Origin of the sequence: Pseudonocardia sp. DR1-2 (assembly GCF_023717215.1) — a bacterium.
GTDB lineage: Bacteria > Actinomycetota > Actinomycetes > Mycobacteriales > Pseudonocardiaceae > Pseudonocardia > Pseudonocardia alni.
Genome location: NZ_JAMQOF010000002.1, coordinates 789,337 through 844,737, shown reverse-complemented (window position 1 = coordinate 844,737; position 55,401 = coordinate 789,337). Strand labels below are relative to the sequence as shown.

General features: G+C 74.8%; 57 protein-coding genes (2 of these 57 cut by a window edge). 22 read left to right on the top strand and 35 right to left on the bottom strand.

The features are described 5' to 3' along the window. The 3 genes in view from ND486_RS08915 to otsB are tightly spaced (at most 33 nt apart) and all read left to right on the top strand, a layout consistent with a single transcriptional unit that may run on beyond the window. On the top strand, window positions 1-747 hold the 3' portion of the coding sequence (locus ND486_RS08915; RefSeq protein ID WP_251783634.1) for a threonine/serine exporter ThrE family protein. Its footprint begins 726 nt before the window's first position; 747 of the gene's 1,473 nt are visible here — the last part of the coding sequence; the start codon falls outside the window, past its left edge; its stop codon occupies window positions 745-747. Between the two features lie 33 nt (window positions 748-780). After that, window positions 781-2,199 carry a trehalose-6-phosphate synthase gene (locus tag ND486_RS08910; protein ID WP_208822997.1) on the top strand — a complete coding sequence of 473 codons (1,419 nt, stop codon included), beginning with the start codon at window positions 781-783 and terminating at the stop codon, window positions 2,197-2,199. After that, window positions 2,196-2,960, top strand: a complete 765-nt coding sequence (gene otsB, locus ND486_RS08905; protein WP_251783632.1) for a trehalose-phosphatase — start codon at window positions 2,196-2,198, stop codon at window positions 2,958-2,960. The genes ND486_RS08910 and otsB overlap by 4 nt, the downstream gene beginning before the upstream one ends. 26 nt (window positions 2,961-2,986) lie before the next feature. Here otsB and ND486_RS08900 read toward each other — a convergent pair whose 3' ends face one another. The 3 genes from ND486_RS08900 to ND486_RS08890 form a co-directional block, all read right to left on the bottom strand. Next, window positions 2,987-3,937 (bottom strand): transglycosylase domain-containing protein, encoded by a 951-nt coding sequence (locus ND486_RS08900; protein ID WP_251783630.1) that lies wholly within the window; start codon window positions 3,935-3,937, stop codon window positions 2,987-2,989. A 488-nt stretch (window positions 3,938-4,425) separates the two neighbouring features. Continuing rightward, the gene (locus ND486_RS08895; protein WP_251783628.1) at window positions 4,426-5,268 is read right to left on the bottom strand and encodes an MOSC domain-containing protein; all 843 of its coding nucleotides are present in this window, start codon (window positions 5,266-5,268) and stop codon (window positions 4,426-4,428) included. Continuing rightward, on the bottom strand, window positions 5,262-6,365 hold the full coding sequence (locus ND486_RS08890) for a LacI family DNA-binding transcriptional regulator (protein WP_251783626.1): 1,104 nt from the start codon (window positions 6,363-6,365) through the stop codon (window positions 5,262-5,264). The genes ND486_RS08895 and ND486_RS08890 overlap by 7 nt, the downstream gene beginning before the upstream one ends. Window positions 6,366-6,528: 163 nt before the next feature. Here ND486_RS08890 and ND486_RS08885 point away from each other — a divergent pair, with 163 nt between their 5' ends. Genes ND486_RS08885 through ND486_RS08875 form a run of 3 tightly spaced genes read left to right on the top strand, consistent with a single transcriptional unit; the run spans window position 6,529 to window position 9,234 of the window. Continuing rightward, window positions 6,529-7,542 carry a metal ABC transporter solute-binding protein, Zn/Mn family gene (locus tag ND486_RS08885; protein WP_251783625.1) on the top strand — a complete coding sequence of 338 codons (1,014 nt, stop codon included), beginning with the start codon at window positions 6,529-6,531 and terminating at the stop codon, window positions 7,540-7,542. Window position 7,543: 1 nt separating this feature from the next. Then, entirely contained in the window at window positions 7,544-8,380 is an 837-nt protein-coding gene (locus ND486_RS08880) for a metal ABC transporter ATP-binding protein (protein WP_251783623.1), read from the top strand. 8 nt (window positions 8,381-8,388) lie between these two features. After that, window positions 8,389-9,234, top strand: coding sequence for a metal ABC transporter permease (locus tag ND486_RS08875; protein ID WP_178375804.1), 846 nt, complete (start codon window positions 8,389-8,391; stop codon window positions 9,232-9,234). A gap of 78 nt (window positions 9,235-9,312) precedes the next feature. On the opposite strand, the gene rlmB is transcribed toward ND486_RS08875, so the two are convergent. Both rlmB and cysS read right to left on the bottom strand, forming a co-directional pair. Beyond that, a complete protein-coding gene (rlmB, locus tag ND486_RS08870; RefSeq protein ID WP_062398410.1) occupies window positions 9,313-10,287 on the bottom strand; it encodes a 23S rRNA (guanosine(2251)-2'-O)-methyltransferase RlmB in 975 nt (324 codons plus the stop codon). Window positions 10,288-10,301: 14 nt separating this feature from the next. After that, window positions 10,302-11,693, bottom strand: a complete 1,392-nt coding sequence (gene cysS / locus ND486_RS08865) for a cysteine--tRNA ligase (protein WP_100878902.1) — start codon at window positions 11,691-11,693, stop codon at window positions 10,302-10,304. A gap of 67 nt (window positions 11,694-11,760) precedes the next feature. Here cysS and ND486_RS08860 point away from each other — a divergent pair, with 67 nt between their 5' ends. Further along, the gene (locus tag ND486_RS08860) at window positions 11,761-12,180 is read left to right on the top strand and encodes a glyoxalase/bleomycin resistance/extradiol dioxygenase family protein (protein ID WP_251783621.1); all 420 of its coding nucleotides are present in this window, start codon (window positions 11,761-11,763) and stop codon (window positions 12,178-12,180) included. Here ND486_RS08860 and ispF read toward each other — a convergent pair. Genes ispF through ND486_RS08845 form a run of 3 tightly spaced genes read right to left on the bottom strand, consistent with a single transcriptional unit; the run spans window position 12,177 to window position 13,854 of the window. Further along, complete coding sequence (gene ispF / locus ND486_RS08855; protein ID WP_251783619.1) at window positions 12,177-12,644, bottom strand: 2-C-methyl-D-erythritol 2,4-cyclodiphosphate synthase; 468 nt, start codon at window positions 12,642-12,644, stop codon at window positions 12,177-12,179. The genes ND486_RS08860 and ispF overlap by 4 nt on opposite strands. Continuing rightward, the gene (gene ispD / locus ND486_RS08850) at window positions 12,641-13,357 is read right to left on the bottom strand and encodes a 2-C-methyl-D-erythritol 4-phosphate cytidylyltransferase (RefSeq protein WP_251783618.1); all 717 of its coding nucleotides are present in this window, start codon (window positions 13,355-13,357) and stop codon (window positions 12,641-12,643) included. The genes ispF and ispD overlap by 4 nt, the downstream gene beginning before the upstream one ends. A 5-nt stretch (window positions 13,358-13,362) precedes the next feature. After that, the gene (locus ND486_RS08845; protein WP_020625956.1) at window positions 13,363-13,854 is read right to left on the bottom strand and encodes a CarD family transcriptional regulator; all 492 of its coding nucleotides are present in this window, start codon (window positions 13,852-13,854) and stop codon (window positions 13,363-13,365) included. Between the two features lie 344 nt (window positions 13,855-14,198). Here ND486_RS08845 and ND486_RS08840 point away from each other — a divergent pair, with 344 nt between their 5' ends. Next, window positions 14,199-14,936 carry a copper chaperone PCu(A)C gene (locus ND486_RS08840; RefSeq protein WP_251783610.1) on the top strand — a complete coding sequence of 246 codons (738 nt, stop codon included), beginning with the start codon at window positions 14,199-14,201 and terminating at the stop codon, window positions 14,934-14,936. After that, window positions 14,933-16,312 carry a DNA repair protein RadA gene (gene radA, locus ND486_RS08835; RefSeq protein ID WP_075309695.1) on the top strand — a complete coding sequence of 460 codons (1,380 nt, stop codon included), beginning with the start codon at window positions 14,933-14,935 and terminating at the stop codon, window positions 16,310-16,312. Before ND486_RS08840 ends, radA begins: the two co-directional genes overlap by 4 nt. A 3-nt stretch (window positions 16,313-16,315) precedes the next feature. Here the strand turns inward: radA and ND486_RS08830 are convergent, their stop codons facing one another. Continuing rightward, window positions 16,316-17,152, bottom strand: coding sequence for a hypothetical protein (locus ND486_RS08830; RefSeq protein WP_251783730.1), 837 nt, complete (start codon window positions 17,150-17,152; stop codon window positions 16,316-16,318). Window positions 17,153-17,577: 425 nt separating this feature from the next. Between ND486_RS08830 and ND486_RS08825 the strand changes: the two genes are divergently transcribed. Next, the gene (locus ND486_RS08825; protein WP_208826213.1) at window positions 17,578-18,441 is read left to right on the top strand and encodes an A/G-specific adenine glycosylase; all 864 of its coding nucleotides are present in this window, start codon (window positions 17,578-17,580) and stop codon (window positions 18,439-18,441) included. Between the two features lie 11 nt (window positions 18,442-18,452). Beyond that, entirely contained in the window at window positions 18,453-18,953 is a 501-nt protein-coding gene (locus ND486_RS08820; protein WP_251783608.1) for a 2'-5' RNA ligase family protein, read from the top strand. Here the strand turns inward: ND486_RS08820 and ND486_RS08815 are convergent. Then, the gene (locus tag ND486_RS08815; protein WP_226367855.1) at window positions 18,940-19,530 is read right to left on the bottom strand and encodes a TetR/AcrR family transcriptional regulator; all 591 of its coding nucleotides are present in this window, start codon (window positions 19,528-19,530) and stop codon (window positions 18,940-18,942) included. The two genes, ND486_RS08820 and ND486_RS08815, sit on opposite strands and share 14 nt — an antisense overlap. 79 nt (window positions 19,531-19,609) lie before the next feature. Between ND486_RS08815 and ND486_RS08810 the strand changes: the two genes are divergently transcribed. The 4 genes from ND486_RS08810 (at window position 19,610) to ND486_RS08795 (ending at window position 22,177) form a co-directional block, all read left to right on the top strand. Then, window positions 19,610-20,536 (top strand): alpha/beta hydrolase, encoded by a 927-nt coding sequence (locus ND486_RS08810; protein WP_251783606.1) that lies wholly within the window; start codon window positions 19,610-19,612, stop codon window positions 20,534-20,536. Between the two features lie 117 nt (window positions 20,537-20,653). After that, on the top strand, window positions 20,654-21,007 hold the full coding sequence (locus ND486_RS08805) for an MmcQ/YjbR family DNA-binding protein (protein ID WP_208826218.1): 354 nt from the start codon (window positions 20,654-20,656) through the stop codon (window positions 21,005-21,007). 10 nt (window positions 21,008-21,017) lie between these two features. Continuing rightward, complete coding sequence (locus ND486_RS08800; RefSeq protein WP_073576923.1) at window positions 21,018-21,335, top strand: antibiotic biosynthesis monooxygenase; 318 nt, start codon at window positions 21,018-21,020, stop codon at window positions 21,333-21,335. 101 nt (window positions 21,336-21,436) lie between these two features. Next, window positions 21,437-22,177, top strand: a complete 741-nt coding sequence (locus tag ND486_RS08795; protein WP_251783604.1) for a Sir2 family NAD-dependent protein deacetylase — start codon at window positions 21,437-21,439, stop codon at window positions 22,175-22,177. Window positions 22,178-22,222: 45 nt separating this feature from the next. Here the strand turns inward: ND486_RS08795 and ND486_RS08790 are convergent, their stop codons facing one another. From ND486_RS08790 to ND486_RS08780, 3 genes are all read right to left on the bottom strand, one after another. Continuing rightward, window positions 22,223-22,807 carry a cysteine hydrolase family protein gene (locus ND486_RS08790; RefSeq protein ID WP_251783602.1) on the bottom strand — a complete coding sequence of 195 codons (585 nt, stop codon included), beginning with the start codon at window positions 22,805-22,807 and terminating at the stop codon, window positions 22,223-22,225. Window positions 22,808-22,872: 65 nt separating this feature from the next. Further along, window positions 22,873-23,274 carry a DUF779 domain-containing protein gene (locus tag ND486_RS08785; protein ID WP_179761640.1) on the bottom strand — a complete coding sequence of 134 codons (402 nt, stop codon included), beginning with the start codon at window positions 23,272-23,274 and terminating at the stop codon, window positions 22,873-22,875. Then, the gene (locus tag ND486_RS08780) at window positions 23,274-24,797 is read right to left on the bottom strand and encodes an aldehyde dehydrogenase family protein (protein ID WP_208826223.1); all 1,524 of its coding nucleotides are present in this window, start codon (window positions 24,795-24,797) and stop codon (window positions 23,274-23,276) included. Before ND486_RS08780 ends, ND486_RS08785 begins: the two co-directional genes overlap by 1 nt. A gap of 191 nt (window positions 24,798-24,988) precedes the next feature. Here ND486_RS08780 and ND486_RS08775 point away from each other — a divergent pair, with 191 nt between their 5' ends. Then, entirely contained in the window at window positions 24,989-26,464 is a 1,476-nt protein-coding gene (locus tag ND486_RS08775; RefSeq protein WP_251783600.1) for a helix-turn-helix domain-containing protein, read from the top strand. 4 nt (window positions 26,465-26,468) lie between these two features. Here ND486_RS08775 and ND486_RS08770 read toward each other — a convergent pair whose 3' ends face one another. Then, on the bottom strand, window positions 26,469-27,503 hold the full coding sequence (locus ND486_RS08770) for a YihY/virulence factor BrkB family protein (protein ID WP_251783598.1): 1,035 nt from the start codon (window positions 27,501-27,503) through the stop codon (window positions 26,469-26,471). A 29-nt stretch (window positions 27,504-27,532) separates the two neighbouring features. On the opposite strand from ND486_RS08770, the gene ND486_RS08765 reads away from it, so the two are divergent. After that, complete coding sequence (locus tag ND486_RS08765) at window positions 27,533-28,249, top strand: nucleoside/nucleotide kinase family protein (RefSeq protein ID WP_251783596.1); 717 nt, start codon at window positions 27,533-27,535, stop codon at window positions 28,247-28,249. A 127-nt stretch (window positions 28,250-28,376) separates the two neighbouring features. Here the strand turns inward: ND486_RS08765 and ND486_RS08760 are convergent, their stop codons facing one another. The 4 genes from ND486_RS08760 to lysS form a co-directional block, all read right to left on the bottom strand. Beyond that, entirely contained in the window at window positions 28,377-30,920 is a 2,544-nt protein-coding gene (locus tag ND486_RS08760) for an ATP-dependent Clp protease ATP-binding subunit (RefSeq protein WP_062398450.1), read from the bottom strand. A gap of 230 nt (window positions 30,921-31,150) precedes the next feature. Next, a complete protein-coding gene (locus ND486_RS08755; protein ID WP_251783593.1) occupies window positions 31,151-31,978 on the bottom strand; it encodes a siderophore-interacting protein in 828 nt (275 codons plus the stop codon). 79 nt (window positions 31,979-32,057) lie between these two features. After that, a complete protein-coding gene (locus ND486_RS08750; RefSeq protein WP_208826231.1) occupies window positions 32,058-32,405 on the bottom strand; it encodes an Lsr2 family protein in 348 nt (115 codons plus the stop codon). A gap of 276 nt (window positions 32,406-32,681) precedes the next feature. Next, the gene (gene lysS, locus ND486_RS08745; protein ID WP_208826244.1) at window positions 32,682-34,139 is read right to left on the bottom strand and encodes a lysine--tRNA ligase; all 1,458 of its coding nucleotides are present in this window, start codon (window positions 34,137-34,139) and stop codon (window positions 32,682-32,684) included. A gap of 159 nt (window positions 34,140-34,298) precedes the next feature. On the opposite strand from lysS, the gene ND486_RS08740 reads away from it, so the two are divergent. Further along, window positions 34,299-35,057 carry a class I SAM-dependent methyltransferase gene (locus ND486_RS08740; RefSeq protein ID WP_251783591.1) on the top strand — a complete coding sequence of 253 codons (759 nt, stop codon included), beginning with the start codon at window positions 34,299-34,301 and terminating at the stop codon, window positions 35,055-35,057. Window positions 35,058-35,102: 45 nt separating this feature from the next. Here ND486_RS08740 and ND486_RS08735 read toward each other — a convergent pair whose 3' ends face one another. The 11 genes from ND486_RS08735 to ftsH all read right to left on the bottom strand — a co-directional run bounded on the left by ND486_RS08735 (window position 35,103) and on the right by ftsH (window position 45,833). Further along, entirely contained in the window at window positions 35,103-35,906 is an 804-nt protein-coding gene (locus ND486_RS08735) for a type III pantothenate kinase (protein WP_062398459.1), read from the bottom strand. A gap of 10 nt (window positions 35,907-35,916) precedes the next feature. After that, window positions 35,917-36,327 carry an aspartate 1-decarboxylase gene (gene panD, locus ND486_RS08730; protein WP_208826235.1) on the bottom strand — a complete coding sequence of 137 codons (411 nt, stop codon included), beginning with the start codon at window positions 36,325-36,327 and terminating at the stop codon, window positions 35,917-35,919. 22 nt (window positions 36,328-36,349) lie between these two features. Beyond that, window positions 36,350-37,237 carry a pantoate--beta-alanine ligase gene (gene panC, locus ND486_RS08725; protein WP_208826237.1) on the bottom strand — a complete coding sequence of 296 codons (888 nt, stop codon included), beginning with the start codon at window positions 37,235-37,237 and terminating at the stop codon, window positions 36,350-36,352. Further along, window positions 37,234-38,157: a Rossmann-like and DUF2520 domain-containing protein gene (locus tag ND486_RS08720; protein WP_251783589.1), complete on the bottom strand. Its 924-nt coding sequence runs from the start codon at window positions 38,155-38,157 to the stop codon at window positions 37,234-37,236. The genes panC and ND486_RS08720 overlap by 4 nt, the downstream gene beginning before the upstream one ends. A 272-nt stretch (window positions 38,158-38,429) precedes the next feature. After that, window positions 38,430-40,352: a PrsW family glutamic-type intramembrane protease gene (locus ND486_RS08715; RefSeq protein ID WP_251783586.1), complete on the bottom strand. Its 1,923-nt coding sequence runs from the start codon at window positions 40,350-40,352 to the stop codon at window positions 38,430-38,432. Between the two features lie 48 nt (window positions 40,353-40,400). Then, window positions 40,401-40,937: a DUF3180 domain-containing protein gene (locus ND486_RS08710; protein ID WP_251783584.1), complete on the bottom strand. Its 537-nt coding sequence runs from the start codon at window positions 40,935-40,937 to the stop codon at window positions 40,401-40,403. Then, window positions 40,934-41,449 carry a 2-amino-4-hydroxy-6-hydroxymethyldihydropteridine diphosphokinase gene (gene folK / locus ND486_RS08705; RefSeq protein WP_251783583.1) on the bottom strand — a complete coding sequence of 172 codons (516 nt, stop codon included), beginning with the start codon at window positions 41,447-41,449 and terminating at the stop codon, window positions 40,934-40,936. The genes ND486_RS08710 and folK overlap by 4 nt, the downstream gene beginning before the upstream one ends. Next, window positions 41,446-41,811 carry a dihydroneopterin aldolase gene (folB, locus tag ND486_RS08700; protein WP_178375735.1) on the bottom strand — a complete coding sequence of 122 codons (366 nt, stop codon included), beginning with the start codon at window positions 41,809-41,811 and terminating at the stop codon, window positions 41,446-41,448. The genes folK and folB overlap by 4 nt, the downstream gene beginning before the upstream one ends. Next, window positions 41,808-42,638: a dihydropteroate synthase gene (gene folP / locus ND486_RS08695; protein ID WP_208826391.1), complete on the bottom strand. Its 831-nt coding sequence runs from the start codon at window positions 42,636-42,638 to the stop codon at window positions 41,808-41,810. The genes folB and folP overlap by 4 nt, the downstream gene beginning before the upstream one ends. A 49-nt stretch (window positions 42,639-42,687) precedes the next feature. Further along, window positions 42,688-43,302 carry a GTP cyclohydrolase I FolE gene (gene folE, locus ND486_RS08690; RefSeq protein WP_373324043.1) on the bottom strand — a complete coding sequence of 205 codons (615 nt, stop codon included), beginning with the start codon at window positions 43,300-43,302 and terminating at the stop codon, window positions 42,688-42,690. A 32-nt stretch (window positions 43,303-43,334) separates the two neighbouring features. Beyond that, complete coding sequence (gene ftsH / locus ND486_RS08685) at window positions 43,335-45,833, bottom strand: ATP-dependent zinc metalloprotease FtsH (protein WP_251783581.1); 2,499 nt, start codon at window positions 45,831-45,833, stop codon at window positions 43,335-43,337. Window positions 45,834-46,178: 345 nt separating this feature from the next. Between ftsH and ND486_RS08680 the strand changes: the two genes are divergently transcribed. After that, entirely contained in the window at window positions 46,179-47,189 is a 1,011-nt protein-coding gene (locus ND486_RS08680) for a S1 family peptidase (RefSeq protein ID WP_251783579.1), read from the top strand. A gap of 7 nt (window positions 47,190-47,196) precedes the next feature. On the opposite strand, the gene hpt is transcribed toward ND486_RS08680, so the two are convergent. The 4 genes from hpt to dacB all read right to left on the bottom strand — a co-directional run bounded on the left by hpt (window position 47,197) and on the right by dacB (window position 51,461). Next, complete coding sequence (gene hpt, locus ND486_RS08675) at window positions 47,197-47,757, bottom strand: hypoxanthine phosphoribosyltransferase (protein ID WP_062398476.1); 561 nt, start codon at window positions 47,755-47,757, stop codon at window positions 47,197-47,199. Between the two features lie 58 nt (window positions 47,758-47,815). Further along, entirely contained in the window at window positions 47,816-48,928 is a 1,113-nt protein-coding gene (gene tilS / locus ND486_RS08670; RefSeq protein WP_251783726.1) for a tRNA lysidine(34) synthetase TilS, read from the bottom strand. Continuing rightward, on the bottom strand, window positions 48,925-49,902 hold the full coding sequence (locus ND486_RS08665; RefSeq protein ID WP_251783724.1) for a zinc-dependent metalloprotease: 978 nt from the start codon (window positions 49,900-49,902) through the stop codon (window positions 48,925-48,927). The genes tilS and ND486_RS08665 overlap by 4 nt, the downstream gene beginning before the upstream one ends. Before the next feature lie 149 nt (window positions 49,903-50,051). Beyond that, entirely contained in the window at window positions 50,052-51,461 is a 1,410-nt protein-coding gene (gene dacB / locus ND486_RS08660) for a D-alanyl-D-alanine carboxypeptidase/D-alanyl-D-alanine-endopeptidase (RefSeq protein WP_062398478.1), read from the bottom strand. Window positions 51,462-51,687: 226 nt separating this feature from the next. Between dacB and ND486_RS08655 the strand changes: the two genes are divergently transcribed. Beyond that, window positions 51,688-52,176: an inorganic diphosphatase gene (locus ND486_RS08655; RefSeq protein WP_073576771.1), complete on the top strand. Its 489-nt coding sequence runs from the start codon at window positions 51,688-51,690 to the stop codon at window positions 52,174-52,176. Between the two features lie 42 nt (window positions 52,177-52,218). On the opposite strand, the gene ND486_RS08650 is transcribed toward ND486_RS08655, so the two are convergent. Continuing rightward, window positions 52,219-53,430, bottom strand: coding sequence for an acetyl-CoA C-acetyltransferase (locus ND486_RS08650; protein WP_251783577.1), 1,212 nt, complete (start codon window positions 53,428-53,430; stop codon window positions 52,219-52,221). Window positions 53,431-53,443: 13 nt separating this feature from the next. Continuing rightward, a complete protein-coding gene (locus ND486_RS08645; RefSeq protein ID WP_251783575.1) occupies window positions 53,444-53,896 on the bottom strand; it encodes a MaoC family dehydratase in 453 nt (150 codons plus the stop codon). A 222-nt stretch (window positions 53,897-54,118) separates the two neighbouring features. On the opposite strand from ND486_RS08645, the gene ND486_RS08640 reads away from it, so the two are divergent. Continuing rightward, on the top strand, window positions 54,119-55,078 hold the full coding sequence (locus ND486_RS08640) for an ATP-binding protein (RefSeq protein WP_251783573.1): 960 nt from the start codon (window positions 54,119-54,121) through the stop codon (window positions 55,076-55,078). Window positions 55,079-55,097: 19 nt separating this feature from the next. Further along, window positions 55,098-55,401: the 5' portion of a transglutaminase-like domain-containing protein gene (locus ND486_RS08635; RefSeq protein WP_224401229.1), read on the top strand. The gene runs 524 nt beyond the window's last position; only the first 304 of its 828 coding nucleotides appear in the window; its start codon is at window positions 55,098-55,100; the stop codon falls past the right edge of the window.

The following is a 55,401-nucleotide window of genomic DNA, read 5'->3' as shown; positions in this document are numbered from 1 at the left end:
TCCTACGTCGTCGCGGCGGGCATCACGGTGCTGCTGTCCGGGCTGAGCGTGGTCTCCACCGTGCAGGACGCCCTGACCGGCTACTACCTGACCGCGGCCGCCCGCATGGTCGAGATCTCGCTGCTGTCGGCGGGGCTGCTGACCGGTGTCGTGCTCGGGCTGCAGCTGGGGCTCGCGATGGGCACCCAGATCGAGGTGTCCGGGGACCTGCCGTCCGGGCCGGGCCAGTTCGGGCTGTCGCTGGTCTCGGGTGCGCTGGCGGCCGCGTTCTACGCGCTCGCCGGGTACGCGCCGCTACGGTCGCTGCCGATCGCGGGTGCGGTCGGCGCGTCGAGCTGGCTGGTCTACGGCCTGCTCACGCAGAACGCCGGGCTCGGACAGGTGCCCGCGACCGGGGCCGCGGCGCTCGTCGTCGGCCTGGCGGCGGGCCTGCTGCGCCGGGGCACCCAGACCCCGCCGATGGTCGTCACGCTGGCCGGGGTCACCCCGCTGCTGCCCGGTCTCGCCGCCTACCGCGGCTTCTACCAGCTGGCGATCGAGGGCCCCTCCGAAGGGCTCGTGACGATCACGATCGCGCTGGCCGTCGGGCTCGCGCTGGCGGCGGGTGTCGCCCTCGGGCAGTTCGTGGCCAGCCCCCGGCGCCGGCCGGAGGACCGGCCGGGCGGAGCCGAGAACTCGCCCACCGGCGGCGCGGCCGTCGGTTCCCCGGTGTCGGACGCCACGGCCGACGGGGCCGATCCGAAGTAGGGTCGGCCGCGGGGCGAGCGTCGAGGAGGGCATGTGTCCACAGGGGAACCGGTGACCGCAGCGGATCTGGTGGTGGTGGCCAACAGGCTCCCCGTGGACCTGGAGCGGCATCCGGACGGCAGCACCACCTGGCGTCGCAGCCCGGGCGGCCTGGTCACGGCGTTGGAGCCGACCCTGCGGGCCCGGGAGGGTGCCTGGGTCGGCTGGCCCGGCGTCCCCGACGCCGAGGTCGAGCCCTTCGCCGAGGACGGCCTGTCGCTGTTCCCGGTGACGCTGACCGCGCAGGAGGTCACCGACTACTACGAGGGCTTCTCCAACGGCACGCTCTGGCCGCTCTACCACGACGTCGTCGCGCCGCCGCAGTTCCACCGGCACTGGTGGCGCGCCTACACCGCGGTGAACCAGCGCTTCGCCGAGGAGGTCGCGAAGGTCGCCGCCCAGGGCGCGACCGTCTGGGTGCAGGACTACCAGCTCCAGCTCGTCCCGGGGAAGCTGCGCGAGCTGCGCCCGGACCTGCGGATCGGCTTCTTCCTGCACATCCCGTTCCCGCCGGTGGAGCTGTTCCGCCAGCTCCCGTGGCGGACCCGGATCATGGAGGGCCTGCTCGGCGCGGACCTCGTCGGCTTCCACACCGACGGTGGCGTCCGCAACTTCCACTGGCTCGCCCAGGAGCTCGCCGGGGCCTCCCCCGACCGCGACCCCGAGGTGCTCCACCACGGCGGACGGCGGATCCGGCTCGGCGCGTTCCCGATTTCGATCGACTCGCACCGGCTCGACGAGCTGGCCCGCACCCCCGAGGTCGAGAAGCGCGCCGCCGAGATCCGGACGGAGCTCGGGAGCCCGGAGAAGATCGTGCTGGGGGTCGACCGGCTCGACTACACCAAGGGCATCGACGTCCGGCTCCGCGCGTTCCACGAGCTCCTCGAGGAGGAGCGGGTGTCCGTCGACGACGCGGTGATGATCCAGCTGGCGACGCCGTCGCGGGAGCGGGTCGAGCACTACCAGCAGATGCGCGCCGACATCGAGCAGGCCGTCGGCCGGATCAACGGCGAGTTCGCCCGCGTCGGGCACCCGGCGGTGCACTACCTGCACCGGTCGCTACCGCGCGAGGAGCTCGCCGCGTTCTTCCTCGCCGCCGACGTCATGCTCGTGACCCCGCTGCGCGACGGCATGAACCTCGTCGCCAAGGAGTACGTCGCCTGCCGCCCCGACGACGGCGGCTGTCTCGTGCTCTCCGAGTTCGCCGGTGCCGCGATCGAGCTGACCAGCGCCCTGCTGGTCAACCCGCACGACACCGACGGCGTCAAGGAGGCGCTCTACGCGGCGCTGACCATGAACGCCGAGGAGGGGCGCAAGCGGATGCGCACGCTGCGCCGCCAGGTCCTCGACCACGACGTCGACCGCTGGGCCACCGGGTTCCTGGAGGCGCTCGGCATCCGGGTCGAACAGTGAGCCCCGACGCCGCCCTGGAGCAGCTCGCCGGCGTGGGGCGGCTGCTCGTCGCCCTCGACTTCGACGGCGTACTGGCCCCGCTGGTCGACGACCCGTCGGCCTCGCGGCCGCTGCCCGCCTCGGCCGACGCCGTCCGGCGCCTCGCGGCGCACGACGCGACGACCGTCGTGATGCTGTCCGGCCGGGGCCGCGACGACCTCGCAACCGTCTCCGGGTTCGTCCCGCCGGTCGGGCTGGTGGGCAGCCACGGCGCCGAGTACGACGACGGGCTCGCCGCCCTGCTCGGGCGCGGCGGCCTGCTGACGCCTGAGCAGGAGCGCCGGCGGACCGCGCTGCTCGACGGCCTGCGCACCCTGGTCGACGGGACCCCCGGGGCGCGGCTGGAGACCAAGCCCGCGGGCGGAGCGGTGCACGTGCGCGGCATGGACCCGGCCGCCGGGGCGGCGCTGCTGGAGCGGGTCCACGCCGAGTGGGCCGGTGACGGGGTCGACGCCGTCGCGGGCAAGGACGTGCTGGACCTGGCCGTCGTCGAGACCACCAAGGGCTCCGCGGTGGAGGCGCTGCGGTCGGCCCTGCACGCGGACGCGGTGCTGTTCGCCGGGGACGACGTCACCGACGAGACCGCGTTCCGGGTGCTGGGCGGCGGCGACGTCGGCATCAAGGTCGGCGACGGCGCCACCGCTGCCCGCTTCCGGGTCGCCGACCCGCAGGAGATGGCCGGGGTCCTGGAGCGGCTGGCCGCGCTGCGCTGCGGGTCCTGACCGGGTCCTGACCGGGTCGCGGCAGCTCAGTCGAGGTCGGCCAGCGCGGCCGGGGGCTCGCGGCACGGGTCGTCGGCGGCGGGCAGGTCGGAGGCGTTGCCGGGGATCCCGAGGCCCTCGGTGGCGGCGAGCCCGCCCATCTGGGTGTACCAGCGCGGGGCGCGCTCGCGGGCGTGCCAGTAGCCCTTCGCGCTGATCCAGCCGCGTTCGCCGGGGTCGGCGACGCCGTTGCCGTTGGCGTCGCCGAGGAAGCGCATGCCGCCGCCGGGGGCGCGTTCGACGTGCAGCGGGGACGGCAGCAGTCCGATGAGCTGGGCGGACTCGTCCACGCTGAGCGAGCGGCTGGACTTGCCGAAGTAGTACCAGGAGGCGGCGCAGACGCCGTAGACGCGCGGCGCGAACTGCGCGACGTTGACGTAGATCTCCAGGATCCGGCGCTTGGACATGACGAGCTCCATCGTCTCCGCCGGCGGGATCTCCAGCGCCTTGCGCACCGGTTCCAGCGGCGGGTAGCGCCCGGCCCACAGGAACAGGTTCTTCGACGTCTGCTGGGTGATGGTCGACCCGGACGGGTCGTCGGTGCCGTCCATGTACGCCTGCACACGCGCCCACTGCATCCCGTAGTCGACGGCGAGGGTGCGCTCCGGGAACTGCTGGTCCTCCTGCCCCATCACCACGATCAGGAAGTTGCGCGACACGTGCTCGGCGTCGGTCCACTGCGCGACGGTCGGCCCGAAGTTCCACAGCCGGAACATCGTGTACGGCGGGTTGACCAGGGTGAACAGCAGCACCAGGACCAGCGGGACGGCCTGGGCGACCAGGGCCCAGCGCAGCAGCCTGCGCAGCCGGGCCCGGGTCGACGGCGGCGGGGTCCCCGGGGGCCGCTGCGGCCGCAGCCGGCGCAGCCGGTCCCGCAGGGCCGCGACCTGCGGCCCGATCGGGCGGCGCGGGGCGGGCCCGGACTCCGGGCGGGGCACCGCGCCCGCACCTCGGCGCGGGGGCGGGCCGGTCCGGCGGGCGCCGCGACGCGTGGGCAGTGGCCGCTGGGCCGGGTGGAGCACGTCCGGGCGGTCGGACGCCACGGGGCGCGGGATCGGGCGCCGGGCGTCCGGGGAGTCGGACGGAGCGGGGCGCGGGGCCCGACGCAGGCCGTCGGGGCGGTCGGGCGGCGCGGAGGGCCGCGGGGCCGGCGGGGGTGGCACGGCGCGGGCCGGCCGCCCGCCCGCCGGCGGACGTCCGGGAGGCGGGGGCGGCACGACACGTGGCGGCCCGGCCCCGGGACGCGACGCGGGAGGCGGCATCGGGGGGCGCCGCCCGGCGGGGCCCGGGGGCGGTGGTGGCGGACGGCGACGTGGGTCGCGCTCGTCGTTCAGCGCAACCTCCCCCTCGCCCGGTCCGGCCACCCGGACGGGCGACCCGAACCCGACGATACCGACGGGGCGGGAGGAACCGTGGCCGGTCCGGGTCAGCGCGGCGGGCCGCAGGCCGGGTCGACGGCGTCGAGCACCTCGACCTCGTCGCCGACGGCGATCTCGGCGCCCGGGTCGTCCGGGATCAGGTTGACCCCGAACCACACCTTGCCGTCGAACCGCCGGTGCCGGGCCAGGGTCGCCATCGGCTCGCGGCCCTTGACGGCCGTGTCCGGGTCGACGGTGGTGAGCACGCAGCGGGCGCAGCCCTTGGCCACCCGGAACTCCGCGGCGCCGATCCGGATGCGCCGCCAGCCGTCCTCGGCCCAGGCCGGTGCGCCGTCGACGACGGCGTTCGGGCGGAACCGGGTCATCGGCAGCGGGGCCTCGGCCGCGTTCGGGCCGTCGGCGACCAGCGCGTCCAGCGCGTGCAGCGAGGCCGTGGAGGCGAGCAGCAGCGGGTATCCGTCGGCGTAGGAGACGCGGTCGTCGTCGTGGGAGAAGCCGGGGTCGGGACGGCGCCGGGCCGGGTCGTCGAGGTGGATCAGCCGCACCGGGTCGCCGAGCAGCTCGGAGAACCAGGCGTCGGCCGCCGGGCCGACCGGGACGCCCGCGGTGTCCCAGCGGTGCACGCGGGCCGGCACCGGCTCGCCGTCGGGCACGGGGACCGTGAGCGGCGGCAGCCCCGGTCCGGTCAGGCGGAGCCCGTCGGCGGCGGGGGTGGGCGCGACGAGCACGAGCCGCGGGTGGGTGCGCGCGGTGACCACGGCGCCGTCGTCGCGGACCAGCATCCAGCGCCGGTCCCCGGCGAGACCGGCCCGTTCGACGACGGCGCGGGCGACGTCCGCGCCCCGGCAGGACTTGACCGGGTAGCGGCGCAGCCCCGTCAGGCTCACCATCCGGAGAAGAACTCCCCGGACTGGCGCAGCCCGCGGGTGGTCGTACCGACGATCAGCTCGGTCGGGAGCGTGACGTGCTCGGGGACATGGCGGTCGCCGCGTTCGAGCAGCAGCCGTCCGGCCTCGAGGCCCTTCTCCCGGAACGGCTGGCGGACCGTGGTCAGGCCGACGCGCTCGGCGTCGGGCACGCCGTCGAACCCGGCGACCGAGAGGTCCTCGGGCACCCGCAGGCCGCGGTCGCGGGCCTCGCGCAGCGCGCCGAGGGCGAGGATGTCGGAGGTGCACACCAGCGCGGTGATCCCGGGATGGGAGTCCAGCAGGGTGGCGGCGCCGTCCGCGCCGGCGTCGAGGGAGTGCTCGAACCGCTCGATGACCGGGACGTCGGCCCAGTCGACACCGGCCTCGGCGAGCGCCGCGCGCAGCCCGGCGAGGCGCTCGCGCTGCACGGCGTAGGAGCTGCCCTCCTGCCGGGCGACGTCGGCCCTGCCGTCGTGCCGGTGCGAGGACAGGCGCATGCAGAGCACACCGACGCGGCGGTGGCCGAGCTCGACGAGGTGCCGCCCGAGCGCGAGGGTCCCGGCGCGGTCGTCGACGCCGACGCGGTCCACCCCGGTGATTCCGGTGGGCTGGTCGCAGACGACCGTCGGCACCGGGCGCTGCAGGACGGCCCGGAAGTGCGGGTCGTCCTCGCTGACCGAGTAGACGACAAAGCCGTCGACCCCGGCCTGGTAGACGGAGTCGACGTCGGAGTGCTCGGGGCTGACCGGGATCAGCAGCAGGCCGGTGCCCGCCTTCTCGCAGGCCAGCGCGAGCCCCTCCAGGAAGCCGGTGGCGCCCGGGTCGCGGAAGGCGTAGCTGAGCGCCTCGGTCAGCAGCAGGCCCACCGCTCCGGCACGCCGGGTGCGCAGCGAGCGGGCGACCGGGTCCGGGCCCGGGTAGCCGAGCCGCCGGGCCGCCTCCAGGACGCGCTCGCGCAGCGGCGCGGACAGCTGGTCGGGGCGGTTGTAGGCGTTCGACACGGTCGTCCGGGAGACCCCGAGCTCGGCGGCCAGCGACGCGAGCGTCGCCGGGCGCCGCGGGTGCTGGGGGCCGGTCATTCCCCGAACGGTAGCGGCGCGGTCACGCACGTGAAAGTCCGCCCCGACCGGCCACGACGGGATCACACGCCGCGCGCGTTCCGGGCTCCCCGTACAGCGGTAGAGTGAATCTGAGAACGATTTCCAATAAATCTATGCCGATATGTTGATGGGAGTTCCGTCCGTGTCCCGATCCCCGCTCCGCCCGGCCGCGCTCGTGGCCGGGCTGGCCGCACTCGCCCTGGGTCTGACCGCCTGCGGCTCCGGCCAGGTCGACGCCCCCACCAGCGCCGACACCCCGCAGGTGAAGATCGTCGCCTCCACCGACGCCTGGGGCGCGGTCGCCCGCGCCGTGGGCGGCAACTACGCCAGGGTCGAGTCGGTCATCAGCTCCCCCGACGTCGACCCGCACGGCTACGAGCCGACCCCGCAGAACGCGGCGACCGTCGGCGAGGCCCAGCTGCTGATCATGAACGGCGGCGGCTACGACGCGTTCATGACCGACCTCGTCGCCGCGTCCGGCAACAAGGCCCCGCTGGTGGACGCCGTCGAGGTCTCCGGCATCGAGGGTGCCCAGGAGGCCGCCGCCGACGACCACGGCCACGACCACGCCGCCGGGGCCACCCCCGAGCCCGCGGGCGAGGCGGACCACGAGCACGAGCACGGCTCGTTCAACGAGCACGTCTGGTACAACCCGGCCGCGGTCGGCCGCGTCGCCGAGCAGCTCGCCGACCAGCTCGGCCGCATCGACCCGAGCGCCGCGGAGTACTTCCGCACCAACGCCCAGACCCTCGAGGGCGGCGTCGCCCAGCTGACGTCGAAGGCCACCGAGATCGGCCGCGCGCACCCGGGGGCCCGGGTCGCCGTCACCGAGCCGGTGCCCGCCTACCTGCTGCAGGCCGCCGGGATCGCGAACGCGACCCCGCAGGAGTTCTCCTCGGCCGTCGAGGAGGGCACCGACCCGCCGGCCGCCGTCGTCGCGCAGATGCTGGGGCTGTTCACCGCGCAGCCGCCGGTCGACGCGCTGATCCTCAACAGCCAGACGACCTCGCCGACCACCGACCAGGTCCGGGACGCCGCCCAGAAGGCAGGCGTCCCGGTGGTCCAGATGTCGGAGACGCTGCCCGCGGGCACCACCGACTGGGTGCAGTGGATGAACGCCAACCTGGACGAGCTCTCCGCGGCGCTGAACCGCTGACATGGGTTCCTCGCACCAGTCCGCGCTGTCGCTGCGCGGGGCGGGCCTCCGGTTCGGGGACCGGACCCTGTGGTCCGGCCTCGACCTGGACGTCGCACCCGGCGAGTTCGTCGCCGTCCTCGGCCCGAACGGCTCCGGCAAGACGACGCTGATGCGCGTCCTGCTGGGGCTGCTCCCGCTCTCCGACGGCACCGTGACCGTCGGCGGGCACACCCCTCGGCGCGGCAGCCCCGAGATCGGCTACGTCCCGCAGCAGCAGCCGCTCGACCCGGACCTGCCGCTGCGCGGGCGCGACCTCGTCGGCCTCGGGCTCGACGGGCACCGCTTCGGTCTCGGCCTGGGCCGGCGACGCGAGCGGCGCGAGCGCGTCGACCGCGCGCTGGCCCAGGTCGGCGGCACCGGGTACGCCGACGCCCCCGTCGGGCGGCTGTCCGGCGGCGAGCAGCAGCGGCTGCGGGTCGCGCAGGCACTCGTCGGGGACCCGGCGGTGCTGCTGTGCGACGAGCCCCTGCTCAGCCTGGACCTGTCCCACCAGCGGATCGTGACCCGGCTGATCGACGAGCGCCGCCGCGCCGCGGGCACCGCGGTGCTGTTCGTGACCCACGAGATCAACCCGGTGCTGCCGCTGGTGGACCGGGTCCTCTACCTCGTCGACGGCCGGTTCTCGATCGGCACCACCGACGAGGTCATGACCTCGGAGACGCTGTCGCGGCTCTACCGCACCGACGTCGACGTGCTGCGGGTCCGCGACCGGCTGGTCGTCGTCGGGGCCGAGGACTCCCCGGTCACCCGGGACGAGCACGCCGAGCACGGCGTCGCGGTCGGGGGTGGCGCGTGACCGAGTTCCTGGCCCGGATCCTCGACCTGTCCGGCACCGGCACGCTGCTGGGCTACCCGTTCGTCCGCAACGCGCTCATCGCCTGCGCGGTGCTCGGGCTGGTCGCCGGGCTGCTCGCCCCGCTGATCGTCAGCCGCGGGATGGCCTTCGCCGTGCACGGCACCGCCGAGCTGGCCTTCACCGGGGCCGCGGCCGGGCTGCTGCTCGGCGTCGCCGTCGGGGTGGGGGCGGTGGTGGGCGCCGTCGTCGCCGCAGTGATCTTCGGTGTGCTGGGCCTGCGCCAACGCGAGCGGGACTCGGCGATCGGCGTGGTGATGGCGTTCGGGCTCGGCCTGGGCGTGCTGTTCCTGGCCCTCTACGACGGCCGCTCCTCCAACCGGTTCGGTCTGCTGACCGGCTCCATCGTGTCGGTCGACCAGCAGAACCTGTGGGTGCTGGGGGTCGTCGCCGTCGTCGTGCTCGCGACCCTGGCGCTGCTCTACCGGCCGCTGCTGTTCGCCAGCACCGACCCCGACGTCGCGCTGGCGCGCGGCGTGCCCGTCCGCGCGCTGACCCTGGTGTTCGGCGTGCTGATCGGCCTGGTGACGGCACTGGCCGTGCCGATCGTCGGGGCGATCCTGGTGCTGTCGGTGCTGATCGTGCCCGGCGCCGCGGCGAACCGGGTCACCGCGAACCCGCTGCTGGCGACCGTCCTCGCGATCGTCATCGCGGAGGTCGCGCTGGTCGGCGGGACGATCCTGTCGCTGGCGCCGGGGCTGCCGATCTCGGCCTACGTGGCGACCATCGGGTTCGTCGCCTACCTGCTGTGCCGGCTGGTGGGTCGCCTCCGCGGCCGCGGACCGGTCCGCGCCTGACCTCCCCCGGTCGCACGAACGGGCCCCTCGTACGAAGGTTCGTACGAGGGGCCCGTTCGTGCAGGGAGGGGGGTTCGCTCAGCGGCCGACGCGACGGCGGCGGGCCACCTCGGCCAGAACGACGCCGGTGGCGACCGAGGCGTTCAGGGACTCCACGCGGCCGGCCAGGGGGATCGAGACGGTCACGTCGCAGGTCTCCCGGACCAGCCGGGACAGACCCTTGCCCTCCGAACCGGTGACGATCACCAGCGGCCCGGAGGCCAGGTCGAAGTCGTCGAGGGAGACGTCGCCGTCGGCGGCCAGACCGGCGACCATCAGCCCGGCGGAGGCGTACTCCTGCAGGGTGCGGGTCAGGTTCGTCGCGCGCGCGACCGGGACCCGGGCCGCGGTGCCCGCCGAGGTCCGCCAGGCCACCGCGGTCATGCCCGCGGCGCGCCGCTGCGGCACGACGACGCCGTGCCCGCCGAACGCCCCCACCGACCGGACGACCGCACCCAGGTTGCGCGGGTCGGTCACCCCGTCCAGGGCGACGGCCAGTGCCGGGCGCCCGGAGTGCGACGCGGCCTCGAGCACCTCGTCCGGGTGGGCGTAGGCGTACGGCGGCACCTGCAGGGCGAGGCCCTGGTGCAGCGCTCCCCCGCTGATCCGGTCGAGGTCGTTGCGCGGCACCTCCAGGATGGAGATGCCCCGCTCCGCAGCCAGCGCGACGGCCTCGGTGACGCGGTCGTCGGCGGACATGCCGGTGGCCACCTGCAGCGCCGTCGCCGGGACGCCGGCCCGCAGGCACTCGACGACCGGGTTGCGGCCGAGCACGGTCTCCGGGGTCTCCCCGTCACCGCGACGGCCCGCGACCGGGCGTCGGCGCTGCTGCTGGTCCTGGGCGGCGCGGCGCGCGGCCGCCCTCGCCTTCGGGTGGCCGGGTCGCATCTCGCCGGGCGGGGTCGGGCCCTTGCCCTTCAGTGCGCGCCGGGGCTGACCGCCGGATCCGACGACCATGCCCTTCTTGGTGCCTTCCTTACGGATCGCACCGCGGCGCTTGGAATTGCCTGCCATGAGTTCTACGAGTCCTAGTTGTCTTTGAGAGTCCAGGTGGAGCCGTCGGCGCCGTCCTCGACGGCGATCCCGGCGGCGAGCAGCTCGTCGCGGAGCCGGTCCGCGGTGGCGAAGTCGCGCTCGGCGCGCGCGGCCCGGCGGCGCTCGAGCATCGTCTCCACCAGGGTGCCCAGTGCCTGCCGGGCGGCGTCGCCCGACTCCTCGGCCACGCCGCCGGCTGCCAGCGGGTCCAGGCCGAGCACCTCGGTCGTCGCACGGACCGCGGACGCGGCCCGCAGTGCGCCGGTGACGTCCCCGGCGTCGAGGGCGGTGTTGCCCTCGCGCACCAGGGTGTGCACGGTGCCGAGCGCGAGCGGGGTGCCCAGGTCGTCGTCGAGTGCGGCGGTGAACGCGCCGGGCAGCTCCGCCGCGACCTCGGGCAGGCCGTGCCGCTCGCGCACCCGGTGCACGAACGACTCGATCCGCCGGTACGCGGCGACGGCCTCGTCCAGCGCGGCGTCGGAGTACTCGATCGCCGACCGGTAGTGCGGGCCGACCAGGTAGTAGCGCAGCTCGGCCGGGCGGACCCGCTCGAGCAGGTTCTCGATCGCCAGGGTGTTCCCCAGCGACTTCGACATCTTCTCCCCGCCCATGGTCACCCAGGCGTTGTGCAGCCAGAACCGGGCGAACCCGTCCCCGGCCGCGTGGCTCTGGGCGCGCTCGTTCTCGTGGTGCGGGAACACCAGGTCCAGGCCGCCGCCGTGGATGTCGAACTCCGGGCCGAGGTAGGCGGTCGCCATCGCCGAGCACTCCAGGTGCCAGCCGGGACGGCCGTTCCCCCAGGGGGTGGGCCAGCTCGGCTCGCCGGGCTTGGCGGCCTTCCACAGCGTGAAGTCCAGTGCGTCGCGCTTGGCGCCGCCCTCGCCCTCGCCCTGGTGGACGTCGTCGACGCGCTGGCCGGACAGCGCGCCGTAGTCGGGCAGGGTGCGCACGGCGAAGTACACGTCGCCGCCCGCGGCGTAGGCGTGACCGCGCTCGATCAGCCGCTCGATCAGCTCGACCATCTGCGTGATGTGCCCGGTCGCCCGGGGCTCCACCGACGGCGGCAGGCAGCCCAGCGCGTCGTACGCGGCGGTGAAGGCCCGCTCGTGCGTGGCCGCCCACTCCCACCACGGACGGCCCGCGGCCTGGGCCTTGCGCAGGATCTTGTCGTCGATGTCGGTGACGTTGCGGACCAGCGTGACGTCGTACCCGGACCGGGCCAGCCAGCGGCGCAGCACGTCGTAGTTCAGACCCGAGCGGACGTGGCCGATGTGCGGCAGACCCTGCACCGTCGCCCCACAGACGTACATCGACACTGCTCCGGCCCGCAGCGGCGTGAACGCACGCTGCTCCCTGGTCGCTGAGTCGAGAAGTCTGAGGCTCACGTCACCAGGGTACGGGCCTCCGATTCGTCCACTACACGCGCGGTGGGGCTGCGGCAAGGTGTCCGACATGGCTGTTCAGCGGATGTACCCGCGGCTGGTCGTGCACGACGCCGACGCCGCGATCGACTTCTACCGCGCCGCGTTCGGCGCGGAGCTCGTGGAGCGCTACACCGACGGCTCCGGCGCCGTGGTGCACGCCCTGCTGCGGGCCGGCGGCGCGGAGTGGGCCGTCAAGGACGGCGACGACGTCGACCCCGCGCCGTCGGGGCCCGGCGCGGTGATCCTGGCCCTGGAGGTCGACGACCCGGACGCGGTCGCCGCGGCGATGGTGGACCACGGCGGCCGGGTGCTGTTCCCGGTGACCGACCACGACTACGGACAGCGCGGCGGCCGGCTCGCCGACCCGTTCGGCCACGCCTGGATGGTGGCGGCCCACGCCGACGACCTCACCCCGGAGCAGATCCAGGAGCGGACCGGGCGTCTCTAGCCCGCGGGCAGCAGCAGCGCCGTCGCGACGGCGGCGCGGCCCTCGCCGCGCCCGGTCAGCCCCAGCCCGTCGGTCGTCGTGCCGGACACCGACACCGGGCCGCCGACCACCTCCGACAGCACCCGTTCGGCCTCGGCCCGGCGCTTCCCGATCTTGGGGTCGTTCCCGACCACCTGGACGGCGGCGTTGCCGACGGTCCAGCCGTCGCGGGTGAGCAGGCGGCGGACCTCGGCGAGCAGGGTCGCCCCGCTCGCACCCGTCCACTCCGGACGGCCGGTGCCGAACACCGCGCCCAGGTCGCCCAGCCCCGCCGCGGACAGCAGGGCGTCGCACAGGGCGTGTGCGGCGACGTCGCCGTCGGAGTGCCCGGCGCAGCCGTCGGCCCCGGGCCACAGCAGACCCGCGACCCAGCAGTCGCGGCCCGGCTCGACCGGGTGCACGTCGGTACCGATCCCGACCCTCATGCGTGTTCCTCGTGCTCGGTGACGCGGCCCGCCCCGGCGAGCAGCAGTTCGGCGATGCGCAGGTCCCACGCAGTGGTGACCTTGAACGCGAGCGGGTCCCCGGCGACGGTGGTGACCGGGTCGCCGAGCGCCTCGACCAGCCCGGCGTCGTCGGTGCGGGGATCGGGTGTGCCCGCGTGGGCGCGACGCAGGTCGGCCGCGCGGAACCCCTGCGGTGTCTGCACCGCACGCAGCTCGGAGCGGTCCACGGTGGACACGACGGTCCCGGCGCCGTCGACCCGCTTGACCGTGTCGGCCACGGGGAGCACCGGGATGACCGCGGGCGCGCCCGCGCGCACGGCGCCGACCACCCGGCGGACGACGTCGGGTGGTGTGAGCGGGCGCGCGGCGTCGTGCACCAGCACGACCTCGGCGTCCGTCCCGGTCGCAGCGAGACCGGCCGCGACGGAGGCGGTGCGGTCGGCACCGCCGGCGACGACGGTCGCCGGGCGTCCGGTCAGCATGGCGGCGGCGGCGTCCACCTGGTCCGCGGGGACGACGACCACCACGTGTCCGACGACGTCGGACGCGAGAAGGCCGTCGACCGCGCGTACCAGCATGGGAACCCCGGCCAGTCCGACGAACGCCTTGGGCACACCTGCACCCAGACGCACCCCGGAACCGGCCGCGGGAAGCACCGCGACGACACCCGCCCCGGAGGACGGTCCGTGCACGCCGGTCAGGCGTTCGCGGTGGCGAGCACCTCGTCGAGCAGGACCTCGGCCCGCTCCTCGTCGGTGCCCTCGGCCAGCGCGAGCTCACTGACCAGTATCTGCCTCGCCTTGGCCAGCATCCGCTTCTCACCGGCGGACAGGCCCCGGTCCTTCTCCCGCCGCCAGAGGTCGCGGACGACCTCGGCGACCTTGTTCACGTCACCGGACGTGAGCTTCTCCCAGTTCGCCTTGTACCGGCGCGACCAGTTCGTGGGCTCCTCGGTGTGCGGCGCGCGCAACACCTCGAAGACCCGATCCAGCCCCTCCTGGCCCACGACGTCACGAACACCGACCACCTCGACGTTGTCGGCGGGGATGCGCACCGTCAGATCGCCCTGCTGAACCTTCAGGACGAGGTACTGCACTTCCTCGCCCTTGATCGTCCGGGTCTCGATCGCCTCGATGAGCGCGGCACCGTGGTGCGGGTAGACGACGGTCTCTCCGACCTTGAAAACCATGTGTCCTCTGGCCCCTTTCGCTGGGTCCAGATTAACACGTCGCCCGGGCGGGACGGTGACCGGCTTTCACCGTCGTCGCAGGTCAGGGGGTTGACAACGGCGGAGGAACGTGTTCCCCGCGGGCGTGGCGCCCATCCGGACCGGCCCGGCCACGTGCCGGTCGCCGCCGCGTCACGTCCCGGACCACCGGGTCTGCCGCCCCGCCGTCCGGCGGGGACGCGGTCGTCACACCCGGGTGCCCGACCGCGCAACGCGCCGGAGCGCGCGACTAGGCTGCCCCTCGACAGACCCAGCATGTGCGCCGGGGGCACTTCGGGGCACCGGCAAGGAAGGACACGACGACCGTGAGCCGCACCCGCCGTTCCGCCCGGACCCTGGCCGGGGTCGCCGGCGCCGTCGCCCTGACCGGCCTGCTGATCAGCGGCTGTGGAGCCGGGCAGATCGCGCAGACCGCAGAGCAGGTCGCCGCCGTCAACGGCGCCAACGCCACGGTCGGCTCGGTCGACCTGCGTGACGTCCAGGTCGCCTACCCGACCACGCCCGCGGGCCCGGACGCGCTCTACCGCCAGGGCGGCGCCGCACCGCTCGTCGCCACCCTGGTCAACACCGGCTCGGTCGCCGACCGCCTGGTCTCGGTCACCTCGCCCGCCGCCGCGTCGGTGCAGATCCAGGGCGACGCGACCATGCCGCAGGACATCGCGCTGGTCTCGCCGGGCAACCTGCAGCTGGCCCCCACCAACGCCAAGCGCGTGCAGCTCGTCGCCGAGGGTCTGACCCGTCCGGTCCCCTCCGGCGCGCAGCTCCCGATGACGTTCGTGTTCGAGAAGGCCGGCTCGGTGACCCTCACCGTCCCGACCGGCGTGCCGACCGTCGAGGGTTCCCCCGGGCACGCCCCGGAGCGCGCGTCGTTCGCCGACGGCGAGGAGGGCGCCAACGGCGCCGAGACCGGCGTCAACTCCGAGACCGGTGGCCAGGCCGAGGCCCCGCCGGTGGACCGGCCGAACCCGGTCCCGGCCGGTGAGGGCGCCCCCGTCGCGCCCGGCAACGAGGGCAGCGGCGCCGGCGGCGCCGCCGGCAACTGACCCCCCGGTCCCGCGCCGCCCGCTCGGGCGGCTACCGCTGCACGGAGTGCGACCACCGCACGGCGCAGTGGGTGGGGCGCTGTCCGGGCTGCCAGGCCTGGGGGTCGCTCGAGCAGGTCGAGCCGGTGCGCACCGGCGGGGGCGGCCGGACCGTCGTCGCGGGGGCGCCCAGCACCCCGGCCCGGCGGATCGCCGAGGTGGAGCTGGACTCCGCCCGGGCCCGGCCGACCGGGGTCGACGAGCTGGACCGTGTCCTCGGTGGCGGGCTCGTCCCGGGCGCGGTGGTGCTGCTGGCCGGTGAGCCGGGCGTCGGGAAGTCCACGCTGCTCCTGGAGGTCGCCGCACAGGCCGCCGCCCGGTCCCGGGTCCTCTACGTCTCCGGTGAGGAGTCCGCGGGCCAGGTCCGCTTGCGCGCCGAGCGCACCGGCGGCGTCCACGACGAGCTCTACCTCGCCGCCGAGTCCGACCTCGAGTCGGTGCTCGGCCACGTCGACGCGCTGCGGCCGTCGCTGCTGGTGGTGGACTCCATCCAGACCATGTCCACCGCCTCGGTCGACGGCAGCCCCGGCGGGGTGACCCAGACCCGCGCCGTCACCGTGGGGCTGACCGCGCTGGCGAAGGAACGCGGCCTGGCCGTGCTGCTCGTCGGCCACGTCACCAAGGACGGCGGCATCGCGGGTCCGCGGGTGCTGGAGCACCTGGTCGACGTGGTGCTGCACTTCGAGGGCGACAAGCACTCGGCGCTGCGGATGGTCCGCGGGGTGAAGAACCGGTTCGGTCCGGCCGACGAGGTCGGCTGCTTCGAGCTGCGCGACTCCGGCATCGTCGGTCTCGCCGACCCCTCGGGGCTGTTCCTCGGCCGGTTCGGCCAGGGCGCCGACGCGGTGCAGCCGGGGACCGCGGTGACCGTCGTGATGGACGGGCGACGGCCGCTGCTGGCCGAGGTGCAGGCGCTCGTCGCGGGGGCGAACATCCCCAGCCCGCGCCGGGCGGTGACCGGGCTGGACTCGTCGCGGGTGCCGATGCTGCTCGCCGTCGTCGAACGGCGGGGCGGGCTCAAGCTGCACGACGCCGAGGTCTACACCGCCACCGTCGGCGGGATGCGGATCACCGAGCCGGCGGCCGACCTCGCGATCGCGCTGGCGGTCGTCTCGGCGAAGCGGGACGCGGCGCTGCCCGCGGACCTCGTCGTGCTGGGCGAGCTCGGGCTGGCCGGCGAGCTGCGCCGGGTGCACGGTGTGGACCGGCGCCTCGCGGAGGCCGCACGGCTGGGCTTCACCCGGGCGATCGTCCCCACCGGGGCCGAGGTCGGGCGGACCGGGATGCAGATCACCGAGGCGTCGTCGCTGCGCGAGATCATGGCCCGCATCCGCTGAGCCTCAGCTCATGAGCAGCGGGGCGGGCTCGCTCACGACCCGGTCGAGCCGGGCCAGCACCCGGTAGCCGCCCGGGCCCACCCGGGTGCGCTCGCCCGCACAGCCGGGCTCGGAGGCGAGCCCGGTCCAGGTCACGGCGAAGGCCACCGGCTGGCCGGGCACCAGGGTGCGCAGGTCGTCCGACGACGGGTTGGAGCAGTCGTTGGACGACCAGAGCTTGGTCGCCCCGTCGCCGCTCCAGACGGCGATCTCCTGCTGGGCGCCGTCGAGGTCGCGCACGCAGGGCTGGCCGGAGACGTTGGTGACGACCAACCGCAGCTCGGGCCGCGCGCCGGAGGGGTAGGTCGGCTGCCCGGTCTCGGCACGCACCTCGATCATCGCGTCGGTGCAGGGCACCGGACCGGTCGGCGGGGAGGGTGCGGCCTGCGGCACCTGCACGGACGGGCGTGGTGTGTCGTCGGGGCGGACCGTCTCGTCCGCCGGGCCCGCGTTCGGGGTCGCGGGCCCGGCGGACGTCCCCGCCGCGGCGGCCGGCGGGGGTCCGGGCGCGGCGGGGTCGGGGAGCGGCACGGACGGGGGTGCCCCCGTCCCCGGGGCTGGGGATGCCGGGGACGGGGACCCCGGGGGCGGCGCGGGTGCGGCCGTCCCCGTGTCCGGTGTGGTCTGCGACGACTGGGGGGTCGTCCGTGCGGCCGTCCCGGCGGGCTCGTCGGAGCCCCGCGGGATCAGCAGCCAGGTGGTGAGCCACAGCAGCGCGAAGAGCGCGAGCAGCGCGACGCCGACCGCGCACGCGCGCCGGCGCCAGTAGACCGACGCCGGCAGGGGACCCACCGGGTGCATGTCACCGACGGTAGATCTCCGGTTACACGAAGTCGCCGCCGCCGCGCCGGGACCGGACATGTCCGGCGAGGTCCACCCGGCGGGGCGACCCTCGCCTCCCGACCGGGTGAGCGCAGCGGCGGAACGGCCGCCCGGGTGCCCCCCGGACCGGCCCGGACGGGGTCCGCGCCCCGGATCGCCCGACCCCCGGGCGGGTGGCGCACCGACCCGGGGTGACCGGCGCCGTCCGACGACAGGGTCCCGCCCGGCACCCGAGGACGGGAACCGCCCCGGTCGTGGCGCGCGCCCCGGTGGCGGGCGCGGTAGGGACCGTGATCCACGCGCCGGCACCCGGGACGGTCGCCGGGCGACGCCGACGGCGCCCGGTCCGCGGTCACGGCGGGGCCGTCGCCGGGGCCCGGCGGGGGGCGCGCGACACTGGGACGGTGGTGGCCGATCTGATCTCCCCGTGGTTCCGGGCGCACGCCCGCGACCTGCCGTGGCGGCGCCCGGAGACCACGCCGTGGGGAGTGCTGGTCAGCGAGTTCATGCTCCAGCAGACCCCGGTCGCCCGGGTCGAACCGGTCTGGCGGGACTGGATGGAGCGTTGGCCCGCGCCGTCGTCGCTGGCCGCCGCGCCGCGCGCGGACGTGCTGCGGGCCTGGGGCAAGCTCGGCTACCCGCGCCGCGCCATCCGGCTGCACGACGCGGCCGCGGCGATCGCCGCCCAGCACGGCGACGCCGTCCCCTCCGACGTCGAGGCACTCGAGGCCCTGCCCGGTGTCGGCTCCTACACGGCGCGGGCGGTGGCGGCGTTCGGCTTCGGGCTGCGCGCCGCCGTCGTCGACACCAACGTCCGCCGGGTCGTGGCCCGCGCGGTGCACGGTCAGGGCGACGCCGGACCGGCCCGCACCCGGGCCGACCTGGCCGACGTGGACGCACTGCTGCCCGACGACGACGCCGAGGCCGCCGTCGTCTCGGCCGGGCTGATGGAGCTGGGCGCGGTCGTCTGCACCGCCCGCTCGCCGCGCTGCGCGGACTGCCCGGTCGCGGCCCGCTGCGCCTGGGTGGCGGCCGGCAGGCCCGCCTACGACGGCCCGCGCAAGCCGGTCCAGGGCTTCGCCGGCACCGACCGGCAGGTGCGCGGCAAGCTCATGGACGTGCTGCGCACCGCGCACGGGCCGGTCGAGCGGGCCGCGCTGGACGCCGTCTGGTCCGACGCGGGCCAGCGCGACCGGTGCCTGCACTCGCTGCTGGTCGACGGCCTGGCCGAGCAGACCGACGACGGCCGCTTCGCCCTCCCCGTCTGAGCGGGGGACCGATGCCCAGCACCGTCCGCTTCCGGCTCGACGACGACGGCGCCGCCGCGCTCACCGCACTGCGCGACCGGCTCGCCGCGGCCGGGATCCCGGTCGCGGCCGGCACGCCGCACGTCACCGTCGCGGCGGCGGGCACGGTCCCGCCGCCCGCCGTGCGGGAGCTGACCGCCCAGCTGCGCCTGGTCGCGCTGCCGGTGCTGTGGCTGGCCGGTCTCGGCTCGGTCGGCCCGGACGCGCCGGACGCGCTGGCGCTGACCGCCGTCACCGACCCCGAGGTGCTGGCCGTGCACACGGCGGTGCACGACGCGCTGGCCGGGCGGGTGCGGGGCGCGCACGCCGCGCACCTGCCGGGTTCCTGGCTGCCGCACGTGGTGCTGGCGACCGGGCGGCCCGCCGAGGCGTTCGCGCGGCTGCACCCGGTCGAGCCGGTACGGGCGCGGATCACCGCCGTCGAGCTGCACGACTCGCGCACCGGGGAGACGGTGGCCCTCAGCGCGGGCTGAGCCCCGCGAGGGCCTGCTCGACCAGCGCCTCCACCATGGGGGTGAGCGGCCCGCGGCGGTCGGCCGGGATCGCACACCAGCGCAGGACGGCCCCGAGGTAGCCGTCGAACAGGAGGTCGGCGGCGACGTCCGGGTCGGTGGCCGGGTCGATCCCCCCGCCGTCGCGGCCCCGCTCGATCCACTCCGCCAGCCGCCGGGCCGCGGTCGTCCGGTGCCGGACCGGCCCGAGCGCGGCGAGCCAGCCGAGCATCATCTGCTCGGTCCCGTCCGGGTCGGCGTCGGTCAGTGCGCCCAGCTCGCGGAACCAGGCCCGGATCCGGTCGGGGACGTGGTCACCGGGTGCGGGCCCGCCGGTGGCCGCGGTCGCCGCGACCTCGCGCCGCATCGCCCACTCGACCGCGAGCTCGCCCTTGCTCGGGAAGTGGTTGAACGCCGTGCGGCGGGACAGTCCCGCGCGGTGCGCGATGTCCTCCATCGTCGTCGCCGCGAACCCCCGCTCGGCGACGAGCGCGGTCGCGGCCTCGTAGAGCAGCTCGCGGCTGCGCACGCGCCGCGGGTCCGGGGCCCTCGTCGTCATCGTCCTCCGCCCTCGACATTTTCTGCATCCGAGTGCATTCTATCCTTGTTGCACTCAAGTGCAGAACAGGAGGCCTGTCATGCCACAGGAGTTCGCCGACCGGGCCCTGGCCGAGTTCGCCGCCGCGTCGTCCGCATTCGGCTCGTCCGACGTCCCCGCGATCCGCGGGGCGATCGCGGCCCGTGCCGCGGGTCGGCCGCGGGGCCCGGAGATGTACGAGGTCCGCGAGGTCACGCTGCCGACCTGCCCGGGCCGGCTGTACCGGCCGGGGCCGGAGCCCGCGCCGCTGGTCGTGTACCTGCACGGCGGCGGCTGGACGGTCGGCAGCGTCGCGTCGTTCGACCGGCCGGTGCGGCGGCTGGCCGCGGCCGCGGGCGCCGACGTGCTCGCCGTCGACTACCGGCTCGCGCCCGAGGCGCCCTGGCCCGCGTCGGTCGACGACACCGTCGCGACCCTGCGGGCCGTCGCCGCCTGCGGGCCGGGGGCCACGCCGGGCGCCGTCGTCGTCTGCGGGGACAGCGCGGGCGGCACGCTCGCGACGCTGGCCTGCCTCCGGCTGCGCGACGAGGCCCCGGAGGCGCTGCCGGACCTGCAGGTCCTGGTGTACCCCAACGCCGACCTGTCCGACACCACCTCGGCCTCGATGCGGGAGAAGGCGACCGGATACGGCTTCGACGCCGCCTCCGCGACCTTCTTCGCCCGGCTGTGGGTCGGCGGCGACGGGTCCCTGCTCCGCGACCCGCGGGTCAGCCCGCTGCACGCCCCCGACCTGTCCGGGCTGCCCCCGGCGGTCGTCGTCACCGCCGAGCACGATCCGATCCGCGACCCGGCCGAAGCCTACGCCCGGCGGCTCGCCGCGGCGGGCGTGCCCACGACCCTGCGCCGCGAGGCGGGGATGATCCACAACTTCCTGCAGCTCGACGAGGTGTCGCCGGCCGCCGCGGCGGCGGCCGACCGGGTCGCCGCCGACGTCGCCGCGGTGCGGTCCGGGACGGCGACGGGCTGACACCTCTCCCGCCGGCACCGGGCGGCCTCCCGGACGGCACCGGCGGGCCGCTCCCGCCGTCGTCGCCGCGGACGGCGCACCGTCCCCTGTGGTGCTCGCCGCCCCTAGGCTCGCCCCGTGGCGGACGAACAGGACGTGCGGCGGATCGCGCTCGCCCTCGACGGCGTCGTCGAGAACCCGAGTGAGGGGTTCGACTTCCGGGTGCGCGGCAAGGGCTTCGTGTGGTCCTGGCCGGAGCGGGTGCCCGGGAGACGACGGGTGATCAGGACCGACGTCGCCGTGCTGTACGTCGGCGACGAGGCGGAGAAGCAGGCCCTGCTGCTCGGCGAGCCCGACCTGTTCTTCACCGACGCCGGGCACGCGCCGTGGCCCCTGGTGCTCGTCCGCCTGGACCAGGTGGACGACGACCGGCTGGCCGAGCTGGTCGGTGACGCGTGGCACATGCGCGTCGACGAGGCCGGGCGGGGATAACGTGGCGGACATGGCCATTGTGAAGATCAACGCGATCGAGGTCCCGGAGAACGCGGGCCCCGAGCTGGAGAAGCGGTTCGCGAACCGCCTGCACGCCGTCGACGGGCAGCCCGGCTTCCTCGGGTTCGAGCTGCTGCGCCCCGTCTCCGGCGACGACCGGTACTTCGTCGTGACCCGCTGGGAGACCGAGGCCGACTTCCAGGCGTGGCGCGAGGGCCCGGCCGCCGAGGCGCACGCCGGCCAGCGCTCGCCGCAGCCGGTCGCCAAGGGCGCGTCGCTGCTGGAGTTCGAGGTCGTCGACCTGCAGCAGATCGCGGCGGGGTCCTGATCGACGCCCGCGAGGTCGCCGCGGCCTTCTCCGACGAGATCGCCGCGGCGGCCCGCCTGGTCCGCGACGCGGACGCCCTGCTGGTCACCGCGGGCGCCGGGATGGGCGTCGACTCGGGGCTGCCGGACTTCCGCGGCGGCGAGGGCTTCTGGCGGGCCTACCCGCCCTACGCCCGCCTCGGCCTGCGCTTCGAGGAGCTGGCCGATCCCGCGCACTTCGCCGACGACCCGGCGCTGGCCTGGGGCTTCTACGGCCACCGCCTGCACCTCTACCGGGACACCGTGCCGCACCCGGGGTTCGCGGTGCTGCGCCGCTGGGCCGGCCGGGTGCCCTCGAACGTGTTCACCTCGAACGTCGACGGCCAGTTCCAGCGGGCCGGCTTCGCCCCGGACGACGTCGCCGAGGTGCACGGCTCCATCCACCACCTGCAGTGCCTGCGGCTCTGCGGTCACGGCGTGTGGCCCGCCGACGGCGTCGAGGTGCCGGTCGACGAGGCCACCATGCGTGCCGTCGGCGAGCTGCCCCGCTGCCCGGGCTGCGGCGGCCTCGCCCGTCCGGCGATCCTGATGTTCGGCGACGGCGGCTGGGACGACGCGCACGCCGCGACGGCGCTGCAGCGGCACGTGGACTGGCTGGCGGCGCACCGGACCGGGGTGGTCGTCGTCGAGCTGGGGGCGGGCGGTGCGCTGCCCACGGTGCGTCGCCGCTCGGAGCTCGCCTCGGCCGCGACCGGCGCGCTCGTGCGGATCAACGTCCGCGAGTCGCAGGTGCGCCACGGCCGCGGCGTCGGCATCGCGGCCCCCGCGGCCGCGACCCTCGCCGCGATCGACGCCGCCCTCTGACCCACCCGCCCCGCGCACCTGCGTGCCGCGGGGCGGGGGCAGGGCTCAGGAGGGGACGGCCTTCTGGTCCGGGACGACGATCGCGGGCAGGTCGGCGAGGCCGGCCAGCGCCGCGTCGTGGACCTCGGACGCCGGGACGGTGCCGTGCACACCGGGCAGGGCCCGGGTGGCCGTGGCCGCCGCGACGACGGTCGGCACGTAGCCGCCGGAGAACGCGCTGCGCGCGGTGGAGTTCACGCACATGTGCGTCATGAACCCGGCGAGCACCAGGTCCTGGTAGCCCTCCAGCAGCTCCGCCAGTCCGGTGTGGACGAAAGCGCTGGGGAAGTTCTTGGTCACCACGGCCTCGCCGTCACGCGGGGCGACCGAGTCGTGGATGGCGCCGATCGGCGCGGTGACGTCGTACGGGCTGCCCTCGCCCGCGTCGTGCCGGATGTGGATGATCCGGGACCCGGCGGAGCGGGCGCGGTCGAGCAGCTCGGCCGCCTCGCCGAGGGCCGGCTCGACGTTCTCCAGCCGCATCACGCCCTCGGTGTAGGTGTTCTGCAGGTCGATCATGATGAGTGCGGAGCGGGACAGCTGGGCCGGTTCCGCCGGCAGGCCCATCAGTCCGCGCAGGGTGTGCGTCATCGGTGCTCCTCGGCCGGGGACGACCACGGCCCGGGACGGTCGTCCCGGGCCGTGGTGGGGGGTGGTCAGTCCTGCATCGCCCGGTACTCGTCGTCGGTGAACAGCCGCGAGCGGATCAGGAACCGGACGCCCTCCGGCGCCTCGACCGAGAACCCGCTGCCGCGCCCCTTGACGACATCGACCGTGAGATGCGTGTGCTTCCAGTACTCGTACTGCGACGCCGACATCCAGAAACCGATCGGCCGGTCCACACCCTCGACGACCAGGTCGCCGAGGTGGACGTCCGACCCGCCCGTCCGGAAGTCCCCGTCCGGGTAGCACATGGGGGCGCTGCCGTCGCAGCACCCACCGGACTGGTGGAACATCAGCGGGCCGTGCAGGTCGGTGAGTTTCACGAGCAGATCGGCGGCGGCCGGCGTCAGCGTCACCCGCTCGGTCGGGGTGACGCCGACGTCCGGCTCACCCATCAGAAGAAGCCCAGCGCGTTCGGCGAGTAGCTCTGCAGGATGTTCTTCGTCTGCTGGTAGTGGTCCAGCATCATCTTGTGGTTCTCGCGCCCGATACCGGACTGCTTGTAGCCACCGAAGGCCGCGTGTGCCGGGTAGGCGTGGTAGTTGTTCACCCACACCCGGCCGGCCTGGATCTCGCGGCCCGCGCGGTAGGTGGTGTTCGCGTCGCGGCTCCACACGCCGGCGCCGAGACCGTAGAGCGTGTCGTTGGCGATCTTCATGGCGTCGTCGTAGTCGCTGAAGCGCGCGACCGACACGACCGGGCCGAAGATCTCCTCCTGGAAGATCCGCATCTGGTTGTTGCCCTCGAACACGGTCGGCTTGATGTAGTAGCCGCCCGCGAGGTCGCCGCCCAGCTCGGCCTTCTCGCCACCGGCGAGGACCTTGGCGCCCTCCTGCCGGCCGATGTCGATGTAGGAGAGGATCTTCTCGAACTGGTCGTTCGAGGCCTGCGCACCCATCATGACGTCGGTGTCGAGCGGGTTGCCCTGCTTGATCTGCTCGACGCGCTTGACGGCCTGCTCGATGAACTCGTCGTAGATGCCGCCCTGGATGAGCGCGCGCGACGGGCAGGTGCAGACCTCGCCCTGGTTGAGGGCGAACATCGCGAAGCCCTCGAGCGCCTTGTCGTAGAAGGCGTCCTGCTGCGAGGCGACGTCGTCGAAGAAGATGTTCGGGCTCTTGCCGCCCAGCTCCAGGGTGACCGGGATCAGGTTCTCCGAGGCGTACTGCATGATCAGCCGGCCGGTGGTGGTCTCACCGGTGAAGGCGATCTTGCGGATGCGCTTGTTCGACGCCAGCGGCTTGCCGGCCTCGACGCCGAAGCCGTTGACGACGTTCAGCACGCCCGGCGGGAGCAGGTCGGCGACCAGCTCGAGCAGCACGTGGATCGAGACCGGGGTCTGCTCGGCCGGCTTGAGGACGATCGCGTTGCCGGCGGCCAGGGCCGGGGCCAGCTTCCAGATCGCCATCAGGATCGGGAAGTTCCACGGGATGATCTGGCCGACGACGCCCAGCGGCTCGTGGAAGTGGTAGGCGATGGTGTCGGCGTCGATCTCCGACGACGTGCCCTCCTGCGCCCGGATCGCACCGGCGAAGTAGCGCAGGTGGTCGACGGCGAGCGGGATGTCGGCGGCGAGGGTCTCGCGGCAGGCCTTGCCGTTGTCCCAGGACTCGGCGATGGCGATCAGCTCGAGGTTGGCCTCGACCCGGTCGGCGATCTTGTTCAGGATGTTCGCGCGCTCGCCGGCGGAGGTCTTCCCCCACGCCGGGGCGGCGGCGTGCGCGGCGTCGAGCGCCTTCTCGACGTCCTCCGCGGTGCCCCGGGCGACCTCGGTGAAGTTCTCACCGGTGATCGGGGTCGGGTTCTCGAAGTACTGGCCCTTCACCGGAGCGACGTACTCGCCGCCGATGAAGTGCTCGTAGCGCGGCTTGAAGGAGACGACGCTGCCCGGCTGACCGGGGTTGGCGTAGACGGCCATGAATGTTCCTTCCCTGAGGTGCTTCGTCGAACCGAGGGCGCGGTGCGGAACGCACGTTGCGCGTGACCGCCGACACTAGGAAGGTGGGGGTTGCACGGAAGTTGCACGCAGATGCGGAACCTGACCCTCCGGTGAGTACCGACGACGCGGATTCGATTCAGGTAAGGCAAAGCTGACCGTAAGGTGAGGACGTGGCTGCGCAGCACGCGGATCGCCGGGTGTACGAGCGGGCGCGCGACGCCGTGCTCGGCGGCTCCTCCGGTGCGCGCGGCGCCGGGGTCCGGCCCGAGGTCCGCGCCTCCTGGGCCCGCTCGCTGGCCGCGGCGGTCGACCCGGAACGCTCCCGTCCCCCGCACGACTACGACCGCGCCGAGCTCACCGACCGGCGGGCGGCGCACCCCCTCGCGTCCGTGCTTCCGGTGTTGCGCGACACGCTCACCGACGCCGCCGAACAGGCGCGGCACATGATGATCGTGACCGACGGGCAGGGGCGGATCCTCTGGCGCGAGGGCGCCCGCGCGGTGCTGACCCGGGCCGAGCGGGTTGACCTGGTGGAGGGCACCCGGTGGAGCGAGGACGCCGTCGGGACCAACGCGATGGGCACCGCGCTGGCCGGCGCCGCGCCGGTCCGCATCCACTCCGCCGAGCACCTGGTCAGCGCCTACCACCCGTGGACCTGCGCGGCCGCCCCGGTGCACGACCCGGCGACCGGACGGGTGGTGGGCACCGTCGACGTCACCGGGCCGGAGGAGAGCTTCCACCCGACGACGCTGGCGCTGGTCACCGCGGCCGCGCGGCTGGCCGAGCACCGGCTGCTGGCCATCGCCGAGGCCCACGACCGGCGGCTGCGCGAGGAGTACTGGCCGCACCTGACCCGGCTCGGCGGCACCCCGGGCGCGCTGTTGTCCGCGCACGGGCGGGTGCTGGCCGCGTCGCCGGGCAGCGAGTTCCCGGAGCGGATCGCCCTGCCCGACGGCGGGGACCGGGTCGTCGTCGACGGCGTCGCGGTCGGCGGGGCGCCGCTGGGCGGCGGGCCCGTCGCGGGCGTGCTGGAGCCACTGGGCGAGGGCTGGCTGCTGCGGCTGCCCGCGGGCGGACCCGTCCGGACGGCCCTGACGCTGCCGCTGCTCGGAGCGCGTACCCCCGTCGTCGCCCGCCGGGACGGGCGCCCGGTGCGCCTGGGCCTGCGGCACGCCGAGGTCCTCGCGCTGCTGGCGCTGCACCCGGAGGGGCTGACCGCCGACCAGCTCGCCGCCGCCCTCTACGGCGACGGCGGCCGCGCCATCACCGTGCGCGCCGAGGTGCACCGGCTGCGCCGCGCCGTCGGCGAGGACACCGTGCGGACCCAGCCCTACCGGCTCGTCGCCGACGTCGACGCCGACTTCCTGCGGCTGCGCGCGGCGCTGCGGGAGGGCCGGATCCGCGACGCCGCGGCCGAGGCCGCCCGCGGGCCGCTGCTGCCGACCTCGGACGCGCCGGAGGTCCGCCGGGCCCGCGAGCAGCTCGCCGTCGCCGTCCGGTCGGCGCTGCTGCGGGCCGACGACCCGGACGCGCTGTGGACCCTGGTCCGGGCCGGCCGGGGCGACGGCACCGACGACGACGAGCTGCGCCACCGGCTGCGGGCGCTGCTGCCGTCGTCGGACCCGCGGCGCGACGAGCTCGGCTGAGCGCTCAGTCCGGGTCGGTGTGGTCGGGGATGCCGTCGTCGTCGGAGTCGGGCAGCCGCGGGTCCTCCTCACCGGCCCGCACCGCCTCCAGCTGCGCGGACAGCGCCACCCCGGCCAGCAACGCGACCCCGGTGATGTTCGCCCAGATCAGCAGGGCCATCACCGCCGTCAGCGGACCGTAGGTCTCACCGAAGGTGTCCGCGACGGCGACGTAGAGCCCCAGCAGCCCGGACGCGACCAGCCACAGCAGCACCGTGACCGCGGCGCCGGCCCCCAGCCAGGACAGCCCCGGCTGGCGACGACGCGGCGCGAACCGCAGCAGCACCGTCACCGCGACGACGAGCAGCGCCAGCCCGACCGGCCAGCGCACGACGTCCCACACCGTCTCGGCGACCGCACCCCACCGGTACACCTCGCGCACCGCGTCCCCGAACGGCTCCCCCGCCACGATCAGCAGCAGCCCGGTCGCCATCGCGACGCCCGCGGTGGCGGTGAGCGCCGCGGCACGCGCGTACTTGGCGAGCGCGGGCCGGTCCCGCTCGGTGCCGTAGATCCGGTTCGCGCCCCGCTCCAGCTGCGCGAACGCCGAGGTCGCCGCGGCGAACGCGGTGAGCAGGCCGAGCGCGAGGACCAGCTCACCGCGTTCCCCGGTGGGGGTGTCGTCCCGCTCGGCGGGCTCACCGGGGTCGTCCGGGTCGGCCTCCCCCGCTCCGGTACCGCGGACGGCCTCGGCGACCAGCTCGTCGCTGGTCCCGGGGGACAGCGCCAGCACCGTGCGGGCGACGACCTCCGAGGCGCCCTCGGCGCCCGCCGCGGCGGACAGCCCGACCCCGGCGATGATCAGCGGGACGGCGGCGAGCGCCAGCTGCAGGCCGAACGCGCGGGCGTGGGAGAAGCCGTCGCCGTAGCGGAAGCGCAGGAAGCCCGCGGACAGCAGGTGCCCGAGGCCGTAGCGGCGCAGCGTGTGGGCGGCGTCGTCGGCGGAGAGCTCCTCACCGGTCATCAGCCGGGTCTCGGGGACCGGGCGCACCGAGCTCATGCGCAGAACCTAGCCGCAGGCGGGCGAGAATGACGCTCGTGGACACCCCGGCACGGACCGACCGCTTCGACGAGCTGGTGGAGCGCGCGCGGGCGCTCGCCACCGGACGGCGACGGGCGGTGCTCGGCATCGCGGGCGCCCCCGGGGCCGGGAAGACGACCGTCGCGCTGGCCCTGGTCCGGGCGCTCGCCGCCACGCCCCCGGACGGGCTCGGCCCCGGCTGGGTCGCCCACGTCCCGATGGACGGCTTCCATCTCGCCGACGTCGAGCTGGACCGGCTGGGCCGCCGTCATCGCAAGGGCGCCCCGGACACCTTCGACGCCGACGGCTACGCCGCGCTGCTCGCCCGGCTGCGGCTCATCCCCGACGACGGCGCGGGCCCGGTGTACGCCCCGGCGTTCGACCGGGAGATCGAGCAGCCCGTCGCCGGGTCGGTCCCGGTGCACCCGGAGTGCCGGCTCGTGGTCAGCGAGGGCAACTACCTGCTCCTCGGCACGCCCCGCTGGCGGGCGGTGCGGGCCGGGTTCGACGCCGTGTGGTTCCACGAGACCGACGAGGCGCTCCGGCTGGAGCGCCTGGTCGCGCGGCACGTACATTTCGGCAAGACGCCCGAGGCCGCCCGGGCCTGGGTGGAACGGACCGACGAGCCGAACGCCCGGCTCGTCGAGGCCTCGCGGGACCGGGCCGACCTGGTCGTCGCGCTGCCCGACCACGCCCCCGGCCCGCTCCCAGGGGAACCTTCGTAGCGCTCTACGCCTCGAAGGTTCCCCTGGGGGCCACCGGGCCGGGGCCGGAACCGGGCTCCGGACCGACGACGGCGGGCCGCCCCGGGAACTCCCGGGACGGCCCGCCGTCGTCATGCGTGGGTCTGTCTCACTCCTCGCCGGCCAGCGCGGTGGGCGGGGAGTCCGGCACCGGCTCGGACGGCTTGCGCTCACCACGGAAGGTGAACTTGGCCTTGTCCGACCAGGCGTTGGAGCCCTCCTCCGCGGAGGTGTCGAGGCCCTCGACGTCGACGATGACGATCTGCCCGGCCTCGATCTCGCCGAACAGGATCTTCTCCGACAGCTGGTCCTCGATCTCCCGCTGGATCGTCCGGCGCAGCGGCCGGGCGCCCAGGACCGGGTCGAACCCGCGGTGGGCCAGCAGCTTCTTGGCGTTGTCGGTGAGCTCGATGCCCATGTCCTTGTTCGCCAGCTGCTTCTCCACCCGCCCGATCATCAGGTCGACCATCTGGATGATCTGTTCCTGGTTGAGCTGGTGGAAGACGATGATGTCGTCGATGCGGTTGAGGAACTCCGGCCTGAAGTGCTTCTTCAGCTCGTCGTTGACCTTCGTCTTCATCCGCTCGTAGTTCGACTTCTCGTCGCCACCGGAGGAGAAGCCCAGTCCCACGGCCTTCGAGATGTCCTGGGTGCCCAGGTTCGAGGTGAAGATCAGCACGGTGTTCTTGAAGTCGACCGTGCGGCCCTGACCGTCGGTGAGACGGCCGTCCTCGAGCACCTGCAGGAGCGTGTTGTAGATCTCCTGGTGCGCCTTCTCGATCTCGTCGAACAGCACCACCGAGAACGGCTTGCGCCGCACCTTCTCGGTGAGCTGGCCGCCCTCCTCGTAGCCGACGTACCCGGGAGGGGCACCGAACAGCCGCGAGGCGGTGTAGCGGTCGTGGAACTCACCCATGTCGATCTGGATGAGGGCGTCGTCCTCGCCGAACAGGAAGTTCGCGAGCGCCTTGGACAGCTCGGTCTTACCGACACCGGACGGGCCGGCGAAGATGAACGAGCCGGACGGGCGCTTCGGGTCCTTCAGACCGGCGCGGGTACGACGGATCGCCTGCGAGACGGAGCGGACGGCGTCCTCCTGGCCGATGATCCGCTTGTGGACCTCGTCCTCCATCTTGAGCAGACGGGTCGTCTCCTCCTCGGTCAGCTTGAACACCGGGATGCCGGTCCAGTTCCCCAGCACCTCGGCGATCTGCTCGCCGTCGACCTCCGCGACGACGTCGAGGTCGCCCGACTTCCACTGCTTCTCGCGCTCGGCCTTCTCGCCGAGCAGGGTCTTCTCCTGGTCGCGCAGGTGCGCGGCCCGCTCGAAGTCCTGCGCGTCGATCGCCGACTCCTTGTCCCGGCGGACGTTCGCGATCTTCTCGTCGAACTCCCGCAGGTCCGGCGGAGCCGTCATCCGGCGGATGCGCATCCGGGCGCCGGCCTCGTCGATCAGGTCGATCGCCTTGTCCGGCAGGAAGCGGTCGTTGATGTAGCGGTCGGCCAGCGTCGCGGCCGAGGCCAGTGCGTCGTCGGTGATCGTGACGCGGTGGTGCGCCTCGTACCGGTCGCGCAGACCACGAAGGATCTCGATGGTGTGCTCGACCGACGGCTCGGACACCTGGATCGGCTGGAAGCGGCGTTCCAGCGCGGGGTCCTTCTCGACGTACTTGCGGTACTCGTCGAGCGTCGTCGCACCGATGGTCTGCAGCTCGCCGCGGGCCAGCATCGGCTTGAGGATCGAGGCGGCGTCGATCGCGCCCTCGGCGGCACCCGCACCCACCAGGGTGTGGATCTCGTCGATGAACAGGATGATGTCGCCGCGGGTGCGGATCTCCTTGAGCACCTTCTTGAGGCGCTCCTCGAAGTCACCGCGGTAGCGGGAACCGGCGACCAGCGAGCCCAGGTCGAGGGTGTAGAGCTGCTTGTCCTTCAGCGTCTCCGGGACCTCGCCCTTGACGATCGCCTGGCCGAGGCCCTCGACGGCGGCGGTCTTGCCGACGCCGGCCTCACCGATCAGCACCGGGTTGTTCTTGGTCCTCCGCGAGAGGACCTGCATGATCCGCTCGATCTCCTTCTCCCGGCCGATGACCGGGTCCAGCTTGCCCTCACGGGCCTGCTGGGTGAGGTTGCGACCGAACTGGTCGAGCACCAGCGACGAGGACGGGGTGCCCTCGCCACGGCCACCGGTGCCGCTCTCCTGCGGCTCCTTGCCCTGGTAGCCGGACAGCAGCTGGAGCACCTGCTGGCGGACACGGTTGAGGTCGGCGCCCAGCTTGACCAGCACCTGGGCCGCGACGCCCTCGCCCTCGCGGATGAGACCGAGCAGGATGTGCTCGGTCCCGATGTAGTTGTGGCCGAGCTGCAGCGCCTCGCGCAGCGACAGCTCCAGCACCTTCTTCGCCCGGGGGGTGAAGGGGATGTGCCCGGACGGGGCCTGCTGCCCCTGGCCGATGATCTCCTCGACCTGCTGTCGCACGCCCTCCAGAGCGATACCGAGGGACTCGAGCGCCTTCGCGGCGACGCCCTCTCCCTCGTGGATCAGGCCAAGGAGGATGTGCTCGGTCCCGATGTAGTTGTGGTTGAGCATCCGGGCCTCTTCCTGGGCCAGGACGACAACACGTCGCGCTCGGTCGGTGAACCTCTCGAACAATTCGCACTCCTTGCCTGCTGCGCCTCACTGACGGCGCGACCAGCATCTCCGTACGGTCCGGGCTCGCCCGAACCGACACTGCGCCCTCGCGTGACACCGCGCCAGGCCACCCTCGCGGGAGACCTCATACCACTGTATCGGTCGAAGGGGCCCCGGCGCCTCCACCTGACGTGCACCGGGGCACGTGCCCGCAGTAACACGGGTGACACCTGCCGTGTTCCCGGCGGCCGTCAGCCGGTCGTGGCGGCGGCCTCCTCGCGCTCCCGCTCGGCCGCCTTGAACTGCCGGAACCCCTCCTCGTCGCGCCCGCGGCGCCAGTACCCGGAGATCGACAGGTCGTCCTTGGCGACGCCGCGCTCGCGGGTGAGGTGCCTGCGGAGTTCGCGCACGGCGATCGCCTCACCGTGCACGAAGGCGTGCACGCGCCCGGGGAGGAACTCCAGATCCGCGACGACGGCGGGCAGCTGCTCCGAGTCCGGGTCGCCCCCGGCGTCGGTGCGGTACAGCCACCGCACGTCCACCCCGGGGCCCGTGGGCACGTCGATCTCGTCGCCGGGAGCGTCCACCTGCAGGACGGCGACGACCGGCCGCCCGGCCGGGATCCGCTCGAGCGCGGCGCAGATCGCGGGCAGCGCGGCCTCGTCGCCGACGAGCAGGTGCCAGTCGGCGTCCGGGTCCGGTGCGTAGGCGCCGCCCGGGCCGAGCATCCGCAGCCGGTCGCCCGGGCGGGCGGCGGCCGCCCACGGGCCGGCGAGGCCGGTGTCGCCGTGGTGGACGAAGTCGATGACGAGCTCGCCTGCGGCGTGGTCGAGCGAGCGGACGGTGTAGGTCCGCTGGGCGGGCCACCGGTCGCGCGGCAGCTCGGCGTGCACCCGGTCCATGTCGAGCGGCTCGGGGTACTCGACGCCGGGGAGCGGGAAGAGGATCTTGACGTAGCGGTCGGTGTACTCCGTGACGGGGAACGCGGCCAGGCAGTCGCCGCCGGCGACGACGCGCACCATGTGCGGGCTCAGGCGTTCGGTGCGGAGCACCCGGAGATCGGTGACGGGGCGGGCCATCAGGCTGCCTCCCAACGACGAGAGGGGAAGGGGCCGTCGCGACGGTACCCCTCCCCCGCCCCGTCGGGTAAGGCAGACCTTAGTTCTCCTGGTGGTAGGCCTCGAGCACCTCGGCCGGGATGCGGCCGCGGTCCGAGACCTTCATCCCGCGGTTGCGGGCCCACTCGCGGATCGCCTGGTTCTGCTCGCGGTCGACCGACGGGCGGCGGGCCGCCCCGCCCGACGAGCCGCCGCTGCGCCGGCGGGCCGCGCCACCGGCGCGACGGGCGGCCGCGACGTAGTCGGCGAGCACGTCGCGCAGCTTCTTCGCATTCCCGTCGGACAGGTCGATCTCGTAGTTGCGTCCGTCGAGACCGAACTCGATCGTCTCGTCCGCCGCGTCGCCGGTCAGATCGTCGACGAGCCGGACTTCCTTGATCTGCGCCATCTCCGCAGCCTCCCTGAATGGCCGAACACGTTCATGATGAGGGACCGGGGCGGACATCGGCGACTGCGCGATGCAATAGCAGGACGCAATATGAGGCCACCGGGTACCGGTTCCGACTCGAATCAGAGAGTATCCGAGAAATGTTCGTGTCGTCGACCTGGGTACGGAGAATGCGGCGAAACGCGTTCGACACCACTCGTACGGGTCCGACAAACACGACGTCCCCGGTCGCTCCTCGCGGCCGGGGACGTCGTCGGATGTGCGTTCGGAACCGGTTCAGGACTCGCCGCGGACCAGCGGGAACAGGATCGTCTCGCGGATTCCGAGGCCGGTCAGCGTCATCAGGAGGCGGTCGATACCCATTCCCATCCCACCGGTGGGCGGCATGCCGTACTCCATGGCGCGCAGGAAGTCCTCGTCGAGCTGCATGGCCTCCGGGTCGCCCGCCGCGGCCTTGAGCGACTGGGCGTGCAGGCGTTCCCGCTGCTCCACCGGGTCCACCAGCTCGGAGTAGGCCGTGGCCAGCTCCACGCCAAAGACGATGAGGTCCCAGGACTCCGACAGCCGCGGGTCGTCGCGGTGCGCACGGGTCAGCGGCCGCACCTCGACCGGGAAGTCGCGCACGAAGGTCGGCTCGTGCAGGGTGTGCTCGACCAGCTTCTCGAACAACTCGAGCACGATCTGTGCGGCCGTCGGATAATCGGTGATGTCGACGTCGTGGGCGTGCGCGATCCGCTGCAGTTCCGACAGTTCCGTGTCCGGCGTCACGTCCCGCCCGACGGCCTCGGACACCGATCCGTAGATGGTCACCGATCGCCACTCGCCACCGAGATCGTGCTCGGTGCCGTCGTGGTGGCGCACCGTGGTGGAACCGAACAGCGCCTGCGCCGAGGACTGGATGAGCTCCCGGGTCAGGACCGCCATGTCGTCGTAGGTCGCGTAGGCCTGGTAGGCCTCCAGCATCGCGAACTCCGGGGAATGCGTGGAGTCGATGCCCTCGTTCCGGAACACCCGGTTCAGCTCGAAGACGCGCTCGATACCACCGACCACGCAACGCTTCAGGAACAGCTCCGGTGCGATCCGCAGATACAGATCGGAGTCGAGTGCGTTCGCGTGCGTCACGAACGGGCGCGCGGTGGCACCGCCGTGCAGGTTCTGCAGCATCGGCGTCTCGACCTCGATGAAGTCGCGGCCGGTGAGCGACTCGCGGACGGTCCGCAGCACGGTGGACCGCGCGCGCACGGTCTCGCGGGCCTGCGGGCGCAGGATGAGGTCGACGTAGCGCTGCCGGACCCGGTTCTCCTCGGAGAGCTCCTTGTGCGCGGTCGGCAGCGGCCGGACCGACTTCGCGGCGACCGACCACTCGTCGACCATCACCGAGAGCTCGCCCCGTCGCGAGGTGATGACCTCACCGCGCACCGCGACGAAGTCACCCATGTCGACGACGGCCTTCCAGCCGGCCAGCGCCTCGGCCCCGACCCGGTCGAGCGAGAGCATGGCCTGCAGCTCGGTGCCGTCGCCCTCGCGCAGCGTCGCGAAGCACAGCTTGCCGGTGTTCCGCACGAAGATCACCCGGCCGGCGACGGCGACGGTCTCGCCCGTCGCGGTGTCCGCGGGCAGGTCCGGATGGGCGTCGCGGACCTGGCGCAGCGAGTGCGTGCGGGGGACCTCGACGGGGTACGGGTCGGTGCCCGCGGCGATCAGCTCCGCGCGCTTGGCCCGGCGCACCCGCATCTGCTCGGGGAGGTCGGCCTCGGTCGCCGGGTCGGACGGTGTGCCGGGAGTGTTCACGGCAGGTCAGGCTATCGGCGGTACCCGGGAGCGCCCGTCGTCACCCCCCACCCCCGCGCCGAGGCATCGCGCGGTGGCCGGCCACCGGCCTACCGTGCGGAGGTGCCCGACGACGAGGTGGACCGCGGCCGCACGTTCGGTGCCGTCGCCCGCGCCTACGACGACCACCGCCCCGCCTACCCCGACGCCGCCGTCGACGCGGCGCTGGCCGGGACCGCGGAGCGGCCCCGCGTGCTCGACCTGGGAGCGGGGACCGGCAAGCTGACCCGCGTCCTGACCGCGCGCGGCCTCGACGTCGTCGCGGTGGAGCCGGACCCGGCGATGCTCGCCGTCCTGCGGGAGCGCTCCCCCGGCGTCGAGGCCCGGACCGGGTCCGCGGAGGGCATCCCGCTGCCCGACGGCCACGTCGACGCCGTGCTGGTGGGCCAGGCGCTGCACTGGTTCGACCTCGGCCGGGCCGCACCGGAGATGGCGCGGGTGCTGCGGCCCGGCGGGGTGCTGGCCGGGCTGTGGAACGGCGGGGACGACGACGTCGCCTGGATCCGCGAGTTCGGCGAGCTGACCGTGCGCGGGCGGCGTGTGCCCGGCAACCCGGCCGGTGGCGGCGACGCGACGCCGCACCCGGGCTCCCCCTGGTTCGTCGACGACGGGGAGGAGCGCGTCACCTGGGGCCGCCCGACCACCGTCGACGAGCACCTCGCCGACATCGCCACGCACTCCTGGGCGCTGCTGAGCACCCCGCAGGACCGGGACGCGGTGTTCGCCGTCGCCCGGGAGTTCCTGACCGGGCGGGTCGCCGGCCCCGACGGCCGCTTCACCATGCCGATGCGCACGATCGTGCGGCGGTCCCGCAGGCTCTGAGCCCGGCCGGCGGGCGCGGTCCACGAGACCGGTCAGCGGGGCCGGTCAGCGGGGCCGGTGGTGGCGCAGGTGGGTCAGCCGCAGCCCGTGCAGCGTCAGGTCCGGGACGTGGTGGGTGACGGTGTCGGCACGGCCGTGGACGAGCTCCGCGAGCCCGCCGGTGACGATCACGGTGACCGGCAGCGCGTCCGGGCCCAGCTCGGCGAGGATGCGGCGGACCAGCCCGTCGACCTGTCCGGCGGCGCCGTAGAGCACCCCGGCCTGGACGGCCTCGACCGTCGTCCGGCCGATCACCGAGCGCGGCTCGACCAGGTCCACCGGCCGCAGTGACGACGCCCGCTCGGCCAGCGCCTGCATCGCGATGTCGATGCCCGGGGCCAGCGCCCCGCCGAGGAACTCGCCCTTCGCGGTGACCACGTCGATGTTCGTGCAGGTCCCGAGGTCGACGCAGATGCAGGTGGTGCCGAACAGGTGGTGCGCGGCGAGCGAGTTCACGACCCGGTCCGCGCCCACCTCGCGCGGGTGGTCCACCAGCAGCGGCACGCCCGTCCGCACCCCCGGCCCGACGACGAGTGTGCGCATCCGGTCCGACCAGCGCGAGAGCAGCGTGCGCAGCTCCCGCGACGGCCCGGGCACCGTGGACAGCGCGGCGACCGCGGTGACCTCGGGGAAGTGCGCGCCGAGCATCCCGGTGACGGTCAGGTCCAGCTCGTCGGCGGTGGCACTGGTGTCGGTGCGCAGCCGCCAGCGCCGCTCCGGCTCCGGGTCGAGCGCCTCCGCACCTGTCCCGGTATCGGGGTAGAGCCCCAGCGAGACGTGGGTGTTCCCGACGTCGATGCAGAGCAGCACCGTGTCGTCCTCAGCGGGCCGCGCTGGTCAGCAGGCCCGAGCCCTCCGGGGCGTGTCCCGGGTCGGCGCCCAGGTCGGCGATCCGGTTGTCGGCGTCGACGAAGACGACGCGCGGGCTGTAGCCGCGCAGCTCGGCCTCGTCGTACGAGCCGTAGGAGATCAGGATGACCAGGTCACCGGGGTGCACCAGGTGCGCGGCGGCGCCGTTGATGCCGATCACCCCGGAGCCGGGCTCGCCGGTGATCACGTAGGTCTCCAGGCGGGCACCGTTGGTGATGTCGACGATGCTGACCTGCTCGCCCTCGAGCAGGTCGGCGGCCGCCATGAGGTCGGCGTCGACGGTGACCGAGCCGACGTAGTGCAGGTCGGCCTGCGTCACGGTGGCGCGGTGGATCTTGGACTTCATCATCGTGCGGTTCACGGCGGTTCTCCTCGGGACGCGGTCAGAACGCGATGGGGGCGTTGTCGATCAGGCGGGTGGCGCCGACCCGGGCGGCGACGAGCAGGCGGCCGTCCCCGGCGCCCGGCGCGGGGGCCGGTCCGAGGTCGGTGTCGCGCAGCTCGAGGTAGTCGACGTCGACCTCCGGCTCGGTCGCCAGCTCGGCGCGGGCGGCGTCCAGCACGGCGTCGTGCCCGCGGACCGACACCGCGGCCCCGGCCGCGAGCGCGCGCGACAGCACGGCGGCGGCGCGGCGCTGCCCGGGGTCGAGGTAGACATTGCGCGAGGACAGGGCCAGGCCGTCGTCCTCGCGGACGGTCGGGACGCCCACGACCCGGGTCGGGAAGTCCAGGTCGCGCACCATCCGGCGGATCAGCGTCAGCTGCTGGTAGTCCTTCTCGCCGAACAGCGCGACGTCCGGGCCGACGATGTGGAACAGCTTGGACACGACGGTCAGGACGCCGTCGAAGTGGCCTTTCCGGGAGGCACCCTCCAGCTCGTCGCCGAGCGGCCCGGCGGTGACGCGGGTCTGCGAGCCCGGCGGGTACATGTGCTCGACCTGCGGGGTGAACACCAGCTCGACGCCCTCGTCGCGGCAGGCGTCCAGGTCGGCCTCGATCGGGCGCGGGTAGCGGTCCAGGTCCTCGCCCGCGCCGAACTGCAGCGGGTTCACGAAGATCGACACGACCGGGACGACGGCGCCGGGGATCCGCTTCGCGTGCCGGATCAGCTCGCGGTGGCCCTCGTGCAGGGCGCCCATCGTGGGGATGAGGACGACCTTGCGGCCCGCACCGCGCAGCGCGCGGGTGACCGCGGCGAGCTTCGCCGGGTCGGCGTGCACGGTCAGCCGGCCGGTGCCGTAGCCGTTCCGGGTGGAGCCGGGGGTGCTCACTTCTCCTCCAGTGCGGTCTCGATGTCGCGGACGCCGTCGGGGCCGAGGAGCCCGGCGGCGGCGGCGCGGTGGGCGGTGCGCCCGGCCAGCGCCCGGTAGACGGCGGCCAGGTCGGCGTCGGCGTCGCCGATGTGCTCCAGGTGGGTCCGGACGGTGCCGGCGTCGCCGCGGGCGACCGGTCCGGTCAGCGCACGGTCGCCGTGGCGCAGCGCATTGTCCAGCGCGGCCGACAGCAGCGGCGCGACGAGCCGCTCCGCGGGCCGGATGCCGGCGGTCTCCAGCAGCTGCACGCAGTCCCCCACCAGGGTGGTCAGGTGGTTGGCGCCGTGGGCGAGCGCGGCGTGGTAGAGCGGGCGCATCGCCTCGGGGATGCGGACGGGCTCGGCCGACATCTCCAGCACGAGTGCCTCGGCGACGCTCCAGCCGACGGCGTCGCGCGGGTCGCCGTGCTCCGGGTCGCCGGGGGCGGTGACGCCGATGCAGCAGGCGGCGAGCCGGTCGACGTCCTCGGGGCGGCCGGTCACCGTCATCGCCGGGTGCAGCGCCAGCGGCAGCACACCCCGCTCCGTCGCCGGGTCCAGCACCGCGACGCCGCGCGACCCCGCCGTGTGGACGGCGATCTGGCCCGGGCGGAAGCATCCGGCGGCGGCGAGGCCACGGACCAGGCCGGGCAGCACGTCGTCGGGGACGGCGAGCAGGACCAGGTCGGCGCGCGAGCAGACCTCGTCCGGCGGGAGCAGGGGGACGTCGGGCAGCAGGGTCTCCGCCCGGCGCACCGAGGCCTGCGAGACCCCGGAGGCGGCGACGACGTGGTGGCCCGCGCGGGCGAGCGCGGCGCCCAGCACCGCACCGACCCGACCGGCCGAGACCACCCCGACCGCGAGCCGCGCGGGGCGACCGCCATCGATCGCAGAGTCCATCACGAGAATCCGTTTCCTCCCGTTCCGGTCCTGGTGGGGTACCGGTCGGGCAATCCGCGGGTGGCGCGACCTCCGGTGGCCGCGCGCCGGACGCGAGGGTAGACGGGCGCCGGGTGGCGGGGCGTGCTCCTGAGACCGGCCTCACCCCCGGCCCCGCCGGTGATCGACGGTTGTGGAGATCAGCGCCCGCCTCGCGAACGCTCCGCTCCACAACCGGTGATCATGGAACGGGGTGGGGGCGGGCGGTCCCCGGCGCCCCGGACCGGCCCGGGTCAACGGGCGGCGGGACGGTCCGGGTCGTCGTCGGGGCGGAGCATCGGGCGGGTGGGGCCGGGGTCGGACGGGTTGTCGTGGTGGCGGCCGCGGGGCTCGGCGGCGGGTGGTTCCGGACGGCGGACGGCCCGGGTGAGGTGCTCGTCGCCTCCCCCCGGGGCGGATCCGGCGGTGCCGGGGACCGCGGGGCCCTGCGCCGGCGAGGCGGACGGTGCCGGGCCGGGGCCGGACACCGGGGAACCGGGCTGCTGGTGTCCGGGCTGCTGGTGTCCGGGCTGCTGGTGTCCGGGCTGCTGGTGTCCGGGCTGCTGGTGTCCGGGTGACGGCGAGCCCGCTCCCCGGCCACCGGGGACCGGACCGGGCCCGGCACCCGGCTGGCCGGGACGTCGGGCGGGCTCCTGCGGACGGCCGGGCACGCCCTGGCCGTCGGAGCGGGCCTCGGGATCGGCCGCCCCCGGACCGCGCGGACCGGCCGGACGGGCGCCGGCGGGCGGTCCCGGGGTGTACGGGGCGGGCGGGGTGGGGGTCCGCGGCGCGCCCGACCACGGAGCGACCCGCGGTCCCTCGGGGCGCCCCCAGGGCGCCGCGGTCATGAGCGTGTCCGGGCCGGGCGGGAGCGGCGGCACGGCGGGCCCCGCGGAGGCGGACGCGCCGCCGCCGTCGGGGAAGGTCGGGATCCGGAACTGGCCGGAGAAGCTGCCGTCCGGCGCGGCCGGGGGCGGCGGCTCCCAGTCCGACGGACGCTTCCGCGCCCAGGCCGCGACCAGCGCCTCCGGCACCCCGACGGCGACGGCGCGGGCCCGCAGCACCGCGGCCAGCTTCTCGTCGTGCAGGGCGTGGGCGCTCTCCTTCACTGCGCCGCGCGCGATCCGGTTCCGCATGAACGCCAGCTCGGTGACCGCGGACTGGTACTCGGCGACGGCCTTCGCCGCCGCCGGGCCGGAGCGGCGCCGCACCAGCGTGCGCCAGCCCTTCCGCCGGGACAGCCGGGCCAGCAGGGTCACCTCGCTCGGCGCGATCCAGCCCGCGGCGGCGAAGCCGGGCAGCTGCGCGGCGACGATCCGCGCCTCGCGGCGACGGGCGAACACCACGAGCAGGATCAGCCCGACGAAGATCGGGACCATCACGAACAGGTAGATCTGGAAGAAGCCGCCGGGCGTCGCGGCCAGCACCGACGCGCCGTTCCACAGCGCGTGCAGCACCACCGCGGCGACGTAGCCGGCGATCATCGCCAGCACCCGCACCCCGATGCTGCGGCTGGCCACCGCGATCCCGGCGGCGATGCCGATCATGCAGGTGAACAGCGGGTGCGCGAACGGCGAGGCGACGCCGCGGACGAACAGCGTCGCGAGCACGCCGGCCGACTCCGGCTCGGACACCGCGCGGCCGAGGTAGAGGATGTTCTCGCTGAACGCGAACCCGGCGGCGACGATCCCGGCGTAGACGACCCCGTCGACGATCCCGTCGAACTCGCGGCGCCGGAACAGCAGCAGCCCGACCAGGAACAGGCCCTTGGTGAACTCCTCGACGACCGGGGCGACCACGACCGGGCCGAACAGGTCGCCCGCGCCGCGCCCGGCGGCCGCGTCGAGCACCGCCGAGGCGCTCGTGTTGATCAGCAGGGCGACCAGCGCGGCGAACCCGGCGCCCCAGAGGAACGCGCCCATCAGCATCCGCGGCGGCTCGGGCTCCCAGCGGTCCACCCAGAGGAACGCCGCCACCACCGGCACGACCGGCAGCAGCGCGGCCAGGGTCCCGACGATCACACCCGGCGTCCCGATCGCGCGTTGCAGCACCCCGATCGTGATCACCGCGAGCAGGGCCAGCACCACCAGGCCGACGACCGGCAGCAGCACGCCCCGTCGCTTGGCGGACGGCGCCGGCACCGGTGTGTACGGGCGGCCGAGCGTCGGGGACGTCATGACCGTCCAGCGTAGAGAACCGGCCCCGCCCGCGCGGGGGGACGCGCCTCAGGTCGAGCGGATCCCACCGTCGGTGTCGTCCGGGTCGTCGGGGGCCCGGCAGCAGTACTCCAGCCAGAACGCGGCGCCGATCAGCAGCAGCGCGCTGACCACACCGAACCCGGCGACGACGCTGTCCCGGAACGCGGCCACCACGACCGCGGCCCGCGGCAGCGTGTGCATCAGCACGCCCACCCACAGCCCGGCGACCACCGCGCCGCCGACCGCGGAGGCCTTGGCGAGCAGCACCGCCCGGGCCGCGACGAGCGGCGGTACCGGGACGGCCCCGTTCCGGCGCTCGATCCGGCGCCGCAGCACGACCCCGCCCGCGGCCTCGGCGGCGGCGAGGACCGTGACGACGACCGCCGCGGCGACCGGCAGCGTCGGCAGCGACCCGTAGGTCAGCTGGACGAGAATGTTGCCGAGCAGGGCCGCGACCACGGCGATCGCGGCGACGTCGCGGACCCGGGTCGGGCGCACGGTCGGGCGCGGGTCGCCGTCCGGGCCGCGGCCGGGGCGCCGTCCGCCCGGTCCGGGCGCGGTCATGCCGGGTCCCGCAGGACGACGTCGTCGCGGCGGTGCACACCGGCACGGCCGTCCGGGCCGAGCCGGTCCAGCAGGTCGGCGACCGGCCCGTGCCCGTGCAGGACGGCGCCGGGCTCGGCGAGCAGCCAGGGCAGCAGCACGGTGGCCCGGTCGGGGGTGCCCGGGTGCGGCAGGAGCAGCTCCGGGTCGTCCGAGGTGACCGGGGCGCCGGCGTCGGTCACCTGGACGACGTCGACGTCGAGTGTGCGCGGCCCCCACCGCTGCTCGCGGACCCGGCCCGAGGCGTCCTCGAGTGCCTGCCCACGGCGCAGCCAGCCCCACGCATCGAGCCCCGGGTCGTCCGCGACCAGCACCGCGTTGAGGAAGTCCGGCTGGTCGGTCACACCCCACGGCGCCGTCTCGAACACCGGCGACACCGCCACGACGGCCGCCCCCAGGTCCGCGACGACCGTGCGCAGGTGCGCGGCCCGGTCGCCCAGGTTGGAGCCGAGGGACAGGACCGCGCGGGTCACGCCCGGCTCCGGGTCAGGACGACCGCGACGTCGTCGAAGGTCAGGGGGATCGGCGCCGACGGCTTGTGCAGCGTCACCTCGACGGCGGCGACCCGGGCGTCGTGGTCCAGTACGGCCTGCGCGATCTCCCCGGCGACGGCCTCGACGAGGTCCCGGGCCGGACCGCCGACGATGCCCGCGGCCAGCTCGGCGAGCTCGCCGTAGTGCAGCGTGTCGGCCAGGTCGTCCGAGGCGGCGGCGGGCGCGAGGTCGGCGTGCACCACCAGGTCGACGACGAACTCCTGGCCGTCGCGACGCTCGTGGTCGAACACGCCGTGGTTCCCGCGGACCCGCAGACCCCGGAGCTCGATCCGGTCGCTCACCGCCCGGTCTCCCGCGGGGTGCGGGCGCGCGAGGCGCCGAGCCGGCAGGCGGCGGCGACCGCGATGGCGTCCATCGTGGACTCGACGTCGTGCACCCGCACGCCCCAGGCGCCCGCGTTGGCGGCGAGCGCGCTGACCGCGGCGGTCGCGATGTCGCGGCCCGGCGGGGTGCGCGGCTCGCCCTCGGCCGAGGCCAGGAGCTCGCCGAGGAACCGCTTGCGCGAGGCCCCGACCAGCACCGGGAAGCCCAGGTCGACGAACACGTCGAGCCGGCGCAGCAGCGCCCAGTTGTGCGCGGCGTTCTTGGCGAACCCGAGACCGGGGTCGAGCACGATGCGGCCGGGGTCGACCCCGGCCATCACGGCGTGGTCGACCCGGGCGACGAGCTCGGACCGGACCTCGCCGATCACGTCCTCGTAGCCCGCGAGCTGCTGCATGCCGGCGCTGTGCCCGCGCCAGTGCATGATCACCCAGGGCGTCCGCGACTCGGCGACGACCGCGGCCATCCGCGGGTCGGCCAGGCCGCCGGAGACGTCGTTGACCATCGCCGCACCGGCCTCGACGCAGGCCTGCGCGACCTCGGACCGGGTCGTGTCGACGCTGACCCGCACGCCCGCGGCGACGAGCTCGCGCACCACCGGCAGGACGCGGTCCCGCTCGGTCGCGGCGTCGATCCGCTGTGCCCCGGGCCGGGTCGACTCCCCGCCGACGTCGACGAGGTCGGCCCCGGCGTCGCGCATCGCGACGCCGTGCGCGACGGCGTGCGACCGGTCGACGTAGCGGCCGCCGTCGGAGAACGAGTCGGGGGTGACGTTCAGGATCCCCATGACCGCGCAGCGGCCGAGCTCCGGCAACGCCCCGCCGGGGGCGACCACGTCAGCGCCCCCTGATCAGCGAGAGCGCCTCCGCGCGGGAGGTCGCCGAGCTCTTGAACAGCCCGCGCACCGCCGAGGTGGTGGTGCGCGACCCCGGCTTGCGGATGCCGCGCATGGCCATGCACAGGTGCTCGGCCTCCAGCACGACGATCACCGCGCGCGGGTTCAGCTTGCGCACCAGGGCGTCGGCGATCTGTGCGGTCAGCCGCTCCTGGACCTGCGGGCGCTTGGCGTACAGGTCGACCACCCGGGCCAACTTGGACAGGCCGGTGACCTGGCCGTCGACGGCCGGGATGTAGCCGACGTGGGCCACCCCGTGGAAGGGCACGAGGTGGTGCTCGCAGGTGGAGAACATCGGGATGTCCTTGACCAGCACGAGCTCGCCGTGGCCCTCGTCGAAGGTCTTCTCCAGCACCGTGTCCGGGTCGACGAACAGGCCGGCGAAGATCTCGCCGTAGGCGCGCGCGACCCGGGCCGGGGTCTCCTTGAGGCCCTCGCGGTCCGGGTTCTCCCCCACCGCGATCAGCAGCTCGCGGACGGCGCGCTCCGCACGGTCCAGGTCGACCCCGCCGGGTACGGCCCGGGTCACCCCGGCCGCCACCGCGGCGGACTCCACCGGTCCGGAGCGTCCGTCCGTCGTCGACGTGCTCAGTGTCCTGCCTCCGGGTCGTGTCCGCGTCGCTGCTCGCCGGCGCCGGGATCGTTCGCACCACCCGGCGCGCCGTTGCCGTGCGCGCCGTTGCCGTTGCCGCCGTCGCCCGGTCCGGGACCGGACCAGGGACCGCCCTGGGCGGGGCCCTGCGGCCCGCCCTGCTGCGGCGGCTGCGCCCAGTTCGGCGGCGGCCAGCTCTGCCCCTGCGGGGTCGTCGCGGGCCGCCAGTCCGGCGGGGCGCCGTAGTTCGGGGCGACGGCGGGCGGCGGGGGCTGTCCCGGTCCGCCGTAGGACCCGGCCCGGCCGTGGCCGTGGGCCGGCGCGCCGTGCCCGTTGCCGGGCGCGCCGTAGCCGTTCCCGTTCCCGTTGCCGCCGCCGTGGCCCTGGCCGCCGTCGCCGGGGCCGTAGCCGCCGTCGTTCGGGGCGTCCGGGCGGCTCGGGACCGAGCCGCCCGCCGGGAACGGGGAGGCGCCGGGGGTGCCGGGCGCGTCGCCGTAGCCGTTGGCGGAGCCCGAGCCGACCTCGGCCGGGGTCCGCTCGTCCTCCTCGGGCGGCAGGACCTCACCGCGCTCGTGCGCCAGCTCGCGCCGGGTCTTGATCGGCGGCTTCTCCGACGGCGTGCGCACGCCGAAGTCGTCGAACGCGGTGATCCGCGGCCGCTTCTCCACCGACCCGAAGATCCGCTCGAGGTCCTTGCGGTTCAGGGTCTCCTTGTCCAGGAGCTCCAGCACCAGGTCGTCGAGCACGTCGCGGTAGGTGTTGAGGATCTCCCACGCCTCGGTGTGCGCGGCCTCGATGAGCTTGCGCACCTCCTCGTCGATCTCGTGGGCGACCTCGAGCGAGTAGTCCGCCTGGTTGCCCATCGAGCGGCCGAGGAACGGGTCGCCCTGCTCGCGGCCGTAGCGCACGGCGCCGAGCTTGGCGCTCATGCCGTACTCGGTGACCATCGCGCGGGCGATCTTGGTGGCCTGGTCGATGTCGGAGGACGCGCCGGTCGTGGGCTCGTGGAAGACGAGTTCCTCGGCCGAACGGCCACCCATCGCGAACACCAGCCGCGCGATCATCTCGGCGCGGGTCATCAGGCCCTTGTCGTCCTCCGGGACGACGAGCGCGTGCCCGCCGGTGCGCCCGCGCGGCAGGATCGTGAGCTTGTAGACCGGCTCCAGGTCCGGCATCGCCCACGCGGCCAGCGCGTGCCCGCCCTCGTGGTACGCGGTGATCTTCTTCTCGCGCTCGGAGACGATCTTCGACTTGCGCCGGGGGCCGCCGACGACGCGGTCGACCGACTCCTCCAGCGCGGCGCCGTTGATCAGCGTGCCGTGCTCGCGGGCGGTCAGCAGCGCGGCCTCGTTGATCACGTTGGCCAGGTCGGCACCGGACATGCCCACGGTGCGCTTGGCCAGCGACTCGAGGTCGACGTCGTCGGCGAAGGGCTTGCCCTTGGAGTGCACCTTCAGGATCGCGCGACGGCCCGCCAGGTCGGGGGCGCCGACCGGGATCTGCCGGTCGAACCGGCCCGGGCGCAGCAGCGCCGGGTCCAGGATGTCCGGCCGGTTCGTCGCGGCGATCAGGATGATGCCGCCGCGGGCGTCGAAGCCGTCCATCTCGACGAGCAGCTGGTTCAGGGTCTGCTCGCGCTCGTCGTGCCCGCCGCCGAGGCCGGCGCCGCGCTGGCGGCCGACCGCGTCGATCTCGTCGACGAAGATGATGCAGGGCGCGTTCTGCTTGGCCTGCTCGAACAGGTCGCGCACCCGGGAGGCACCGACACCGACGAACATCTCGACGAAGTCGGACCCGGAGATCGTGTAGAACGGCACGCCCGCCTCACCGGCGACCGCACGGGCCAGCAGCGTCTTGCCGGTGCCGGGCGGGCCGTAGAGCAGCACGCCCTTGGGGATCTTCGCGCCCAGGGCCTGGTAGCGGCCCGGGTTCTGCAGGAAGTCCTTGATCTCGTAGAGCTCCTCGACCGCCTCGTCGGCGCCCGCCACGTCCGCGAACGTGTTCTTCGGCATGTCCTTGTTCAGCTGCTTGGCCTTGGACTTGCCGAAGCTCATGACCCGGTTCCCGCCGCCCTGGGCGTTGTTCAGGAACCAGAACAGCAGGATCAGGACCAGCGCCAGCGGGATCATCGTGATCAGCAGCGTGGAGAGGAAGGAGTCCTGACGGACGACGGTGTCGTACTCGGCGATCCCGGGGACCTGGCGGACCTGGTCGAAGATCTGACCGGAGATCTGCGCCGGGTACTGGGTGAGGATCTGGGTCGTCTCGTTGCCGTTGACCTCGATCGGGCGGTCCAGCGTGAGGCGGAGCTGCTGCTCACGGTCCTCGACGAGGGCGTCCTTGACGTTCCCCGACTGCACCTGGGAGAGCGCGACCGACGTCGTGACCTCGGTGTATCCGCGGGTGTCGTCGAACAGCTGGCTGAACCCGAGATAGATCAGGAGTGCGACGAGGATCCAGATCAGCGGGTTGCGGAGCAGGCGCTTGCGGTCCATGCAACGTCGGCCTGGGTGGCCTTCACCTTCCCGGGAGTGGTTCTCGGCAGCGGCGGCGGACGGTGTACCGCCCCGCCGGAGGGCCCTGACCCGCCAGGATAGCCCCACGGTGGGTGGCGTGCTCCGGACGGACCTGGCCGGACCGCCCGGTGAGCGGGCGGCCGATCGGTGAACGAACCGGCGACCTGCCCGGTTCCCCCACAGGGGTGTCCCGACGCACACGTCGACACCGTGGTGTGGGACAACTGTGCAGCACGCTCGGTACCGGGACGGCGGCGGAGGGCAGCGGCGCCCTGCTCCGTCCGGTCCAGCGGCGATGGTCTGCGGGTCGGGAGGGACGATCGGATGGCGCTGCACACGGTGGCCGGACCCCGGCGGACGGTGTCGGTGCTCGCCGCCGGTCTCGCCGCCGCGGCGGCACTGGCGGTGTTCACCGTGCCGGTGGGGACGGCCGTCGCCGTGCCCGTGATCCCGCCGCCCGCGGCCGCCGCACCGACGCCGCCGGTCGTGACCGCGCCGCCGGCGACCACCGCCCGGGCCGAGGCGAGCGACCTCGTGCCGCACCCGGCCGTCGTCGCGGGGCCGGGGTCGATCGGTCCGGGGACCGTCACCGAGACCACCGGCGCGGGCCTGTGCACGGCCGGGTTCGTGTTCACCGCGGGCGAGCGCACCTTCCTCGGGCAGGCCGCGCACTGCGGCGGCACCGGCGACGAGACCGAGACCGACGGCTGCACCTCCGACGCGGTGCCGCTGGGCACCCCGGTGCTGGTGCACGGCCGCGACGGCACGGTCACCGGGACGCTGGCGTGGAGCTCGTGGAACACCATGCAGGCCCGCGGGGAACGCGACCCCGACGCCTGCGCCTACAACGACCTCGCGCTCGTCGAGCTGCCCGCGGGCGCCCGCCCCTCGGTGGGTGCCGCGGTGCCGTTCTTCGGCGGTCCCGGCGTGGTCCGCACCGCGCCGCTGCCCGCCGGCACCCCGGTCTACGGCCTGACCAACCCGCCCGGCGCCGGCGGCGTCCGCACGGTCGGGGTGCGCGCCGGTGCGGCCGCCGCCGAGGTCGGTGGCGGCTGGGGACACGCGGTGTTCGCCGTGCAGGACGGCGTCGCCGGGGAGTCGGGCAGCCCGCTGCTCGACGCACAGGGCCGCGCGATCGGCGTGCTGTCCAGCCTCACCACCACCGACGACCTGCCCAGCATCGAGTACACCGACCTGGCGAGGGCGTTGGACTACGCCGCCCGCACCGACGGTCCGGCCGGTCTGGCACTCGCCGGCGGACCCGCGTTCACCGCGGCCCCGGCCGGGGTGGACCCGCGCGCGCTCGCCACACCGGCCGGGCCCGGGCTCGGCTGAGCCGCGCTCAGGCGTAGACCGACGGGTCGAGCGTGCCGATGTAGGGCAGGTCGCGGTAGCGCTCGGCGTAGTCGAGGCCGTAGCCGACGACGAACTCGTTCGGGATGTCGAAGCCGACGTAACGGACCGGGACGTCGACCTTCACCGCGTCCGGCTTGCGGAGCAGCGTCACGACCTCCAGCGACGCGGGCGAGCGGGTCTGCAGGTTGCCCAGCAGCCAGTTCAGGGTCAGCCCCGAGTCGATGATGTCCTCGACGATCAGCACGTGCCGCCCGGCGATGTCGCGGTCGAGGTCCTTGAGGATCCGCACGACGCCCGACGACGAGGTCGACGAGCCGTAGGAGCTGACCGCCATGAACTCGAGCTGGGCCGGGATGGGCAGCGCGCGGGCGAAGTCGGTCATGAACATGACGGCGCCCTTGAGGACGCCGATCAGCACGAGGTCGGACTCGCGGCCGTCGCGCACGAGGCCGGTGTAGTCACCGGCGACCTGCTGCGCCAGCTCCGCGGTCTTCTCGCGCACCTGCTCCTCGGTGACCAGCACCGAGGAGATGTCCCCGTCGTACACCCGACCCCCTCGCACGGACCGTGTGACGGCCCGGTCGACACCTCCACCGGACCCGCGGTCACGCCCGGTCACGCGGCCGGCTGCGGCGGCGCAGCACGAGCCTGCCACGGGCGCGGGTCAGCACCAAGCCGCCGCCCAGCGCCGGTCCGCCCTGCCCGCGCCAGGCCCCGACGAGGTCGTCGGCGGCCCGCAGCTGCGCGTCGGTGAGGGCCCGCGCGCCCGCTCCGGCGAGCCATTCCCGCAGGACCCGGCGCCGTACGGCGGGCTCGGCACCGGCCAGGACCCCGGTGTCGAGCGCGGTGCCGACGGCCTCCCCGACCCCCGCCGCGGCCCCGGTCGGGTCGGTCGCGGCGGTACCCGGTGGTGAGCCGTTGTCGCCGGAATCACCCGGCCCGGGCTCCCCCGCCGGTGCATCCCGCTCACGGTCCGTGGCCACGCGGGCCGCGGACAGCAGCCGGGCCGCGGCGACGGAGAGGGCGGCGTCGTCGTCGTGGAGCTGGTCCGCGGTGCGGGCGAGCGCGGCCGCGACCCCGCCGCCCAGGACGTCCTCCAGCAGCGGCAGCACCTCGTGGCGCAGCCGGGAGCGGGCGAAGCGGGGGTCGGCGTTGTGCGGGTCGGCCCAGACCGCGACGCCGGCGGCCGCGCAGGCGGCGACGGTGTCGGCCCGGCGCACCCCGAGCAGCGGGCGCAGCCACGGCTCGGTCCACTCGCGCATCCCGGACAGCGACCGGGCCCCGGAGCCCCGGCCGAGGCCCAGCAGGACCGTCTCGGCCTGGTCGTCGAGGGTGTGCCCGAGCAGCACCGGCGACGACGGCGTCGGCCGCGCCGCCCGCAGCGCCGCGTACCGGGCGGTCCGGGCCGCGGCCTCGGGGCCGCCCGCGGCGCCGACGACGACCGGGTGCACCGTCGCCGTCACCCCGAGCCCGCGCAGCAGCGTGGCGAGTTCCGCCGAGCGCTCCGTGGACCCGTCCTGCAGCCCGTGGTCGACGACGGCGGCGTGCACCGGCCCCTCGACCGTCTCCCGGACGGCGAGCACCAGCGCGGTGGAGTCGGCCCCGCCGGAGCAGGCGACCAGCGGCGGGGCGGCGGCCGCGCCGGCGGGCAACCGGTCCAGTGCGGCCCGCACGGCGCGCCGGACCCGGCCCGCCGCGGCGGGCCCGTGACCCGTCAGGCGACGCGGCGCAGCCACGCGGCGGGATCGTCCAGCTCGGCGCGGGTCGGCAGCGTCTCCGGCGACTCCCAGACCCGGTTGATCCCGGCCATCCCGGCCTCGCGCTCGACGGCCCGGCAGAACGCGGCGCCGACGGCGTACTGGCGCATCTTCGCCTCGACCCCGAGGAGCGCGCGCAGGATCCGGTCGATCAGCCCGCCGCCGCGGCGGCGCTCGGTGAACCGGCGCCGGATGAGCGCGACGTCGGGGACCACGTCCGGCCCGACGGCGTCCATGACGTGGTCGGCGTGCCCCTCCAGCAGGGTCGACAGGGCCAGCAGCCGGTCGAGCACAGCCCGCTGCTCGGGGCCCTGCAGCAGCTCGACGAGCGCGAGCACGTCGGCCTTGCGGCCGTCCTCGCCGCGCAGCGCGCGGATCGCGTCGGGCAGCCGGGCGAGCCGCGCGGTGTCCGGTTCCTGCAGCGACAGCAGCTCGGTGACCAGCCCGGAGAAGTGGTCGCGCAGCCACGGCACCGCGGTGAACTGGAGCCGGTGGGTGGCCTCGTGCAGGCAGACCCAGAGGCCGAACTGGTCGCCGTCGACGTCGAGCGAGCGCGAGGCGGCGTAGACGTTCGGGGCGACGACGATGAGCCGCCCCGCCCCGCCGGGCCCGCCGAACGGGTCGTACTGGCCGAGCACGCGGGCACCCATGTAGGCGAGCAGCGCGCCGAGCTGCATCCCCGAGCCGGTCGCGGTGACCGTGCGCAGCGGCCACGGCGAGTCGGGCAGCCGGGCGCCGGAGGTCAGCGCCTCCATCCCCCCGACGGCGGCACGCGCCCAGGCGGGCCGGTCCAGCACGTCGGCGGGCAGCAGCGGCAGGTCCGCCCCGAGGCCGGTGACCTCGCGGACGTGTCCCTCGGCGCGGGCGGAGTCGGTGCGCAGGCGCTCCACCAGCGCGCCCGCCACCGCGGGGGTGGTGCGGGGCCCGGCGGGCATCAGCGATGCCGCCGTCGACGCGGCCAGGGACCAGTTCACCGGCAGCCCGGCGCCGGTGATGTCGGGCCGGGGGCGGCCGGTGACCGGGCCGGTCGTGTCGGTCTCCATGCGTCCCACGCTACCCGCGACGACGGGTGCGCGAGACCGGGTCAGCCGCGGCAGCCGCAGCGCGACAGCGTCGCCGCGATGCGGTCCAGCGCGGGCCGGGCGTCGGCGGGCGAGGTGCCGTTGGACAGCAGCGCGAACACCAGCAGCCTGCCGTCGACGTCGGTGACGACCCCGGCGAGGCTGGAGGCGCCGGACAGCGTGCCGGTCTTGGCGCGCACGACACCGCGCCCGGCGACCGACCGCGGGTCGCCGAACCGGTCGGCGAGCGTCCCGCCACCGCCGGCGACCGGGAGCCCGGTGAGGATCGGGCGCAGGAACTGCACGTCGGTCGGGCTGTCGGACTGGGCGGCGGCCGAGGACAGCACCGCGCCGAGCAGCCGGGCCGGGATCAGGTTGTCCCGGGACAGGCCGCTGCCGTCGGCGAGCTGCAGCCCGGACACGTCGTAGCCGGCCTGGACCAGCGCCTCGGTGACGGCCTTCGAGGCGCCGTCGAACGAGGCCTCGCCGTCCTTGGACACCGCGACCTGGCGGGCCATCGCCTCGGCCGTGACGTTGTCCGAGGCGGTGAGCATGTACTCGATCAGGCTCGCGATCGGCGGGGAGGACACGCTGCCCAGCACCGGCGCGTTCGCGGCGGCGACGCCCTCGCGGACGTCGGAGGCGCCGAGCGCGCGGGCCAGCGCCTTCCCGGCGGCCGCGGCGGGGTCGGTGCTGCGCGGGCCGTCCTGCTGCAGCGGGTCGGTGCGCCCGCCGTCGAGCATCAGCGCCGACATCGGGGCGACGTAGCCGTCCGCGACGTCGGTGGGCCCCCAGCCCGGGGACTCGGCCGGGCCCTTCCAGAGGCTCGCGTCGGTGTAGACCGTCGTGATCGGGCGGCCGACGGCCTTCTTCACCTGCTCGGCGAGGTCGGCGATCCGCGCGGGCTCCGGGTAGAGCCCGTCCTGCCCGTCGGGCAGCGCGGTCAGCGACGGGTCGCCGGACCCGACGAGGACGACCGAGTCCGGGGACGGACCGGGCACGACCCGGGTCGCGAGCCGGTCGGTCGGGTTCAGCGACAGCAGCGCGGCCGCGGCGGTGAGCAGCTTCGTCGTGGAGCCGGGGACCATGCCGCGGTCGCCGTCGCGCTCCCAGATCGGCTTCACCCCGCGCGGGGCCGCGGAGTCCATGACGACCCCGGTGACCTCGCCGAGCTCGGGCGCGTCGAGCTGGGAGGACAGGGCCTGGGTGATCCCGGCGGCACTCGGCACCGGCGCCGTCGGTGTGAGCGGGCGCAGCGCGGGCATCGGGACCGGCGGGTACTGGGTGGCGGTGGTGCCGAGCCCGAACGAGCTGCGGGCGTCCGGCCCGGCCAGGGCGACGGCGCCGAACAGCGAGGCCAGTGCCATCACCGCGACCGCGACCACGGCGAACCGCCGGTAGCTGCGCTCCGGCCGGCGATGCCTGCGTCCCACGGACCCTCCTGTACCTGCTCGTCCGGCGGCCGACCTGCCCGCACGGTGGTGCGACGCGGGCCACATCGGCCCGCTCCGCCCTCACCGGCGTGCACCCGTGCCCACCCGGTCCCTCACACTAGGGGGCAGCACCGACACCGCCGGAGCGGGCGGGCCAGCGGCCCCGCCCCGGATCCGGTGGAGCCGTGACACAAGACCGCTGACCCTCTTCAAGGAGCAACGAACCGTGGACTTCGACGTCACCATCGAAATCCCCAAGGGCGGCCGGAACAAGTACGAGGTCGATCACGAGACCGGACGTATCCGGCTCGACCGCACCCTGTTCACCGCCACCCAGTACCCCGCCGACTACGGGTTCATCGACGACACCCTGGGCGAGGACGGGGACCCGCTGGACGCCCTGGTCCTGGTGCAGGAGCCGACCTTCCCCGGGTGCGTCATCCGCTCCCGCGCGATCGGCATGTTCCGGATGAAGGACGAGAAGGGCGGCGACGACAAGGTCCTCTGCGTCCCCTCGGACGACCCCCGCCAGGAGCACCTGCGCGACATCCACCACCTGGCCGAGTTCGACCGGGCGGAGATCCAGCACTTCTTCGAGATCTACAAGACCCTCGAGCCGGGCAAGAGCGTCGAGGGCGCGTCCTGGGTCGGCCGGGCCGACGCCGAGCGCGAGATCAAGGCGTCCTACGAGCGCGCGAAGAACGCCGGGCACTGACCGCTCGCCGGGGCGGCCGTGCACGGCCGCCCCGGGTACGGGTCACACCTTCTCGAACACCGCGGCGAGCCCCTGGCCGCCGCCGATGCACATCGTCTCCAGCCCGTAGCGGGCGTCGCGACGCACCATCTCCCGGGTGAGCGTGGCCAGGATGCGGCCGCCGGTGGCGCCGACCGGGTGCCCCATCGAGATCCCCGAGCCGTGCACGTTGGTGCGCTCGAAGTCGGCGTCGGTGAACTTCCACTCCCGCGTGCAGGCCAGGACCTGCGCCGCGAACGCCTCGTTCAGCTCGATCAGGTCGATGTCGGCCAGGGTGAGCCCGGCCGCGTCCAGCGCCTTGGCCGTCGCCGGGACCGGGCCGATGCCCATCGTCTTGGGCGGGACCCCGCCCAGGCCCCAGGACACGACCTTCGCCAGCGGGCGCAGTCCGAGCTCGGCGGCCTTCTCCGGGCTGGTCACCACGCAGATCGCGGCGCCGTCGTTCTGGCCCGACGCGTTGCCCGCGGTCACGGTGGCGTCCGGGTCGTCCTTGCCCAGGATCGGGCGCAGCGTCGCCAGCTTCTCGACCGTCGAGTCGGGGCGGACGTGCTCGTCGCGCTCGACGACGGTGTCGCCCTTCCGGCCGGGCACGGTCACCGGGACGATCTCGTCGGCGAACACCCCGGACTCCTGCGCGGCCGCCGCCCGGTGGTGCGAGCGGACGGCGTACTCGTCCTGCTCGGCGCGCGGGATCGCGTAGTCGCGGCGCAGGTTCTCCGCGGTCTCCAGCATGCCGCCCGGCACCGGGAAGTTCTTCCCGCCGGCGGTGACGCGGCCGCGGGCCAGCGAGTCGTTCAGCATCACGCCGGGGCCGCCCTTGACCCCCCAGCGCATCCCGGTGGAGTAGAACGACGCGCCCGACATCGACTCGGCGCCGCCCGCCAGCACGACCTCCGCCGCGCCCGTCCGGACCTGGCCGGCCGCGTAGAGCACGGCCTGCAGGCCCGAGCCGCAGCGGCGGTCGATCTGAATGCCGCCCGCGGTCACCGGCAGGCCGGCGTCGAGCGCGGCGACCCGGCCGATCGCCGGAGCGTCCATCGTCGGGTAGCAGTGGCCCAGCACCACGTCCTCGACGACGTCGGGGTCCAGCCCGGTGCGCTCCATCAGGGCGCGGATCACGGTCGCGGCGAGGGTGTGGGCCGGGACGTCGCGCAGCGACCCCCCGAACCCGCCGACCGGGGTCCGCAGCGGCTCGCAGATCACCGCATCACGCATGGGTTCTCTCCTCCTAGACGAACTGCCGGGTCAGCCATTCGGCGACCAGGGCGGGCTTCTCGGATCCCTCGACCTCGACGGTCACGCCGATGGTGAGCTGGACGCCGCCGGGGACGTCGCTGACGTCGGTCAGCTCGACCCGGGCGCGGATCCGGCTGCCCACCGGCAGCGGGCTGGTGAACCGGACCTTGTTGAGGCCGTAGTTCACGCCCATCTTGACCCCGTCCACCTTGTAGACGGACTGGACCAGCTTGGGCAGCAGCGACAGCGACAGGAAGCCGTGGGCGATCGTGGCGCCGAACGGTCCGGACGCGGCCCGCTCGGCGTCGACGTGGATCCACTGGTGGTCGTCGGTGGCGTCGGCGAAACCGTCGATCCGCTCCTGCGTGACGGTCAGCCAGGGCGAGGTCCCGATCTCGGTCCCCTTGGCCGCCCGCAGCTCGTCCACTCCGTCGAAGACGCGCATCTGTCACTCCGTTCGTGGTGCGTGATGGGTGATCCGTTTCCAGCCTTCCCTACCGCACCGCGGGCCGCCGGGGGGTGCGACGTCGTCGAACACACACGCCCCGCACCGCACGACCGGTGCGGCTTGGTTATGGTCACCCCGTCAGGAGCCGCCTTGAGCAGATGGGCACAGCTTCGACGTGGAAGGCCTACGCCCCATGACCCCGACCGCCCCCGACCGCCGATGACCACCACCACCCCGCGTCCCGACCCGGACGGCCTCGTCCACCGGGCCGTGCCGTACCGGGATCCCGAGCACCAGGCCGCCGCCCTCACCGCACCGGTGACCGAGGCACTGGACTCGGGCCGCCGCGCGCTCGTGGTCGTCGACCCGCGGTGTGCCGCGGTGCTGCGCCGCTCCCTCGGCCACGACGCCGGGGTGGAGTTCCGCACGCCGGACCGGATGCACTCGGCCCCGCCGTTCACGGTCGCGGGGCGCTGGAGCCGCGCGGTGCGCGAAGCGCTGGCCGACGGCGCGTCCGGGGTGTGCACGGTCGGCCAGCCGGTCGAGCTGCCCGGCGCGGACGCCGCCTACTGGACCCGCCTCGACCTCGCCCTCTCGCACGCCCTGCGCGCGCTGCCCGTCGAGCTGCTGTGCTGCTTCCCCGACGTCGAGGCCGACCGCGCGCACGCCGGGGCCCTGCACGACGAGTTCCTCGTGGACGGCGCCCCGGTCCCGAGCGGCTGCCGGCGCGACGACCACGAGCTGCTGGCCGAGAACCCGCAGTGCCCGCCGGACGAGCTGGGGCCGGCGATCGTGACGCTGCCGGTGACCCTGGACGACCTCGGGTCGATGCGGCGCGTCGTCGAGCGGCAGGCCGAGCTGTCCGGGCTGGGGCCCAGCCGGATCTCCGACCTCGTGCTGGCGGTCAACGAGCTGATCAGCAACGGCGTCGAGCACGGGTCGGGTCACCCGGTCCTGCGGATGTGGCGCACCGAGGCGGGGCTGGTCTCGGAGATGAGCGACGCCGCGACGTGCCGGCTCGCGTTCCCCGGGCTCGCCGCGCCACCGGTCGCCGGGAACCGCGGCCGGGGGATGTGGCTGGCCTCGGAGCTGTCGGACGTGCTGCAGGTGTGGACCGCGGAGGACGACCCCGGTCAGGTGACGGGCACGGTCGTGCGCGTCACGATGTCGCCCCCGTGAATCCCGGTACGGTCCCGGGGTGACCCGGCACGACCGCGCCGACCCGGTGACCCGCTTCCTGCGGATGGTGACCGGGCCCGAACCGCCGCTCGACGAGGCCGCACTGGCGATCGCCGCCGGCGCCGCCCCGGACCCGGAGGTCGCGGCGGTGTCCACCGCACGGGCCCGCGCCACGCTCGACGAGCTCGCCGACGGTGTCACCGGCTTCGAGTCGCTGCTGCACCGGCTGTTCACCGAGGCCGGGTTCCGCGGCAACTCCGCCGACTACGCCGACCCGCGCAACTCCTTCCTGCCCGACGTCCTCGAACGCCGCACCGGCATCC

Coding starts and splice junctions, on each gene's coding strand:
- ND486_RS08895 (WP_251783628.1), bottom strand. CDS start 5,268: ATGGTGAGCCTGACGGGGCTGCGCCGCTACCCGGTCAAGTCCTGCCGG.
- ND486_RS08890 (WP_251783626.1), bottom strand. CDS start 6,365: ATGACCGGCCCCCAGCACCCGCGGCGCCCGGCGACGCTCGCGTCGCTG.
- ND486_RS08880 (WP_251783623.1), top strand. CDS start 7,544: ATGGGTTCCTCGCACCAGTCCGCGCTGTCGCTGCGCGGGGCGGGCCTC.
- rlmB (WP_062398410.1), bottom strand. CDS start 10,287: ATGGCAGGCAATTCCAAGCGCCGCGGTGCGATCCGTAAGGAAGGCACC.
- ND486_RS08860 (WP_251783621.1), top strand. CDS start 11,761: ATGGCTGTTCAGCGGATGTACCCGCGGCTGGTCGTGCACGACGCCGAC.
- ispF (WP_251783619.1), bottom strand. CDS start 12,644: ATGAGGGTCGGGATCGGTACCGACGTGCACCCGGTCGAGCCGGGCCGC.
- ND486_RS08845 (WP_020625956.1), bottom strand. CDS start 13,854: ATGGTTTTCAAGGTCGGAGAGACCGTCGTCTACCCGCACCACGGTGCC.
- ND486_RS08830 (WP_251783730.1), bottom strand. CDS start 17,152: ATGCACCCGGTGGGTCCCCTGCCGGCGTCGGTCTACTGGCGCCGGCGC.
- ND486_RS08820 (WP_251783608.1), top strand. CDS start 18,453: ATGCCCAGCACCGTCCGCTTCCGGCTCGACGACGACGGCGCCGCCGCG.
- ND486_RS08815 (WP_226367855.1), bottom strand. CDS start 19,530: ATGACGACGAGGGCCCCGGACCCGCGGCGCGTGCGCAGCCGCGAGCTG.
- ND486_RS08810 (WP_251783606.1), top strand. CDS start 19,610: ATGCCACAGGAGTTCGCCGACCGGGCCCTGGCCGAGTTCGCCGCCGCG.
- ND486_RS08800 (WP_073576923.1), top strand. CDS start 21,018: ATGGCCATTGTGAAGATCAACGCGATCGAGGTCCCGGAGAACGCGGGC.
- ND486_RS08795 (WP_251783604.1), top strand. CDS start 21,437: ATGGGCGTCGACTCGGGGCTGCCGGACTTCCGCGGCGGCGAGGGCTTC.
- ND486_RS08790 (WP_251783602.1), bottom strand. CDS start 22,807: ATGACGCACACCCTGCGCGGACTGATGGGCCTGCCGGCGGAACCGGCC.
- ND486_RS08785 (WP_179761640.1), bottom strand. CDS start 23,274: ATGGGTGAGCCGGACGTCGGCGTCACCCCGACCGAGCGGGTGACGCTG.
- ND486_RS08780 (WP_208826223.1), bottom strand. CDS start 24,797: ATGGCCGTCTACGCCAACCCCGGTCAGCCGGGCAGCGTCGTCTCCTTC.
- ND486_RS08770 (WP_251783598.1), bottom strand. CDS start 27,503: ATGAGCTCGGTGCGCCCGGTCCCCGAGACCCGGCTGATGACCGGTGAG.
- ND486_RS08765 (WP_251783596.1), top strand. CDS start 27,533: ATGACGCTCGTGGACACCCCGGCACGGACCGACCGCTTCGACGAGCTG.
- ND486_RS08755 (WP_251783593.1), bottom strand. CDS start 31,978: ATGGCCCGCCCCGTCACCGATCTCCGGGTGCTCCGCACCGAACGCCTG.
- ND486_RS08750 (WP_208826231.1), bottom strand. CDS start 32,405: ATGGCGCAGATCAAGGAAGTCCGGCTCGTCGACGATCTGACCGGCGAC.
- lysS (WP_208826244.1), bottom strand. CDS start 34,139: ATGCGGGTGCGCCGGGCCAAGCGCGCGGAGCTGATCGCCGCGGGCACC.
- ND486_RS08720 (WP_251783589.1), bottom strand. CDS start 38,157: ATGGACTCTGCGATCGATGGCGGTCGCCCCGCGCGGCTCGCGGTCGGG.
- ND486_RS08715 (WP_251783586.1), bottom strand. CDS start 40,352: ATGACGTCCCCGACGCTCGGCCGCCCGTACACACCGGTGCCGGCGCCG.
- ND486_RS08710 (WP_251783584.1), bottom strand. CDS start 40,937: ATGACCGCGCCCGGACCGGGCGGACGGCGCCCCGGCCGCGGCCCGGAC.
- folP (WP_208826391.1), bottom strand. CDS start 42,638: ATGGGGATCCTGAACGTCACCCCCGACTCGTTCTCCGACGGCGGCCGC.
- ftsH (WP_251783581.1), bottom strand. CDS start 45,833: ATGGACCGCAAGCGCCTGCTCCGCAACCCGCTGATCTGGATCCTCGTC.
- ND486_RS08680 (WP_251783579.1), top strand. CDS start 46,179: ATGGCGCTGCACACGGTGGCCGGACCCCGGCGGACGGTGTCGGTGCTC.
- ND486_RS08665 (WP_251783724.1), bottom strand. CDS start 49,902: ATGCCCGCCGGGCCCCGCACCACCCCCGCGGTGGCGGGCGCGCTGGTG.
- ND486_RS08650 (WP_251783577.1), bottom strand. CDS start 53,430: ATGCGTGATGCGGTGATCTGCGAGCCGCTGCGGACCCCGGTCGGCGGG.
- ND486_RS08645 (WP_251783575.1), bottom strand. CDS start 53,896: ATGCGCGTCTTCGACGGAGTGGACGAGCTGCGGGCGGCCAAGGGGACC.
- ND486_RS08640 (WP_251783573.1), top strand. CDS start 54,119: ATGACCACCACCACCCCGCGTCCCGACCCGGACGGCCTCGTCCACCGG.